Source organism: Stagnihabitans sp., assembly GCF_964946895.1.
Genome location: NZ_CBBQHX010000003.1, coordinates 55,900 through 113,570, shown reverse-complemented (window position 1 = coordinate 113,570; position 57,671 = coordinate 55,900). Strand labels below are relative to the sequence as shown.

Annotated in this window: 46 protein-coding genes (1 of these 46 running past the window's edge); 21 read left to right on the top strand and 25 right to left on the bottom strand. The window is 63.8% G+C overall.

Features of this window, described 5'->3' with window-relative positions; all coding sequences use genetic code 11:
* Positions 1-23 carry the 5' end (the start) of a YcjX family GTP-binding protein gene (locus tag AC1Y2B_RS02875; protein WP_482251546.1) on the bottom strand. The gene continues 1,366 nt to the left of window position 1, outside the view, so 23 of the gene's 1,389 nt are visible here — the first part of the coding sequence; it begins with the start codon at positions 21-23; its stop codon lies beyond the left edge, outside the window.
* Between the two features lie 202 nt (positions 24-225).
* Between AC1Y2B_RS02875 and truA the strand changes: the two genes are divergently transcribed.
* The 4 genes from truA to AC1Y2B_RS02855 all read left to right on the top strand — a co-directional run bounded on the left by truA (position 226) and on the right by AC1Y2B_RS02855 (position 7,180).
* Positions 226-996, top strand: a complete 771-nt coding sequence (gene truA / locus AC1Y2B_RS02870; RefSeq protein ID WP_482251545.1) for a tRNA pseudouridine(38-40) synthase TruA — start codon at positions 226-228, stop codon at positions 994-996.
* A gap of 112 nt (positions 997-1,108) precedes the next feature.
* Positions 1,109-2,743, top strand: a complete 1,635-nt coding sequence (locus AC1Y2B_RS02865; protein WP_482251544.1) for a SulP family inorganic anion transporter — start codon at positions 1,109-1,111, stop codon at positions 2,741-2,743.
* A 279-nt stretch (positions 2,744-3,022) separates the two neighbouring features.
* Positions 3,023-4,981, top strand: a complete 1,959-nt coding sequence (gene acs / locus AC1Y2B_RS02860; RefSeq protein ID WP_482251543.1) for an acetate--CoA ligase — start codon at positions 3,023-3,025, stop codon at positions 4,979-4,981.
* A gap of 123 nt (positions 4,982-5,104) precedes the next feature.
* The gene (locus AC1Y2B_RS02855; RefSeq protein ID WP_482251542.1) at positions 5,105-7,180 is read left to right on the top strand and encodes an MFS transporter; all 2,076 of its coding nucleotides are present in this window, start codon (positions 5,105-5,107) and stop codon (positions 7,178-7,180) included.
* Positions 7,181-7,315: 135 nt separating this feature from the next.
* Here AC1Y2B_RS02855 and AC1Y2B_RS02850 read toward each other — a convergent pair whose 3' ends face one another.
* From AC1Y2B_RS02850 to tpa, 10 genes are all read right to left on the bottom strand, one after another.
* Positions 7,316-8,188, bottom strand: coding sequence for a dimethyl sulfoxide reductase anchor subunit family protein (locus AC1Y2B_RS02850; RefSeq protein WP_482251541.1), 873 nt, complete (start codon positions 8,186-8,188; stop codon positions 7,316-7,318).
* On the bottom strand, positions 8,188-8,931 hold the full coding sequence (locus AC1Y2B_RS02845; protein ID WP_482251540.1) for a 4Fe-4S dicluster domain-containing protein: 744 nt from the start codon (positions 8,929-8,931) through the stop codon (positions 8,188-8,190). The genes AC1Y2B_RS02850 and AC1Y2B_RS02845 overlap by 1 nt, the downstream gene beginning before the upstream one ends.
* A gap of 130 nt (positions 8,932-9,061) precedes the next feature.
* Positions 9,062-11,848 carry a molybdopterin oxidoreductase family protein gene (locus AC1Y2B_RS02840; protein ID WP_482251539.1) on the bottom strand — a complete coding sequence of 929 codons (2,787 nt, stop codon included), beginning with the start codon at positions 11,846-11,848 and terminating at the stop codon, positions 9,062-9,064.
* A gap of 96 nt (positions 11,849-11,944) precedes the next feature.
* On the bottom strand, positions 11,945-12,964 hold the full coding sequence (locus AC1Y2B_RS02835) for an acetate/propionate family kinase (protein ID WP_482251538.1): 1,020 nt from the start codon (positions 12,962-12,964) through the stop codon (positions 11,945-11,947).
* Positions 12,964-13,710, bottom strand: a complete 747-nt coding sequence (locus AC1Y2B_RS02830) for a sulfite exporter TauE/SafE family protein (protein ID WP_482251537.1) — start codon at positions 13,708-13,710, stop codon at positions 12,964-12,966. The genes AC1Y2B_RS02835 and AC1Y2B_RS02830 overlap by 1 nt, the downstream gene beginning before the upstream one ends.
* Positions 13,707-14,504, bottom strand: coding sequence for a phosphonoacetaldehyde hydrolase (gene phnX, locus AC1Y2B_RS02825; protein ID WP_482251536.1), 798 nt, complete (start codon positions 14,502-14,504; stop codon positions 13,707-13,709). Before phnX ends, AC1Y2B_RS02830 begins: the two co-directional genes overlap by 4 nt.
* Entirely contained in the window at positions 14,504-15,625 is a 1,122-nt protein-coding gene (locus tag AC1Y2B_RS02820) for a TIGR03364 family FAD-dependent oxidoreductase (RefSeq protein ID WP_482251535.1), read from the bottom strand. The genes phnX and AC1Y2B_RS02820 overlap by 1 nt, the downstream gene beginning before the upstream one ends.
* Before the next feature lies 1 nt (position 15,626).
* Positions 15,627-17,402 carry a sulfoacetaldehyde acetyltransferase gene (gene xsc / locus AC1Y2B_RS02815; RefSeq protein ID WP_482251534.1) on the bottom strand — a complete coding sequence of 592 codons (1,776 nt, stop codon included), beginning with the start codon at positions 17,400-17,402 and terminating at the stop codon, positions 15,627-15,629.
* A gap of 283 nt (positions 17,403-17,685) precedes the next feature.
* Positions 17,686-19,137, bottom strand: a complete 1,452-nt coding sequence (locus tag AC1Y2B_RS02810) for an aminotransferase-like domain-containing protein (RefSeq protein ID WP_482251533.1) — start codon at positions 19,135-19,137, stop codon at positions 17,686-17,688.
* 136 nt (positions 19,138-19,273) lie between these two features.
* Positions 19,274-20,647, bottom strand: coding sequence for a hypotaurine--pyruvate aminotransferase Tpa (tpa, locus tag AC1Y2B_RS02805; RefSeq protein WP_482251532.1), 1,374 nt, complete (start codon positions 20,645-20,647; stop codon positions 19,274-19,276).
* A 251-nt stretch (positions 20,648-20,898) separates the two neighbouring features.
* On the opposite strand from tpa, the gene AC1Y2B_RS02800 reads away from it, so the two are divergent.
* The 9 genes from AC1Y2B_RS02800 (at position 20,899) to AC1Y2B_RS02760 (ending at position 28,901) form a co-directional block, all read left to right on the top strand.
* The gene (locus AC1Y2B_RS02800; RefSeq protein WP_482251531.1) at positions 20,899-21,789 is read left to right on the top strand and encodes a 2-dehydro-3-deoxygalactonokinase; all 891 of its coding nucleotides are present in this window, start codon (positions 20,899-20,901) and stop codon (positions 21,787-21,789) included.
* Positions 21,786-22,397: a 2-dehydro-3-deoxy-6-phosphogalactonate aldolase gene (locus tag AC1Y2B_RS02795; RefSeq protein ID WP_482251530.1), complete on the top strand. Its 612-nt coding sequence runs from the start codon at positions 21,786-21,788 to the stop codon at positions 22,395-22,397. Before AC1Y2B_RS02800 ends, AC1Y2B_RS02795 begins: the two co-directional genes overlap by 4 nt.
* Entirely contained in the window at positions 22,394-23,257 is an 864-nt protein-coding gene (locus tag AC1Y2B_RS02790) for an SMP-30/gluconolactonase/LRE family protein (RefSeq protein ID WP_482251529.1), read from the top strand. The genes AC1Y2B_RS02795 and AC1Y2B_RS02790 overlap by 4 nt, the downstream gene beginning before the upstream one ends.
* Positions 23,254-25,149 carry a beta-galactosidase gene (locus tag AC1Y2B_RS02785; protein ID WP_482251528.1) on the top strand — a complete coding sequence of 632 codons (1,896 nt, stop codon included), beginning with the start codon at positions 23,254-23,256 and terminating at the stop codon, positions 25,147-25,149. Before AC1Y2B_RS02790 ends, AC1Y2B_RS02785 begins: the two co-directional genes overlap by 4 nt.
* Positions 25,146-25,703, top strand: coding sequence for an SIS domain-containing protein (locus tag AC1Y2B_RS02780; RefSeq protein ID WP_482251527.1), 558 nt, complete (start codon positions 25,146-25,148; stop codon positions 25,701-25,703). Before AC1Y2B_RS02785 ends, AC1Y2B_RS02780 begins: the two co-directional genes overlap by 4 nt.
* Positions 25,704-25,788: 85 nt before the next feature.
* Complete coding sequence (locus tag AC1Y2B_RS02775; RefSeq protein WP_482251526.1) at positions 25,789-26,571, top strand: ABC transporter ATP-binding protein; 783 nt, start codon at positions 25,789-25,791, stop codon at positions 26,569-26,571.
* Positions 26,572-26,611: 40 nt separating this feature from the next.
* Positions 26,612-27,385, top strand: coding sequence for a transporter substrate-binding domain-containing protein (locus AC1Y2B_RS02770; protein ID WP_482251525.1), 774 nt, complete (start codon positions 26,612-26,614; stop codon positions 27,383-27,385).
* Positions 27,382-28,125 carry an ABC transporter permease gene (locus AC1Y2B_RS02765; RefSeq protein WP_482251524.1) on the top strand — a complete coding sequence of 248 codons (744 nt, stop codon included), beginning with the start codon at positions 27,382-27,384 and terminating at the stop codon, positions 28,123-28,125. Before AC1Y2B_RS02770 ends, AC1Y2B_RS02765 begins: the two co-directional genes overlap by 4 nt.
* Positions 28,125-28,901 carry an ABC transporter permease gene (locus AC1Y2B_RS02760; protein ID WP_482251523.1) on the top strand — a complete coding sequence of 259 codons (777 nt, stop codon included), beginning with the start codon at positions 28,125-28,127 and terminating at the stop codon, positions 28,899-28,901. The genes AC1Y2B_RS02765 and AC1Y2B_RS02760 overlap by 1 nt, the downstream gene beginning before the upstream one ends.
* A 30-nt stretch (positions 28,902-28,931) precedes the next feature.
* On the opposite strand, the gene uvrA is transcribed toward AC1Y2B_RS02760, so the two are convergent.
* Positions 28,932-31,793, bottom strand: a complete 2,862-nt coding sequence (uvrA, locus tag AC1Y2B_RS02755; RefSeq protein WP_482251522.1) for an excinuclease ABC subunit UvrA — start codon at positions 31,791-31,793, stop codon at positions 28,932-28,934.
* 205 nt (positions 31,794-31,998) lie between these two features.
* Here uvrA and AC1Y2B_RS02750 point away from each other — a divergent pair, with 205 nt between their 5' ends.
* Positions 31,999-32,319: a rhodanese-like domain-containing protein gene (locus AC1Y2B_RS02750; protein ID WP_482251521.1), complete on the top strand. Its 321-nt coding sequence runs from the start codon at positions 31,999-32,001 to the stop codon at positions 32,317-32,319.
* Here AC1Y2B_RS02750 and AC1Y2B_RS02745 read toward each other — a convergent pair.
* The 6 genes from AC1Y2B_RS02745 to AC1Y2B_RS02720 all read right to left on the bottom strand — a co-directional run bounded on the left by AC1Y2B_RS02745 (position 32,306) and on the right by AC1Y2B_RS02720 (position 41,725).
* On the bottom strand, positions 32,306-33,463 hold the full coding sequence (locus tag AC1Y2B_RS02745; RefSeq protein WP_482251520.1) for an MFS transporter: 1,158 nt from the start codon (positions 33,461-33,463) through the stop codon (positions 32,306-32,308). The genes AC1Y2B_RS02750 and AC1Y2B_RS02745 overlap by 14 nt on opposite strands.
* A gap of 87 nt (positions 33,464-33,550) precedes the next feature.
* On the bottom strand, positions 33,551-34,945 hold the full coding sequence (gene lpdA / locus AC1Y2B_RS02740; protein ID WP_482251519.1) for a dihydrolipoyl dehydrogenase: 1,395 nt from the start codon (positions 34,943-34,945) through the stop codon (positions 33,551-33,553).
* Positions 34,946-35,020: 75 nt separating this feature from the next.
* Positions 35,021-35,608 carry a DUF924 family protein gene (locus tag AC1Y2B_RS02735; RefSeq protein WP_482251518.1) on the bottom strand — a complete coding sequence of 196 codons (588 nt, stop codon included), beginning with the start codon at positions 35,606-35,608 and terminating at the stop codon, positions 35,021-35,023.
* Between the two features lie 61 nt (positions 35,609-35,669).
* On the bottom strand, positions 35,670-36,908 hold the full coding sequence (locus tag AC1Y2B_RS02730) for an MFS transporter (RefSeq protein ID WP_482251517.1): 1,239 nt from the start codon (positions 36,906-36,908) through the stop codon (positions 35,670-35,672).
* 198 nt (positions 36,909-37,106) lie between these two features.
* Positions 37,107-38,138 carry a tRNA preQ1(34) S-adenosylmethionine ribosyltransferase-isomerase QueA gene (queA, locus tag AC1Y2B_RS02725; protein WP_482251516.1) on the bottom strand — a complete coding sequence of 344 codons (1,032 nt, stop codon included), beginning with the start codon at positions 38,136-38,138 and terminating at the stop codon, positions 37,107-37,109.
* On the bottom strand, positions 38,135-41,725 hold the full coding sequence (locus AC1Y2B_RS02720) for an AsmA-like C-terminal region-containing protein (protein WP_482251515.1): 3,591 nt from the start codon (positions 41,723-41,725) through the stop codon (positions 38,135-38,137). Before AC1Y2B_RS02720 ends, queA begins: the two co-directional genes overlap by 4 nt.
* A gap of 102 nt (positions 41,726-41,827) precedes the next feature.
* Between AC1Y2B_RS02720 and AC1Y2B_RS02715 the strand changes: the two genes are divergently transcribed.
* The 6 genes from AC1Y2B_RS02715 (at position 41,828) to AC1Y2B_RS02690 (ending at position 46,986) form a co-directional block, all read left to right on the top strand.
* A complete protein-coding gene (locus AC1Y2B_RS02715) occupies positions 41,828-42,295 on the top strand; it encodes a peroxiredoxin (protein WP_482251514.1) in 468 nt (155 codons plus the stop codon).
* Positions 42,296-42,360: 65 nt separating this feature from the next.
* Complete coding sequence (locus AC1Y2B_RS02710; protein ID WP_482251513.1) at positions 42,361-43,191, top strand: ferritin-like domain-containing protein; 831 nt, start codon at positions 42,361-42,363, stop codon at positions 43,189-43,191.
* 135 nt (positions 43,192-43,326) lie between these two features.
* Complete coding sequence (locus AC1Y2B_RS02705; protein WP_482251512.1) at positions 43,327-44,667, top strand: DUF5930 domain-containing protein; 1,341 nt, start codon at positions 43,327-43,329, stop codon at positions 44,665-44,667.
* Positions 44,657-45,154 (top strand): bactofilin family protein, encoded by a 498-nt coding sequence (locus AC1Y2B_RS02700; RefSeq protein WP_482251511.1) that lies wholly within the window; start codon positions 44,657-44,659, stop codon positions 45,152-45,154. Before AC1Y2B_RS02705 ends, AC1Y2B_RS02700 begins: the two co-directional genes overlap by 11 nt.
* 86 nt (positions 45,155-45,240) lie before the next feature.
* Positions 45,241-45,537 carry a hypothetical protein gene (locus AC1Y2B_RS02695; protein ID WP_482251510.1) on the top strand — a complete coding sequence of 99 codons (297 nt, stop codon included), beginning with the start codon at positions 45,241-45,243 and terminating at the stop codon, positions 45,535-45,537.
* Positions 45,538-45,570: 33 nt separating this feature from the next.
* Positions 45,571-46,986: an MFS transporter gene (locus AC1Y2B_RS02690; protein WP_482251509.1), complete on the top strand. Its 1,416-nt coding sequence runs from the start codon at positions 45,571-45,573 to the stop codon at positions 46,984-46,986.
* On the opposite strand, the gene AC1Y2B_RS02685 is transcribed toward AC1Y2B_RS02690, so the two are convergent.
* The 5 genes from AC1Y2B_RS02685 to AC1Y2B_RS02665 all read right to left on the bottom strand — a co-directional run bounded on the left by AC1Y2B_RS02685 (position 46,976) and on the right by AC1Y2B_RS02665 (position 54,273).
* Positions 46,976-47,749 (bottom strand): DUF2189 domain-containing protein, encoded by a 774-nt coding sequence (locus tag AC1Y2B_RS02685; RefSeq protein ID WP_482251508.1) that lies wholly within the window; start codon positions 47,747-47,749, stop codon positions 46,976-46,978. The two genes, AC1Y2B_RS02690 and AC1Y2B_RS02685, sit on opposite strands and share 11 nt — an antisense overlap.
* A 217-nt stretch (positions 47,750-47,966) precedes the next feature.
* Positions 47,967-49,094, bottom strand: coding sequence for a peptide chain release factor 2 (prfB, locus tag AC1Y2B_RS02680; RefSeq protein WP_482251507.1), 1,128 nt, complete (start codon positions 49,092-49,094; stop codon positions 47,967-47,969).
* A 110-nt stretch (positions 49,095-49,204) separates the two neighbouring features.
* A complete protein-coding gene (locus AC1Y2B_RS02675) occupies positions 49,205-51,760 on the bottom strand; it encodes a penicillin-binding protein 1A (protein ID WP_482251506.1) in 2,556 nt (851 codons plus the stop codon).
* Between the two features lie 96 nt (positions 51,761-51,856).
* The gene (locus AC1Y2B_RS02670; RefSeq protein WP_482251505.1) at positions 51,857-53,071 is read right to left on the bottom strand and encodes an N-acetylmuramoyl-L-alanine amidase; all 1,215 of its coding nucleotides are present in this window, start codon (positions 53,069-53,071) and stop codon (positions 51,857-51,859) included.
* Positions 53,072-53,130: 59 nt separating this feature from the next.
* On the bottom strand, positions 53,131-54,273 hold the full coding sequence (locus tag AC1Y2B_RS02665) for a pyridoxal phosphate-dependent aminotransferase (RefSeq protein WP_482251504.1): 1,143 nt from the start codon (positions 54,271-54,273) through the stop codon (positions 53,131-53,133).
* An 87-nt stretch (positions 54,274-54,360) separates the two neighbouring features.
* Here AC1Y2B_RS02665 and AC1Y2B_RS02660 point away from each other — a divergent pair, with 87 nt between their 5' ends.
* Positions 54,361-55,104, top strand: coding sequence for a DsbA family protein (locus AC1Y2B_RS02660; protein ID WP_482251503.1), 744 nt, complete (start codon positions 54,361-54,363; stop codon positions 55,102-55,104).
* A 108-nt stretch (positions 55,105-55,212) separates the two neighbouring features.
* Here AC1Y2B_RS02660 and ispG read toward each other — a convergent pair whose 3' ends face one another.
* On the bottom strand, positions 55,213-56,328 hold the full coding sequence (ispG, locus tag AC1Y2B_RS02655; RefSeq protein ID WP_482251502.1) for a flavodoxin-dependent (E)-4-hydroxy-3-methylbut-2-enyl-diphosphate synthase: 1,116 nt from the start codon (positions 56,326-56,328) through the stop codon (positions 55,213-55,215).
* A gap of 65 nt (positions 56,329-56,393) precedes the next feature.
* Entirely contained in the window at positions 56,394-57,623 is a 1,230-nt protein-coding gene (locus AC1Y2B_RS02650) for a helix-turn-helix domain-containing protein (protein WP_482251501.1), read from the bottom strand.
* Between the last annotated feature and the right edge of the window lie 48 nt (positions 57,624-57,671).

Here is a 57,671-nt window from a genome sequence, read left to right as displayed (position 1 = left end):
TCTGCCAGATCGGAAACACTCACACCGCAGCCCCCTCACCCTCTGCCCCCTACATAGGCACGCCGGCCCACAATGACAGCCCCCGGTTGCGAAACCGCCGCCAAGCGACTAAACCGCCGCCATCACCTTCATTCAGGCCCAAATATCCCACGGGGGCGCGGGGGTGTGAAACCCCCGCTCTTGAGACGCTTCGGGGGGCGTGAAACCCCCGGCTTGGACCAGCATATGCCCCGCTTTGCCCTGAAGATCGAATACGACGGCACCCCGTTCAACGGCTGGCAGCGCCAATCCCTCGGCCAGCCCACCGTGCAGCACACGATCGAAGAGGCGCTGGCGCGGCTGGAGCCCGGCCCCCACACCATCGCCGCCGCCGGCCGCACCGACACCGGGGTGCATGGCACCGGCCAGGTCGCCCACATCGACCTGCACAAGGACTGGGACCCCTTCCGCCTGTCGCAGGCCCTGAACTACCACCTGCGCGAGGCCCCGGTGGCCGTCGTCGCCTGCGCGCGGGTGCCCGATGCGTTCCACGCCCGCTTTTCCGCGATCGAGCGGCGTTACCTCTACCGCATCCTGTGCCGCCGCGCCGGGCCCGTGCTGGACAAGGGCCGGGTCTGGCATGTGCTGCCGGGGCTTGACGCCCAGGCCATGCAGGACGGTGCCAATCACCTGATCGGGCATCACGATTTCACCACCTTCCGCTCCTCGCTCTGTCAGGCCAACAGCCCGGTGAAGACGATGGACGAGGTGACCGTGACCGAACTTGCCACCCCCTCGGGCCGCGAGATCCAGATCCGCCTGCGCGCAAGATCCTTCCTGCACAATCAGGTGCGCTCCATCGTTGGCTCGCTGGCCCTCGTTGGCGCGGGCAGTTGGCCGGCCCAGCGCATCGCCACCGCCTTGGCCGCCCGCAGCCGCGCCGCCTGCGGCCCGGTCGCCCCGCCGCAAGGGCTTTACTTGACACAGGTCAGGTATCCGGATGATCCTTTCGTCTAAGGATTGATCCAGACCCTTGCACCTGACGCATTCCGCTGCCCGTTCTTTGCTGGACACCCGCAGGATTGTCCTGTGCCCATGACCGGAGCCCCGGAGACGGGGGCAACCTAGAATGACCGAACTGCGTTCGTTGCGTTCCACACAAAGCCAGGCGCTGGAATTCCTTCCCAAGATCGTCACCGTCCTGCGCGAGGGCTACCGCTGGTCCGACCTGCGCGCCGATGCCATGGCGGGCCTGTCGGTCGCCATCGTGGCGCTGCCCCTGTCGATGGCCATCGCCATCGCCTCGGGCGTCGGGCCGGAACGCGGGTTGTTCACTGCCATCATCGGCGGCTTTCTTGTCTCGCTGCTGGGCGGATCGCGCTATCAGATCGGCGGGCCGGCCGGGGCCTTCATCGTCGGTGTCTCGGCCTGCGTATCGCAGATCGGGGTGCCGGGGCTGATGGTGGCCACCTTCCTGTCGGGCTTCATCCTGATGGCCGCCGGGGCGCTGAAGCTGGGCAACTACATCAAATTCCTGCCCTATCCGGTGACGATCGGCTTCACCTCGGGCATCGCGGTGATCATCTTCACCAGCCAGATCAAAGAGCTTCTGGGCCTGACCCTGACGGTGCCCGAACCGCCCGCCGTGCTGGACAAGCTGGCTGTCCTGTGGGCCGCGCGCGACACCCTGACGCCGGCGGCCATCGGCGTGGCCACGCTGACCATCGTCGCGCTGCCGGTCATCAAGCAATGGCGGCCGCATTGGCCCAACATGCTGATCGCCGTCGTGGGCCTCAGCCTGATCGTCCGGGCCATCGGCCTGCCGATCGAACTGGTGGGTGACCGTTTCGGCACCCTGCCGCGCTTTCTGCCCGCCCCGGCCCTGCCTGACCTGTCGCTCCCGATGATCCGCGCCGCCCTGCCCTTCGCCCTGCAGTTCAGCCTCTTGGGCGCCATCACCGGGCTTTTGTCGGCGCAGGTCGCCGATGGCCTGTCGGGCAACCGCCACCGCCCCGCGATTGAACTGTTTGCCGAGGGCGCCGCCAATATCGTCGTCGCGCTGTTCGGCGGCATCTACACCACCGGCGCCGTGGCGCGCACCGTCACCAACCACAGCGCCGGGGCCAAGGGGCCGGTGGCCGGCATGCTGCATGCGGTCATCGTTCTGGGCTTCATGATGCTGCTGGCGCCGCTGGTCAGCTTCGTGCCCATGGCCGTCTTCGCCGGCCTTCTCAGCGTGGTGGCCTGGAACATGGCCGCGCGGTCGCAGTTCGTGATGCTGGTCAAGACCTCGCACAGCGATGCTGTGGTCGTCGTGGTCACCTTCCTTCTGGTCGTCTTGCGCGACCTGACCGAGGGCATCGTGGTGGGCTTCGCGCTGGCCGGATTGGTCTTCCTGCAGCGCATGTCGCAAAGCTCGGTCGTCCACACCCACGAAGAGGAAGACCGCGCCGACCGCGTCGTGGTCCGCCTGTCCGGCCCCTATTTCTTCGGGGCCGCCGCCCAGACCGGGGCCGTGCTGGACCAGATCGCCGAGCACCCGCGCCATTTCGTGCTGGACCTGACCGCGCTCGACTATGTCGACAGCTCTGGCGCCCGCGCGCTGGACCTTTTGGCGCTGCGCACCAAGCGCAAGGGCGGTCAGATGGTGCTGTTGGGCGTGCGCCCGCTGCAGCGGCGGATTCTGGAAAAAGCCGGGCTGGAACCGCCGCTGGTGCGCTATATTGCGACGCTTGAGGCGCTGGATACGCCAGAGCCGTCCTGAAGATTCCGTGGGGCAAAGTGTCGCGGCCTGTCGCAGACCAGCATTCTGTTAGCGCCACCAGAATTTCGTGATCCCGAAATTGTCGTGCGCAGGCAGAAGCTTACCCCGCGCAGCGCCCTGCGGCAAATCGACGTTTGCCAGACTGTATGCCGTCGTATACTTGAAAAGAAATTGTAGCTTTTGAAAACCCAAAGCTGCGATAGACTTGAACCAGCGAACAGGACGACTAGGGGCAGCCGCCGGGGACAAGGGGCGGCGCTTCTGAAAGGGAGGGATACCATGCCGGATCGTGCACCGACGGTTTACACCGCAACTGCTGACTTTACATCTCAGGCCCATGTCACGCCGGCCGGCTATGCCGCGCGGTACGAGGCCTCGATGACCGACCCCGAGACGTTCTGGGGCGTCGAAGGCCGCCGGATCGACTGGATCAAGCCCTATACCCGGGTCAAGAACACCTCGTTCAAACTGGGCGAAGTTTCGATCAAGTGGTTCGAGGATGGCACGACCAACGTGTCCGCCAACTGCATCGACCGCCACATGGTCAAGCGCGCCACCCAGACCGCCATCATCTGGGAGCCGGATGATCCGAAAGCCCCGTCGCGCCACATCACCTATGCCGAGCTTCTGGAACAGACCTGCCGCATGGCCAACGTCCTGCGCGCCCATGGCGTGGTCAAGGGTGACCGCGTCGTTCTGTACATGCCGATGATCCCGGAAGCGGCCTACGCCATGCTGGCCTGCACCCGGATCGGCGCCATCCATTCCATCGTCTTCGGCGGCTTCTCGCCCGACGCGCTGGCCAACCGGATCAACGATTCGGAAGCCAAGGTCGTCATCACCGCAGACTTCGGCCCCCGCGCCGGCAAGCGTACGCCCCTGAAAGCCAACACCGACCAGGCCTTGCTGCACTGCAAGGACAACGTGCAATGCCTTGTGGTCAAGCACACCAGCGATGAAACCCACTGGACCCATGGCCGCGACTTCGACCTCAAGGCCGAGATGGCCGACGCCTCGCCCTACTGCCCCTATGCCGAGATGGGTGCCGAAGACCCGCTGTTCATCCTCTACACCTCTGGCTCCACCGGCAAGCCCAAGGGCGTTGTCCACACCACCGGCGGCTATCTGGTCTATGCGGCCATGACGCATGAGATGACCTTCGACTACCATGACGGCGATGTCTTCTGGTGCACCGCCGACGTGGGTTGGGTCACCGGCCACAGCTACATCGTCTACGGCCCCTTGGCCAATGGCGCCACGACCGTGATGTTCGAAGGCGTCCCCACCTTCCCCGACGCCGGCCGCTTCTGGGAGGTGATTGCAAAACACAAGGTCACCCAGTTCTACACCGCCCCCACCGCGATCCGCAGCCTGATGGCGATGGGCACCGAATGGGTCGAAAAGCACGACCTGTCGTCCCTGCGCCTCTTGGGCTCGGTCGGTGAGCCGATCAACCCGGAAGCGTGGAACTGGTATTTCAAGAACATCGGCAAGGGCAACTGCCCCATCGTCGACACCTTCTGGCAGACCGAAACCGGCGGCCACATCATCACCCCCCTGCCGGGTGCCGTGCCGCAAAAGCCGGGTTCCGCCACCAAACCCTTCTTCGGCATCAAGCCCGAGGTGCTGGACCCCGCCAACGGCCATGTCCTGCCCGAAACCGCGACCGAAGGCGTGCTGTGCATCGCCGACAGCTGGCCGGGCCAGATGCGCACGCTCTGGGGCGACCACAAGCGGTTCGAGGAGGCCTATTTCGCGCAATACCCCGGCTACTACTTCACCGGCGACGGCTGCCGCCGCGATGCGGATGGCTATTACTGGATCACCGGCCGCGTCGATGACGTGCTGAACGTCTCGGGCCACCGCCTTGGCACCGCCGAAGTGGAAAGCGCGCTGGTCGCCCACCCGAAAGTGGCCGAAAGCGCCGTGGTCGGCTACCCGCATGACATCAAGGGTCAGGGCATCTACGCCTATGTCACCCTGATGAAGGGGATCGAACCGTCCGAAGAACTCCGCAAGGACCTCGTCAAATGGGTCCGCACCGAGATTGGCCCGATCGCCACACCGGACTTGATCCAGTGGGCACCGGGCCTGCCCAAGACGCGTTCCGGCAAGATCATGCGCCGCATCCTGCGCAAGATCGCCGAAAACGACTTTGCCGCCTTGGGCGACACCTCGACGCTGGCAGACCCCGCCGTCGTCGATGACCTGATCGAAAATCGCATGAACCGGGCCTGATCCCTGCGGGATCGGCATCGGCACGAAGATCCCGCCCCCTGAAAAGGGCGGGTGGAGGGAGGGCGCGCGATCACGTTGCGCGTTGGACATGCCCGCAAAGACGGGCGCAAAGGGAGAGACACAATGGCATATGGAACTTCAGACGCGAGCACCCGCTCACGTCCGATGAACGCGGCCGAGAGGAAGGTCATTCTGGCCTCCTCGATGGGCACGATCTTCGAATGGTACGACTTCTACCTCTACGGCTCGCTGTCGGCCTTCATCGGCGCGCAGTTCTTCACGCCCTTCCCCGAAGCGGCGCGGAACATCTTCGCACTCTTGGCCTTCGCGGCAGGCTTTCTGGTGCGTCCCTTCGGCGCGCTGGTGTTCGGCTCGCTGGGCGACCTGATCGGCCGGAAGTATACTTTCCTTGTCACGATCCTGATCATGGGCTCCTCGACCTTCCTCGTCGGTCTTCTGCCCGGCTATCAAAGCTGGGGCATGGCGGCCCCGATCATCCTGATCGGCCTGCGCATGCTGCAAGGTCTGGCGCTGGGTGGGGAATACGGGGGCGCTGCGGTCTATGTGGCCGAACACGCGCCGCAGAACCGCCGCGGCTATTACACCTCGTTCATCCAGACCACGGCCACCGGCGGCCTTCTGTTGTCGCTGATCGTCATTCTGGCAGTGACGCCGATCATCAACAACAACTTCCCCAACGTGGCCCAGTTCGGTCTTGACGGTCTGGCCTCGCTGGATGCCAAGGGCAACCCGGTCACCCTGCCGGCGTGGAGTGCCTGGGGCTGGCGTGTGCCGTTCCTGCTGTCGGCTTTCCTGCTGCTGGTCTCGCTGTATATCCGCATGACCATGTCGGAAAGCCCGGTCTACCAGAAGATGAAAGCCGAAGGCGCCGCCTCCAAAGCGCCGCTGCGCGAGGCCTTCGGTCAATGGAAGAACGCCAAGATCGCCTTGATCGCGCTGTTCGGCCTGACCATGGGCCAAGCGGTGGTCTGGTATTCGGGCCAGTTCTACGCGCTGACCTTCCTGCAATCGGTCGTGAAGATCGACAGCTTCACCGCCAACGTCTTCGTCGCCGCCTCGCTGGTGCTTGGCACCTGGGGCTTCGTGTTCTTCGGCGGGCTGTCCGACAAGATCGGTCGCAAGCCGATCATCCTGGCCGGCTGCCTTCTGGCTGCTGCCACCTACTTCCCGGTGTTCCAGTTCATCACCAAGACGGCCAACCCGGCCCTCTACGCCGCCCAGCAAACCGTCATCACCGTGACGGCTGACCCGGCAGATTGCTCGTTCCAGTTCAACCCGGTCGGCACCGCCAAGTTCACCCACAGCTGCGACAACGTGAAGGCGCTGCTCTTGAAGGGCTCGGCCAATTCGGTCACCGTCGATGCGCCCGCCGGCACCCTTGCCAGCGTGAAGATCGGCGAGACCGAGATCCCGTCCTATGACGGCACCAAGAACGCCGCCGACATCGCTGCCGCTACCGCTGCCGCCGATGCGGCCAAGGCTGCGATCGACCCTGCTCTGTTGAAAACCCTGACCGACGCCAACAAGGCGCTGGCCACCGCCAAAACCGCTGCCGCCGACGCCGACAAGGCGCTGAAGGCTGCGGCAGACGACACCGCCAAAGCCACCGCCCAAACCGCCCTTGATACGGCGACGGCAGCGGTTGCCCCGGCCCAGGCCGCCGTTGACGCAGCCCGCGCTGCGGTTCCGGCAGACCAGCTGGCCGCCTTCGACAAGACGGCCGCTGATCTGGCCGCCGCCTCGGGCGTCAAGGCTGGCTTCGAGAAGGCCGTGAACGCGGCCCTGATGACGGCGGGTTATCCGCTGGTTGCGGCCGACAACACCACCGTGGCCAAGGTCACCTCGATCAGCGACATCTTCAAGGCGCAGAACCTGACGGTGATCATCACGCTGACCTACCTGATCCTCTTGGTGACGATGGTCTACGGCCCGATCGCCGCCCAGTTGGTCGAACTCTACCCGACCCGGATCCGCTACTCGGGCCTGTCGCTGCCCTACCACATCGGCAACGGCTGGTTCGGCGGCCTGCTGCCCGCGCTGGTGCTGGCCATCTCGGCCCAGACCGGCAACATCTACTCAGGGCTCTGGTATCCGATCACCATCGCGCTGGTGACCGTGGTCATCGGTGCCCTGCTGGTGCCGAACGGGACCCACAAGAAGTCGATCTTCTCGGAATAACCTCCGCTGACACGACAAGGCACGGGCCGGGGAGCAATCCCCGGCCCGTTGCATTTGGCCCCTGCGGCGCAAGCGGGGGTTTCACACCCCCGCACCCCCGTGGGGTATTTGAACCTCGGTGAAGGGCAAGCGGACTTAGCGTTGGCCGTAGTACAGGCCCACGACATGCTCGGCTTCCGCGAAGAACAGCCATCGCGCGGTCAGGGCGCCGATCAGGTGGATCAGGGCGATCACGGCGAAAAGGGCGGGGCTTGCCGGCAGCAAAAGCAGCAGGAAGGGCAAGGCCGCACTGGCGCCAAGGGCGATCAGGCGCAGCTTTTCAGAATGCTTGCGGGCGACGACATGGATCATCTCGCGCATCAGGTAATTCGGGCGCGTGTGCGGCTGCTCGAAAACCTTGACCGTGCCGATGCGACCAAGGCCCGTGGCGGTGCCCATGGTCTGCGCCGCCTTGCCGAAAGCCTTGTCGCCCACGGCGAAGGCCGTCAGCAGGGCGGCACCCACCAGCACGCAACCGGCAAGCGCGGCCATGCCGTTGCCCGACAGGATGGCGCCTCCGGTTGCCATGAAGCTGAAGAACAGGCCCTGCGTCGTCGGACTGTTCCAGCGCGGCACGGTCTTCAGTTGGGCATAGATCATCGAGGTGGTGAAGACCGTCGCCACCGCCAGCACCGTGCCAACCTGCCCCACCAGACGCGGCAGCCCCAGCCCGAAAATATCCGACAGCGCCATCGGGGCGAAGACAACCAAGGTGGCGACCGCCGTCCACGCCTCGCGGCTCAGCCACGAGGTCTGCCACTGGCTGAACGCCTTCAGCGCCCGTTGCGGGTTGCCAAGGTGGAGGGTGGAGGCCGACAGCCCGCCCACGGCAAGCGCATAGCCAAGCCCCCAATGCAGGAAAGCCATCCAGCCCGAAGGCGCCGGCAGACCCAGGCCCAGAAAGGCCAAAAGCCCAAAGCCCATGCCCGACAGGACCGTGAACGCGATGACAGAAGGTGCCGGATGCATCAGATCTTCCCCAGTACCTTGTCGAGCCAGCCGGCAAACCCGGTGGCCTTGATGTCCAAAAGCGGCGCCAGAACCGAGGCCTCTTGCGGCCGATCCTTCTTCCTTGGCGGCAGATATTTGTTGGTGGGCTTGGTCTTGAGGTCCGGCATCAGGTCATAGCCCCCCCGCTCTGCCACCAGTTTGGACACCTTGCTGTCCGGATCGGCGAAGTCGCCAAAATGCCGGGCCGAGGTCGGGCAGGTCCGCACGCAAGCCGGTTCGCGGTCTTCTTCCGGCAGGTTCTCGTTATAGATGCGGTCGACACACAGCGTGCATTTCTTCATCACGCCCTGCGCCGGGTCCAATTCCCGCGCGCCGTAAGGGCAGGCCCAGGCACACAGCCCGCAGCCAATGCAGGCGTCTTCGTTGACCAGCACAATACCGTCCTCCACCCGCTTGTAGCTGGCCCCGGTCGGGCAGACCGGCACGCAGGGCGCATCCTCGCAATGTAGGCAGGATCGCGGGAAGGCGATGATCTGCGCGGTGCCCTCCTCGGGCTGGACCTGATAGCTGTGGACGCGGTTCAGAAACGCCCCCGACGGGTCCGCGCCATAGGGGTCCTGATCGGACAGCCCGCCGACATAGCCTGCGTCCTGATCGTTCCAGCCCTTGCAGGCCGTGACACAGGCCTGACAGCCGACACAGGTGTCAAGGTCGATGACCAGACCCAGTTTCTTGTCCGTATGGGTGGGAAGTTGGGTCATGCGACCTCCTGCAAGCCAAAGAATTTTCTGCGAAAATTCTGATCTAAACGAATTTTCCACGAAAATTCCCGATCTTTCGCAGAAAGATCGACCTCGGATTTTTCGGAGAAAAATCGTGCCGTGGAAGGCCTCATGCGCGGTCCCTCCCCTGCGGCACCACCCTCGGGATCGGCTCGAAATCGGGCGAGGCATGGGCCTGCGGGCCGACATTCTCGATCCTGACCCGCAGGTCGAACCACGCCGCCTGCCCCGTCACCGGGTCAGAGTTGGAATAGCGCAAGCCGTCGCCCTTTTCCGGCAGCAGTTCGGAAATCAGATGGTTCAGCAAGAACCCCTCATTCGCCTCCTTGGCCCCGTCGTCCAGCGCCCAGGCCCCCTTGCGCTTGCCAATCGCGTTCCAGGTCCAGACCGTATTCTCGTTCAGCGCCGCCATATGCGCGACAGGCACAGTGATCCCGCCATTGGGCGAAATCACCCGCGCATAATCGCCGTCCTTGAACCCCTCGGCCTCCCAGATCTTGGTCGGCACATACAGGAAGTTCTGCCCCCGGATCTGGCGCAGCCACGCGTTCTGGCTGCCCCACGAATGGTACATATCCATCGGACGTTGCGTCAGCGCATGCACCGGATAGCCCCAACCCTTGGCCTCCAGATCGCCAAACGGCGGATACCAGATCGGCAGCGGGTCCATCGCCTGCTTCAACCGCGCGCGCAGATGATCCGGCGGCTGGATATTCCCATGCCCCTCGGCAGCCAGCTGGAACTTGCGCATGGGTTCCGACCAGATGCTGAACAGATAGGGCTGCGGGCTTTCATAGAACGAGGTTTTCACCGCCCAATCCTGATAGGCCATGTTCCACGGCTTGTAGAACAAGGCCTCCTCCGGGACATGCGCCTGATAGAAGCCGCCATTGGCAATATAGGCAGCGATCTGGTCAGGGTTGGCCTCGCCCCGCCCTTCCTTTGTCCCATCCGCGCCCCTAAATCCGATCAGCGGCCCCACACCCGGACGGCGGATATGGTTCTGGATGTAATCGGCATAATCCCTGAACTTGGGCGAGCCATCTTCCCTGACCATCGGCGCCAGACCCAACCGCGCCCCAAGGTCCAGCAGCACAGACTGGAACCCCCGCACATTGCGGTCAGGTTCCGTCACCGGCCAGCGGATGCTGTCCCCCGCCGCATCCGGCTCGGAAATCGGCCGGTCCAGCAGCGAGATGCAATCATGCCGCTCCAGATAGGTCGTATCCGGCAGGATCAGGTCGGCATAGGCCACCATCTCTGACGCATAGGCATCCGAATAGATGATCCGCGGGATCACATAGTCCCCCGACGCATCCTTGTCCGTCAGCATCTCCATGACCTTCGTCGTGTTCATCGACGAATTCCACGCCATGTTGGCCATATACAGAAACAGCGTGTCGATCCGGTACGGATCGCCCGCATGGGCGTTCGGGATCAGCATATGCATCAACCCATGGGCGCTAAACGGATTCTCCCAGGTAAACGCCTTGTCGATCCGCGCCGGAGAGCCGTCCTCCTTCAGCGCCAACTGCTCTGGCCCGCGCACATAGCCCAAGTGCGGCCCCGACAAGGCCTTGCCCGGAGCTGTCACGAAATGCGGCGTCGGATGTGCCTCAACGGGCTTGGGATACGGCGGCTTCAACCGATAGCCACCGGGAGTTTCCACCGTCCCCAGCACAATCTGTAACAGATGCAGCGCACGGGCGGTCTGAAAGCCGTTGGAATGCGCCGAAATCCCGCGCATGGCGTGGAAACTCACCGGACGGCCCGGCATCGTCTCATGGCTGTCGCCCCGGAAATCCGTCCACTTCTGCTTGATCTCGATGGCCTGATTGAAGGCCACATCGGCCAATTCCGCCGCCAACCCGCGAATGCGCGAGGCTGCAATCCCGCAGCGCGCCGCCACCGCCTCCGGCGCATAGTCGTCCGCCAGATACCGCTCCGCCATATGCTGGAACACCGTCCGATGCCCCTGCCACACCGCGCCCAAATCCGGCTGAACGCCCTTGCCGTCCCAAGGCGCAGGCTGCCCAGTCCGCCGGTCAATCACAAAGGGCTGGCTTTCGGCATTCTTCAGGATCAGGCCCTTCTCCGGCCCCTCCGCCTCATTCACCAGCAAACTCGCATTGGTCCAGCGCGCCAGATAGTCCAGATCGACCTTGCCCGCCGCCAGCAGGCAATGGATCAGCGACAGGATCAACAGCCCATCCGTCCCCGGCGTAATGCCATACCAGTCATCGGCAATGGCATTATAGCCGGTGCGGATCGGGTTGACGCCAATCACCCGCGCCCCCCGCCCCTTCAGCTTGCCAAGCCCGATCTTGATCGGGTTGGAGTCATGATCCTCCGCCACGCCAAACATCACGAACAGCTTGGTGCGCTCCCAATCCGGCTGGCCGAATTCCCAGAACGCCCCACCGATGGTGTAAATCCCGCCCGCCGCCATGTTGACCGAACAAAACCCGCCATGCGCCGCATAGTTTGGCGTGCCGAACGCCTGCGCCCACCAGCCGGTGAAAGACTGGCTCTGATCCCGCCCGGTGAAAAACGCCAGCTTCTCGGGCGCCGTCTCGCGCAGCGGCTTCATCCACGACACGGCGAGGCTAAGCGCCTCTTCCCAGGAAATCTCCTCAAACGCCCCCGACCCGCGCGGCCCCACCCGCTTCAACGGATGCTGCAAGCGGGACGGCGCCGTCACCTGCATGATGCCGCTGGCCCCCTTGGCGCACAGCACTCCCTTGTTCACCGGATGATCGCGGTTGCCCTCGATATAGGACACTTTCCCCGACTTCAGATGCACGTTGATCCCGCAGCGGCAGGCGCACATGTAGCAGGTGGTCTTGCGGACCTCGTCAGACACCGCCGGCGAGGTGTTCAGGATGGGCGCGTTCATGGCGATCCTCTGCTTCTTTTCCCCGGAACAATATCTTGAGGTTTCCGGGATTTGCTAGGTGATTTTCCCGACAAACCGCAGATATCGGGAACGATCTTACGCCTGCATCAAGGCCAGGGCCTCGGCGGCGATCTGCTTTTCTTCCTCGGCCGGGATGATCAGAACCGGAGCCTGCCCCGCCCAAGCCAACCCCTCGGCAATCGCCGCCCGCACCACCGCATCGTTTTCCCCAATGCCCCCGGTGAAGGCGATGGCGTCCAGCCCCCCCATCGCGGCAATCATGCTGCCCGCGTGCCGCACCGCCCAATAGCAGAAATGCGCCACCGCAAACCGCGCCTCTTCCGTCCCCGCCGCATGCAAGGCCCGCATGTCCGAAGCCCCACCCAACCCCAACAGGCCGGAGGCTTTGTTAAGAAGCCGCGAAGCCTCCTCCACCCCATGCAGCTCCGCCAACCGCAGCACCGCGTTGCCGTCGATATCACCGGTCCGCGTCCCCATCGTCAGCCCCGACAAGGGCGAGTATCCCATCGTCGTCGCCACCGACCGCCCCGCCAGTATGGCGCAAAGCGAGGCCCCATTCCCCAGATGCAGCGCCAGAACCCGGGCCGGCACCTCACCCGCCTCGCGCAGCTTGCGCACCAGACTGGCATAGCTCAGCCCATGAAACCCGTAACGCCGCAGCCCCGCCGCCTCGGCCTGCGCAGGCAAGGCATAGCGCACCGCCACCGCTGGATTGGTCGCATGAAACGCCGTATCGAAGCTGGCGTATTGGGGCAACTCCGGCGCCAAGGCCGCCAAAGCCGTGATCCCCGCCAGATTGGCCGGATTGTGCAAGGGCGCCAAGGGGATACACGCCCGTATCCCCTCGACGACAGCCGGCGTCACACGCGCCGCCGCCGTCAACCCCGCGCCCCCATGCACGACCCGATGCGCGGCCGCCGTAAGCCGCACAGGATCAACCCCCATCTCCGCCAGCCCGGCACTCAACGCCTCCAGATGGTCCGCAGCACCGCCCGACCCGATCCGTTCCGCCCGCGCCTGCGCCACCTGCCCCAGACCCGCATCAAACACCGCGAGTTTCAGCGACGAAGAGCCTGCGTTGACGACCAAAAGCATCAGAACACCGACTTCAGAAGACCCATCAACGCCAACCCCGCCAGCAAGAGAATGGCAAAGCGCCGGAAATCCTGCGGATCGGTGCGCAGGAAGTGGCGGCTTCCCAGCCAGTTGGCCAGGAAAACCAACGGCAGTCCCACAATCCCGATCTTCACCGTGTCCCAAGTCACCATGCCGTTCCACCAGTAGATCGGCGCGGAATACAGGTCCAGCATCGGGAAATAGGCCACCAGCGTCGCCCGGAACACCGCTGGCGCGATGCCCTGCGCCGCAAAGAAGGCCGCAACCGGCAGCCCCCCCATCCCCGGCGCATTGGCAAGCCCCGAGACGATGCCCGCCCCGAAATTCGCCAAAGGCCCGACCCGCCCCTTCAACTGCCAGCCCGCCAGCAGCACAAGGCTCATCCCCAGCACATAGGCCGAAATCACCGCCCGCGCCGCGTTCTCCGAGATCGAGGTCAAGGCCCAGATCCCCAAAGGCATGCCAATCACCGCCCCGGCCAGCAGAAGGCCCACGCGCCGCCAGTCGATGTCCTGCCTTATGCCGGACAAGGCCTGCAGCGTCATCACCATCTCCCACAGGACCACAACGGCGACGAAATGCAGCGGGTTGGTGACAAGGGCCGAAGAGGCGATAGTCAGCGCCGAAAAGCCAAAGCCGGAATAGCCGCGCACGAAGCCCGCGACCAGCACGGTCACGGCGATCCAGATCAGCCCGACGACCGACAGGTCAAACGGCAGCGTCACGGGCGCTCGCCGCGCACCAGACGACCCTCGATCTCGTCCAGAACCCAGTCAATATCCGCCACGGAATCAATCACATAATGCGCCCCGGTCAGGCGCAGATCGGCATAGGCCTTGGCCTTCATCACAGCAAACTCGGCCGGGCTCAGCGCCGCCGTCTCCGCCGGGTTCAGCCCGAACGCATTGCCTGACACCGCCACCGCCACCGTCCAGCAGCCCGCATTCAGCCCCTCGGCAATGCCAACGCCGGTGTCATCCACCTTCACAACCGTATGCGCAGGCCAGACCCCAAGGTCCAGAAAAGTCCGGTACATCATCATGGCCGAGGGCCGCCCCTCGGCCAGATCGCCCGCACAGACCAGATTGTCCGGCTCATAGCCCTGCGCCGCAGCCAAAGGCAGCACCTTGGCCATGATCGACCGCGTATATCCGGTGGTAGAGCCGATCTTCATCCCGCGCGCCCGCATCCGGTTGACCGCAGGCACAGCGCCCGCAATCATCGTGCAGTAATCGGTGACCGCTTCCACGTTCATCGGCACGAACACCTCATAGACCCGGTCAATCGCCGCCTCATCCGGCGCAGCCCCTTGCGCCACCTTCCAAGCCGCCGCAATCCGCGGCTGGCTCATCAGCGTCTTGATGTGATCACGCTTGGCCATGCCCATCGGACCACGGGCCTCGGCCACGGAAATCTCCACACCGAACTGCTTGAAGGTCGCAACGAAAACCCCCATCGGCGCCTGCGAACCATGGTCAATCACCGTGCCCGCCCAATCGAATACCGCCGCTCTCAGCATCACGCTCTCCCGTAGATTTCTGCGATGGTTTCCTCGCCAATGGCGAACGAGGTCGATGCCCCGGTGCCAGAGGTGACGATCACCAGCCGTGTCTGTTCGTCAATCGTTTCCCGCATCATGGTTTCCGGCCCCGACGCGTAAGTCCCGTTCCACCGCTCGGTGATCTGCGCCCCCGGCACGTTCAGCACCTGATGCAGTTCGTCCATGATCAGATCATCCACCTCGGCCCGCTGGAAGGGCGAGGGCGACCAGTCGTAATGGTGGCTATCCCCGACAATCAGCCCACCGTCGGAGCCCTGCACGACAATCAGATGGATGCCCTCGGCCAAAGTCCTCGGCTGCTCGGCCCGCAGCCGCGCCTTGATCGGCTCGGACTCCGGCAGTTCCGAATAGCCCAAGTACCGGAACAGGCTTTGATCCGACATGATCGACCCCGGCAGCGTGATCGGCCGCGCCGGCATCACCTTCATCATGTGCAACCGGCACCGCGTGATCTGATGGCGCGCGATCACCTCCGGGTACAGCGTCAGCATGTCATCGCCCGGGCAGACCACGACCTGCTTGGCCTCAACCACACCCGAGGTCGTCAGCACCCGCCCCGCCTGCACTTCCTTCACCAACGTCCGGCGCAGAAAGGTCACACCAAGGCTTTCAATCCACGCCGCCAGCTTCGGAATGGCAAACCGGCTTTCCACCCGCCGCTCATGGGCAGACCACAAAGCCCCCTGCACAGGCTTGCCCGACAACACCGCGCCATGCTGCGCCACCGTCTCCGCCGCCGTCAGAAGATGACACCCCTGCCCCATCTCGGTGGCCATGAAAGCCTCAAGGCAGTCCATCGCCTCAGGCCGCTGGGCGACCACCAGCAAGCCCTGATGCTCCACCGGAATGCCAGCCTTGGGTGCCACCTCTTCCCACACATCGCGCGACCGCATCGCCCGGCGGTAGCAATCCCCCGCCTGCTGCCCCGTCACCGTGACAAACCCGAAGTTGCGGACCGAGGCGCCAATCGCCTCCGTCTCGCGATCAATCACCACAACCGACAAACCGCGCCGGGACGCCGCCAAAGCATGCCCCAGCCCCAGTATCCCCGCCCCGACAATCGCCAGATCGTAGCGCATCCTACACCTGCTGCGGCCGCATATCGGCCTTGGAGATTCCCGCCACCTCAACCGGCTTCTTCATCGCATCGCGGCGGAACGGCTCGCCCAATTCCTGATTGATCATCGCCTCGATCAGGGTGGTCTTGCCGTGGTTCATCTGATCGTCAATCGCCTTCCGCAGCGCCTCGGTCAGCTCTTCCATCGTCCGCGCCACAACCCCTTGCAGCCCGCAGGCCTTGGCAATCCCGGCATAAGACACGCCAGTGTCCAACTCGGTCCCCACGAAGTTGTCGTCATACCACAGGGTCGAGTTGCGCTTTTCCGCGCCCCACTGGTAGTTGCGGAAGACGACTTGCGTCACCGCCGGCCATTCCTCACGGCCAATCGCCGTCAGTTCCGTCACCGCAATGCCAAACGCCCCGTCGCCCGAAAAGCCCACAACCGGCGTATCCGGGCAAGCGATCTTGGCCCCCACAACCGAAGGCAACCCATAGCCGCAAGGCCCGAACAAACCGGGAGCCAGATACTTCCGCCCCGCCTCAAACGTCGGATAAGCGTTGCCGATGGCACAGTTGTTGCCGATGTCCGACGAAATGATCGCCTCCTTCGGCAAGGCCGATTGAATGGCCCGCCACGCCATGCGCGGCGACATCCACTCCGGCTTGGCTGCCCGCGCCCGCTCATTCCAGGTGGTGCCCACGTCATCCTGCTCGTGGTCCATCGAGGCCAGTTCCTGCGCCCAACGGCTCTTGGTCGCGCCAATCAGATCGCGCCGCGCCACCCGCCCCGCATCCCCCGCCGACTTCGCCAGCCGCGCCAGAATGCCCTCGGCCACCGCCTTGGCATCGCCCACGATCCCGACAGCCACCTTCTTGGTCAGCCCAATCCGCGCCGGGTTGATATCCACCTGAATGATCTTGGCCTCTTTCGGCCAATAATCCAACCCATACCCCGGCAGGGTCGAGAACGGGTTGAGCCGCGTCCCCAGACACAGCACCACATCCGCCTGCGCAATCAACTGCATCCCGGCCTTGTTGCCGTTGTAGCCCAAAGGCCCCGCGAACAAAGGATGCGAACCCGGAAACGCGTCGTTATGCTGATACCCCACGCAAACCGGCGCATCCAACCGCTCCGCCAAAGCCATCGAGGCTGGAATGGCCCCCGCCAGCACCACGCCCGCGCCGTTCAGGATGACCGGGAACTTGGCAGACGACAGCAGCGCCGCAGCCTCCGCCAGCGCATGATCACCGCCCGTGGGCCGTTCAAACTCCACCACCCGCGGCAATTCAATATCAATCACCTGCGTGAAGTAATCCCGCGGCACGTTGATCTGCGCCGGCGCAGACATCCGCTTGGCGTTCATGATCACCCGGTTCAGCACTTCCGCCATACGCGATGGGTCGCGCACCTCTTCCTGATAGCAGACCATGTCCTTGAACAGGTTCATCTGCTCGACTTCCTGGAAGCCCCCCTGCCCGATGGTCTTGTTGGCCGCCTGCGGCGTCACCAACAGCAGGGGTGTGTGGTTCCAGTAGGCCGTCTTGACCGCCGTCACAAAGTTGGTGATCCCCGGCCCATTCTGCGCAATCATCATGCACATGCGGCCAGACGCCCGGGTGAACCCATCCGCCATCATCCCGCCAGAGCCTTCATGGGCGCAGTCCCAGAAGCTGATCCCGGCTTTCGGGAAAATGTCGCTGATCGGCATGAAGGCCGAGCCGATGATGCCGAAGACATGTTCGATGCCGTGGATCTGCAGGGTTTTGACAAAGGCTTCTTCGGTGGTCATGCGCATGGGTGTGCTCCTTCAAGGCTTTGGCCGGGTTCTATCCCTAGCCGCCGCAGCGCCTTAGGTCCAGAGATGGTCTGGCAATAACGCCAGACACGCCCCATCGGTCGGGATGCTTCCCAAAGCGCCCCGCCCGGCCGCGACCGTTGCGTTAACCCCCCGGCGCGGGACGCTCTGTAGCGCCAAAAAAATGACGCCAAACCTACAGAGAAATGACGCAAACCTTACGCGCCCAAGCCCCTGATTTCCCGCATTAACCTTGGAAATCCCGCCCGATTCGCGCAGCCCGTCACCCCCCCAGCGCCCGCGCAATCCGCGCAACACCCTCCGGGATCTTGCCCACCGCGATCGAGCCATAGCCCAGCCGATAATGAAACCGGTCCTCGCGCCCGGGATCAAAGAAGGTTCGCCCCGGTTCGATCAGCACACCATCGGCACGCAGCCGCGCCGCCAGATCCTCGGTGTCCACCGCCGCCCGCATCCAGAAGCTCGACCCGCCAAACCCGCCCTGCCCCGCCACGCTAAGCCCATGCGCGGCAATGCTTTCTTCCATCACCTGCCGCCTGCGCCGGAAGGCCGAACGCATCCGGTTGATCAGCGCATCGTAGTGCCCAAGGCTCAGGAAATAGGCCATGGTGCGCTGGATATGGCCCGGCGGATGGCGCAAAGACATCAGCCGCAGCGCCCGCGCCTCACGAATAAATCCAGGCGGACCAACAAGATAGCCCAGCCGCATCCCCGGAAACACGCTCTTGGAGAAGGAGCCCGCATAAACCACCCGCCCCTCCGCATCGAGCGATTTCAAGGCAGGGCTGACGGGCTTGAGGAAGCTCATCTCAAACTCATAATCATCTTCCACGATGACAAACCCATCCCGCCCCGCCGCCTCCAACAGCGCCCGCCGCCGCTCCACCGGCATGGTCGCATTGGTCGGGCATTGGTGGCTCGCGGTGGTAAACACAACATCCACCCCCGCAGGAATGGCATCCGGCGGCAAGCCATCGGCATCGACATCCACCGACAGAACCTCGGTCCCACTGGCCCCCAAAATCGCCCTAAGTCCCGGATATCCCGGGTTTTCCATCGCAGCCTTGCGCCCCGGCCCCAGCAGGCAGGCCACCGCCAGCCACAGCGCATTCTGCGCGCCCATGGTCAGCAAAACCTCATCCTCCCGCGCCGCAATGCCGCGCTTGGGCAGGATCTGCCGCAAGAGATGCTCGATCAGCAGCGGGTCTTCCCGTTCATAATAATCCGCCGTCATCGCGGTAAAATCGCGCCGTCCCAAGGCCCTGACGGCACACAGGCGCCAGTTCTGGTGGTCAAACAAACTGGCATCCGCCTGCCCGTAGATGAAGGGATAGGGATACCCCTCCCAGTCATCAGGCCGCTCCACCCCGCGCCGCCCGGAAAAGCGCCCGGCAATCCGGCCAAACTCCGCCGCCTCCGCCCGCACCGCTTGCGCCGGTAACTCATTGGCCAAAGGCGCATTTTCCGAAATGAAGTAGCCCGACCGCCCGGCGGCCGAAAGGTATTCCTGCGCCACCAGTTCGGCGTAAGCCAGCGTCACCGTCAAACGGCTGACCTGCAGATGCGCCGCCAACCCGCGCGAGGAGGGCATCTTCGCCCCCGGCCGAAACCGCCCCGCCAGAACCCCCTCGGTCACCATCTGCCGGATGCGCTGCTGCAAGCTGCCGCGCTCGGCAGCGGGCAGGACAAAGGCTTCGGGCGGGATCGTGGCCATCGGGTCCTCCAGACAGCCGATTGGCCCTGCAAGCCCCTGAAAAGTCAAGGGGCGCAGCCCTTCGACCGCGCCCCCTTTCACTGGTCCATCCATATCCCACGGGGGGTCTGGGGGGTGTGATCCCCCCCCAGCCGGTTCAGCCAAAAACCCGGGTCAAGGCATTGTCGATGGCCCCGGTGATCGCATCGATGTCATCCGCCGTGGCAATCAGCGCGGGCGACAGGCACAGCGTGTTGTTCAACCCGGGGATCGAGCGGTTGGTCATCCCGATGATCACGCCATTGGCGTTGCAATCGGCCACGACCGCGGCCACCATCTTCTCGTTCGCAGGCTCTTTGGTGATCCGGTCGGCCACCAGTTCAGCGCCGCAGAACAGGCCGGCACCCCGCACATCGCCGATCACTTTGTGCTTTTCCATCAAGGCCTTGAGGTTCGCAATCGTCCGCGCCCCCATGCGCAGCGTGTTGTCCAGAAGGTTCTCGTCCTCGATGATCCGCATGTTCTCCAGCGCCGCAGCCGGACCCGCCGTGCAGCCGCCAAAGGTCGAGATGTCGCGGAAATAGCTCAGCGGGTCGGCCGCGTCGTCCTTGAACATCGCGAAGACTTCTTCCGTCGTCACGGTGCAGGAAATTGCCGCATAGCCCGACGCCACGCCCTTGGCCATCGTCACGAAATCCGGCTTGATGCCGTAGTTCTGATAGCCGAACCACACACCGGTCCGGCCCACGCCGCAGACCACTTCGTCGATGTGCAAGAGGATCGAGTATTTCTTGCAGATCTCCTGCACCCGCTCCCAATAGCCCTTCGGCGGTACGATCACACCACCGCCAGCGGTCACCGGCTCCAGCACCAAAGCGCCGATGGTATCGGGGCCTTCGCGCAGGATGACCTCTTCGATGGCATTGGCCGCCCGCTCACCATAGTTCTCGACATCCCACTGCTTGCGGTACTCAAGGCAGTGCGGCACCATCACGAACCCCTCGGGGTAGGGGCCGTACTGCATGGCGCGCTCGGCCTGACCCGAGGTCGCCAAAGCGGCAATCGTCGTGCCGTGATAGTCGCGCTCGCGGTACAGGATCTTGTTCTTCTTGCCGCCATGGTGACGGTGCGAGATCTGGCGCACCATCTTGTACACCTTCTCGTTGGCTTCCGAGCCAGAGTTGGAATAATAGACCCGCGTCATCCCCGGCATCTTGGAAATCAGCTTTTCCGCGAACAAGGCGCCGGGAACCGACCCGTTGGACCCTGCGAAGTAGTTCATCTTGATCAGCTGGTCGCTGACGGCTTTTGCAATGGATTCACGGCCATAGCCGACGTTCACGGTCCAGACCGCGCCCGAGACCGCGTCGATGTATTCCTTGCCCTTGGCGTCCCAGACCCGCAGGCCCTTGCCTTCCACGATCACGCGGGGGTCGATGGATTCATACTGCTTGTGCTGGCTCAGATGGTGCCAGACATGGGCACGGTCGGCAGCGATCACGCCGCTCAGGTCATTGGTCATCGTGTTCATTCGGGTCTCCTGCAAGCGCCTGGGGCATAAGCGAATCGGACCGGGGCGGCCCCCGGGTTCCGTCACCACATGGCATGCATCTTCTGCCTTCCTCGCGCAACGCGTTAGGTCCAGAGCCCTTCCGGCGATAGCGCCAGAAACGAGGGTGCTTCGGCCAGCATATCTGCAAAAGCCGGAAGCAATTTGGCAAAAGCGGCGATTGCGCGCGCGGTCAGGAAAGGGCAAAACTTGCCTCAGCCAAGGGGGACATCATGGCCGCACACTGGATCGCCGTCGATTGGGGCACGTCAAACCTGCGGGCTTGGGCGATGGGGGAGGGTGAAATCCTCGCCCATGCCGAAAGCGACAAGGGCATGGGCAAGCTTACGCCAGAGGCATTCGAACCGGCGCTGCTGGAGCTTGTCAGCCCGTGGCTGTCAGACCGCATGCTGATCCTTGCCTGTGGCATGGTTGGCGCCCGGCAGGGCTGGGTTGAGGCCAAGTACCGCGCCGTGCCCTGCCCGCCCACCGATCCGGCAGGACTGACCGCCGTTTCCACGCAAGATCAACGCCTTGATCTGCGCATCGCCCCGGGCCTGAGCCAAGACAAACCCGCCGATGTGATGCGCGGTGAAGAAACCCAACTGGCCGGTGCCCTGGCCCTGCACCCTGACTTCGACGGCGTCTTCTGCCTGCCCGGGACCCATTCCAAATGGGTTCAGGTCAGCGCCGGAGAGGTCGTGTCGTTCCAGACCTACATGACCGGCGAACTGTTCGCGCTTTTGTCCACCCAATCGGTCCTGCGCCATTCCCTGACGACCGGGGGCTGGGACGATGCCTCGTTCGACGAGGGTCTGTCAGTGGCCCTGTCGCGCCCCGACCGCATCGCGGCACGGCTGTTTTCCCTGCGCGCCGAGGGGTTGCTGCATGGCCTGACCGCCCCGCAGGCCCGCGCTCGGCTGTCGGGCCTGCTGATCGGCATCGAACTGGCGGGGGCCAAACCCTATTGGCTGGGCCAGGAGGTCAAGCTGATCGGGGCCGAGGCGCTGGCCGCCTCCTATGCCCGCGCCTTGGGCCATCAGGGTCTGAAATCCGACCGTCTTGACGCCACCGCCTGCACTCTTGCCGGCCTGTCCGCCCTTTACGCAAAGCTGAAAGCATGACCGAGCACCGCAATCTGATCGCCATCCTGCGCGGCATCACGCCGTCAGAAGCCGTTGCCGCAGCCGAAGCGCTGATCGCCGCCGGCATCACCCGCATCGAAGTTCCGCTGAACTCGCCCCATCCGATGACCTCGATCGCCGCCATGGCCAAGGCCTTCAGCCAGCACGCCGAAATCGGCGCGGGCACCGTGCTGACCGTGAAGGACGTGGCCGAGGTGCAGGACGCCGGCGGCACGCTGATCGTCTCGCCCAACTGCGACCCCGAGGTGATTGCCGCCACCAAGGCGCGTGGTCTGGCCTCATGGCCCGGCGTGATGACGCCCACCGAATGCTTTGCGGCCCTGAAGGCCGGCGCCGATGGGCTGAAGATTTTCCCGGCAACCCTGATCGGCCCCGAAGGCGTCAAGGCGATCCGCGCCGTCTTGCCCAAGGGCACTCAGGTCTATGCTGTCGGTGGCGCCGGGGCGCATAACTTTGCCCAGTGGTTCAAGGCCGGGGCGGATGGCTTTGGCATCGGCACCGCGCTTTACACCCCCGGCCTGTCCACCGCCGAGATTGCCACCCGCGCCGCCCAGATCGTCGCCGCCTATGATGAGGCCAAAGCATGAGCACCGTGTACGACTCTCGCCGCTGCGAGTTGGGCGAAGGCGCCTTCTGGCACCCCGAACGCCAGCAATTCCTGTGGTTTGACATCCTCGACAGCCGGTTGATGGCGCGCGATGGCGAGGATGCGGTGTCGTGGAAATTTCCGCAATATGTCTCGGCGGCGGCATGGGTGGCCGATGACGTGATCCTTGTGGCGGGCGAACGCAGCCTGATGCTTTATGCGCTGGACGCCCATGAGGTGATGCCGCTGATCGAGCTGGAGGCCGACAAGCCCGGCAACCGCTCCAACGACGGGCGGGCGGATCGGCAGGGCGGTTTCTGGATCGGCACCATGGGCAAGGACCCAGGCGACCGCCGGGGCAAGGGCGCCATCTACCGGCTTTACAAGGGCGAGGTGCGGACACTTTTCCCCAACATCTCGATCCCCAACGCCATCTGCTTTTCACCCGATGGGACGATTGCTTATTTTGCCGACACGATGGAGCAGACGGTCTGGCAGGTGGCGCTGGACGCCGATGGCTGGCCCTTGGGCGAGCGGTCGGTGTTTCTGGATTTCAAGGGAACCGACATCTACCCCGACGGCGCGACCGTCGACGCCGAGGGCAATTTCTGGAACGCGCAGTGGGGGGCGTCCCGTGTGGCCGCTTATTCTCCGGCGGGTGAATACCTGCGTGAAGTCAAGTTCGACGCGCCGCACACCTCGTGCCCGGCCTTTGGCGGGCCGGACATGACGACGCTGTTCTGCACCACCGCCCTTGAGGAAATGTCCGAAGAGGCCCGCGCCGCGCATCCCGATGCCGGCAAGGTGTTCTGTGCCGAGAACGTCGCCAAAGGTCTGCCAGAGCCGCGGTTTCTGGCATGAAGCGCGGATTGGGTGTCTGCTACTACCCCGAGCAGTGGGATGAAGCCGTCTGGGAGTCCGATGCCACCCGCATGGCCGCCCTTGGCCTGACCTGGGTCCGGATCGGCGAATTCGCCTGGAGCCGGATGGAGCCGCAGCCGGGGAAATACGACTGGGGCTGGCTGGACCGCGCAATTGAAATCCTGGGCTCCAAGGGGCTGAAGGTGGTCTTGGGCACCCCTACCGCCACCCCGCCGCGCTGGATGATCACCAAACATCCCGACATGCTGGCGGTCGATGACAAGGGCCACACCCGGGGCTTCGGATCGCGCCGGCACTATGACTTCAGCCATCCGGGCTATCGCACGGACTGCGCGAAGATCGTCACGGAACTGGCTGTCCGCTATGGAAAAAACCCCCATGTCGCGGCCTGGCAGACCGACAATGAATATGCCTGCCACAAGACCGTGCTCAGCTATTCCGCAGCGGCTTTGACCTCGTTCCGGACGTGGCTTGCGCAGAAATACCAGTCAGTGGATGCCTTGAACCGGGCTTGGGGCAATGTGTTCTGGTCGATGGAATACGCCAGCTTTGACGAGATTGCCCTGCCCAACCTGACCGTGACCGAGGCGAACCCCGCCCATGTCATGGCCTTCCGCCGCTTCGCCAGTGACGAAGTGGTCAGCTTCAACAAGCTGCAGGTCGACATCCTGCGCCGCCACTCCACGGCACCGATTGCGCACAACTACATGGGTCAGGTCACCGACTTTGACCATTTTGCAGTGGGTGCCGATCTGGATATCGCCTCGTGGGACGCCTACCCGATCGGCTTCCTGTCCGACCGCGGCTTTGCCTCGCCCGAACACAAGCGCCACTTCCTGCGGCAGGGTGATCCGGACTTTCAAGCCTTCCACCATGACCTCTACCGCGCCGTCGGTCGGGGCCGCTGGTGGATCATGGAACAGCAACCCGGCCCGGTGAACTGGGCGCCGTGGAACCCCGATCCCTTGCCGGGTATGGCGCGGCTTTGGGCTTGGGAAGCCTTCGCGCATGGGGCAGAGGCGGTCTGCTATTTCCGCTGGCGTCAGGCGCCGTTTGCCCAAGAGGCGATGCACGCCGGTCTCTTGCGCCCTGACAGCGCCCCCGCCCCCGCGCATGACGAGGTGGCCGCGGTTGCCCGCGAACTGGCCCTGATGCCAGACGTCCAGCCGACCCAGGCACAGGTGGCGCTGGTCTTCGACTATGCGTCGGACTGGGCCTGGTCCACGCAGCCGCAGGGCCGCGATTTCAGCTATTTCCGGCTGGCGTTTGACATGTACCGCGGCCTGCGCCGTCTGGGACTTGATGTCGACATCCTGCCGCCTGACACCCGCGACCTGTCAGCCTACAAGCTGGTGCTGGCACCGGGTGTCGCGACACTTTCGGCCCAGATGCTGGACGCGTTGAAGACCTTCCGTGGCACCAGCCTGATCGGTCCGCGCGCCAATGCCAAGACGGCGGAGTTCGCCACGCCCCTGCCCCTGCCCCCCAACCTGCCCGGCCTTGATGCCACAGTGATGCGGGTGGAAAGCTTCCCGCCGGATGTGACCGTCCCCCTGACCCAAGGCGGCGCCTTCAAGCACTGGCGTGAGAAGCTGGAGGGGGTGGCGGTAGAGACCAGCGCCGACGGCTTCCCTGCAGTGGTGAAGGGCGGAAAGCTGCATTACCTGTGCGGCTGGCCCGATGACACGGCGGCCGATCGCATTCTGGCGGGGCTTTGTGCGGCCGAAGGGATTGCCACGCAGGTCATGCCCGAGGGGCTGCGCCGTCGCAGGGCGGGGGATGTGACCTTCCTGATCAATTACAATCCCGACCCGGTCACCCACCACGGCCTGACCATCCGGGGCTGCGATGTGCATTGGAGCATGAAATGACCCTCGCCGCCCTTGCAGCCCAAGCGACCGAGGAACTGCGCGCCGGATGTGCCACGGTGTCCGAAACCGAGTTTGCCGCCTTGGTCGAGGCTATCGCAAATGCCCGTCGCATCGTGGCTTACGGCTGCGGGCGCGAGGGGCTGATGATGCAGGCCTTGGCGATGCGGCTGTATCATCTGGGCTGCGATGTGCACATGCAGGGCGACATGTCCTGCCCGCCGCTGGGGACTGGCGATCTGTTTGTCGTATCCTCGGGACCGGGAACGCTATCCACGGTGGCAGCCTTGATCGGGCAAGCGCGGAAGGCCGGGGCGAAGATCGCCTGCATCACGGCGGAACCCCATGGCCCCGATCCGCTGGCGGCGGATCTGCGGCTGGTGATTCCCGTGCAGACCATGGCGCGCGATCAGACTGCCCCTAGGTCAGTCTTGCCGATGGGTTCGGTTTTCGAAGGGGCAATGTTCCTGATCTTTGAACTTCTGGTTCTGGCCCTGCGGCCGCGTCTGCAGGAAAGCCTAGATTCTATGCGGGCCCGGCATACCAATCTGGAATAGGCCTGTCTCGGCACGGCTAAAAATTATTCGCTTGCACAATCCCGCGCCGCTGGTTCAGATCAGGAAAATCAAACGGCGGGACCACATGCCGGAACGGGGAAATACAGGGTTGTCACAGCCCATAGCCATACGCGTCAGCGGACTTCGCAAGTCCTTCGGCCCGCACGAAGTGCTCAAGGGTGTCTCCCTGACCGCGCGTGAGGGGGATGTCGTGGCCATTATCGGCGGCTCGGGCTCGGGCAAGTCGACCATGCTGCGCTGCATCAATTTTCTGGAAACCCCTTCAGGCGGCGAGATCGAAATCGCCGGCGAGAAGATGCTGATGAAGGCCGACGGCCATGCGGCCAACAAGCATCAGCTGGAAAAGGCCCGCCAAAGCCTTGGCATGGTGTTTCAGAACTTCAACCTGTGGACCCACAAGACCGTGCTGGAAAACCTGATCGAGGTGCCGGTGCATGTACTGAAAGTTCCCAAGGAGGAAGCCATCACCCGGGCCCGCGCCCTGTTGAAGCGCGTGGGTCTGGCCGAGAAAGAGGGCGCCTATCCGGCCTTCATGTCCGGTGGCCAGCAGCAGCGCGCCGCCATCGCGCGCGCCCTGTGCATGAACCCCAAGGCCATGCTGTTTGACGAACCGACCTCGGCCCTCGATCCCGAACTGGTGGGCGAAGTGTTGCAGGTCATCAAAGGGCTGGCGGACGAGGGCCGTACCATGATCCTTGTGACGCATGAGATGCGCTTTGCCCGCGAAGTGTCCAGTCATGTCATCTACCTGCACAATGGCGTCATCGAAGAGGAAGGGCCGCCAGAACAGCTGTTCGGCGCGCCCAAATCCGAACGCCTCAAGCAATTTCTGAAAACCGTGGGCTGACAAGCGACTCACGGGGCAATCTGACAACAAGGAGACCACCATGAAGAAACTCGTCCTCGCCGCCGTGGCCGCACTGGCCCTCGGCACCGCCGTCGCCGCGGCTCCGCTGAAGATCGGCGTTGCGGCAGAGCCCTATCCGCCCTTCACCTCGCCCGATGCCAATGGCAACTGGGTGGGTTGGGAAGTGGATTTCCTGGGCGCGATCTGCAAACAGGCTGCTCTTGACTGCGTGATCACCCCCACCGCATGGGACGGCATCATTCCCGCCCTGACCTCGGGCCAGATCGACGTGATCATGTCCTCGATGTCGATCACCGCCGAGCGCGCCAAGACGATCGACTTCTCGGACAAGTATTACAACACCCCGGCCATGGTCATCGTCGCCAAAGACAGCACGATCACCCCCGATGAAGCCGGCCTGAAGGGCAAGATCATCGGCGTGCAAGTGTCGACCACCCATGCGGCCTATACCCAGAAGTACTTCGCCCCGGTGGCGCAGGAAGTGAAGACCTATCAGACGCAGGACGAAGCCAACCAAGACTTGGCGGCTGGCCGTCTGGACGCCGTGATGGCGGACTCGATCGCCCTGCAGGCCTTCCTTGACAGCGATGCCGGCAAGGCCTGCTGCAAATCGGCGGGCAATGTGAAGGATGACCCGGAAATCCTTGGCGCCGGTGTGGGCTTCGGTCTGCGCAAGGGTGATCCGTTGAAGGACAAACTGAACGCGGCGATCAAGGCGGTTCGTGCGGATGGCGAATACGACGCCATCACCAAGAAGTACTTCCCCTTCGACATCTACGGCGCTTCCAATTGAGCTTGGGATTTGAGGCCATAACGGCGGCCTCCGCGCTGGATCTTCTGGCCTTTTCGCCCCCCGGTTGGGGGGCGACTTTGCTTGCCGGGCTTGCCAACTCGGTCGTCATCGCCTTGGGCGCCTATGGACTGGGCTTTGCCATCGGGATTGGCGGTGCCTTTGGCAAGCTGTATGGCGGGCCGGTCCTGAAGGACCTGCTGGCCGTCTACACCACCATCGTTCGGGCCGTGCCGGAACTGGTGCTGATCCTGATCCTGTTTTACGCCTTTACCGGATTGCTCAATCAGGCCTTGCTGGCCTGGGGCTATGACCGGGTGCAAATTTCGCCGATCATCACCGGCATCGTCGTGCTGGGCGTGGTGCAAGGCGCCTACCAGACCGAGGTTCTGCGGGGTGGCATCCTTGCCGTGCCCGCTGGCCAGATCGAGGCGGCCCGCGCGATGGGCATGCCCTCTGGCCTGCTGGCCCGCCGCATCATCCTGCCGCTGATGACCGCCAACGCCCTGCCGGGGCTGGCAAACCTTTGGCTGAATGCCACCAAGGACACGGCTTTGCTGGCCGTCATCGGTTTTTCGGAACTGACCAAGGCAACCTATCAGGCCTCGGCCACGACCAAGGCGTTCTTCGTGTTCTATCCGGCGGCGATGTGCCTGTATCTGGCGATCTCGCTGACCTCGACCCTGATCATCGGGCGGATCGAGAAATGGGCGCGACGCGGTCAGCGCGATGTGAGGGGCTGATGCAAGCGTTTCTGAAACCGCACCGCGTGGTGCTGATCCTGGTCGCCGCCGCCTTGGTGACGTGGTGTGTGGTGTCGCTGAACTGGTCATGGCTGGCCAATCCGACCTATCAGGACCTGATCCTGCAAGGCATCTGGCGCACCGTCTGGATCTTGGTGGTAACGATGGTGTCGGGGATGGTGCTGGCCATCCCGATCGGTCTGGCGCAGGCCGCTGGCCCGTGGTTCCTGGCGTGGCCGGCGCGCGTGTTCTGCACCGTGATCCGGGGCACCCCGCTGCTGATGCAGTTGTGGCTGCTGTACTATGGCCTCGGCTCGTTGTTCCCCTCGATCCCGTGGATCCGGGATTCGGCGCTGTGGCCCATCCTGCGGCAGGCTTGGCCCTATGCCGTGGTCGCCCTGTCCCTGTCGGTCGCGGGCTATGAGGGCGAGGTGATGCGCGGCGCCTTCAACGGCGTGCCGCATGGCCAGTTGGAGGCCGCCAAGTCGATGGGCATGCCGCGCTTCACCATGTTCCGCCGGATCTGGCTGCCGCAGGCCCTGCAACGCGTGCTGCCGACGCTGGGCGGTGAGACGGTGTCGCAGTTGAAATCGACGCCGCTGGTTTCGACCATCACCATCATGGACATCTACGCCGTCACCGGACGGGTGCGGCAGGACACCTTCATCATCTACGAACCGCTGTTGCTGCTTGCCGTCGTGTATATGGCGATCACCGGGTTGATCGTGCTGCTGTTCCGCTGGTTCGAAGGCCGCACGCCGACACGCACGGCCTGAGGGTCGTTGAGCAAAGGTTTGGCGGCGGGACTATTCCGCCGCCACCCGCTTTGCCGCTGCCAGCATCGGCTTTAGGTAGCGGCCCGTGTGGCTCACCTCGACCTGGGCCACCTGTTCCGGCGTACCCACGGCGACGATCTGTCCGCCACCATCGCCGCCCTCGGGGCCAATGTCGATGATCCAGTCGGCGGTCTTGATGACATCAAGGTTGTGTTCGATGACCACGACCGTGTTGCCCTGATCTACGAGAGAGTGCAGCACCTCCAACAACTTGCGCACATCGTCGAAATGCAGGCCGGTGGTGGGTTCGTCGAGGATGTACAGCGTCTTGCCCGTCGCACGTCGGCTGAGTTCCTTGGACAGCTTGACCCGCTGCGCCTCGCCGCCCGACAGCGTGGTGGCCTGCTGGCCGACCTTGATGTAGCCAAGGCCCACTTCACACAAGGCATCCATCTTTTCCCGGATCGCGGGAACCGCCTGGAAGAACACGGCGGCATCTTCGCAGGTCATGTCAAGAACGTCGGCGATGCTCTTGTTCTTGAACTTGATTTCCAAAGTCTCGCGGTTGTAGCGGTGGCCCTTGCAAGTCTCGCAGGTGACGTAAACATCCGGCAGGAAGTGCATCTCGATCTTGATGACGCCATCGCCTTGGCAGGCCTCGCAGCGGCCCCCCTTCACGTTGAACGAGAAGCGGCCCGATTGGTAGCCGCGCGCCTTGGCTTCCGGCAGGCCTGCAAACCAATCGCGGATCGGGGTGAAAGCGCCGGTATAGGTCGCGGGATTGGAGCGTGGCGTGCGGCCAATCGCCCGCTGATCAATGTCGATCACCTTGTCGAGGTGTTCAAACCCCTTGATCGTCTCGCAAGGTGCCGGGGTTTCATGGGCCCCGTTCAGCCGCATGGCGGCGTTCTTGAACAGCGTCTCGATCGTCAGCGTCGACTTGCCGCCACCAGAAACCCCGGTGACGCAGACGAACATGCCCAAGGGGAATTCGGCGGTGACATCTTTCAGGTTGTTGCCGGTGGCGTTGACCACGGTGAGCTTCTTGCCGTTGCCCTTGCGCCGGACCTTGGACACCGGAATCGAGCGCAGGCCTGACAGATATTGCCCGGTCATGCTGGCCGGATCGGCGGCAATCTCGGCAGGTGTGCCACGGGCGATCACCATGCCACCATGCACCCCCGCCCCCGGCCCCATGTCAAAGACATAGTCGGCCTCACGGATGGCATCCTCGTCATGCTCCACCACCAGCACCGTGTTGCCCGCATCGCGCAGGTTCTTGAGCGTGGTCAAAAGGCGGTCATTGTCGCGCTGGTGCAGGCCGATAGAGGGTTCGTCCAGCACATAAAGCACGCCCGTCAGACCCGATCCGATCTGGCTGGCCAGCCGGATGCGCTGGCTTTCGCCGCCCGAGAGGGTACCGGCGTTGCGGCTCATCGTCAGGTAATTGAGGCCGACATTCACCAGAAACCCAAGGCGTTCGCGGATTTCCTTCAGGATTGCCCGGGCGATTTCATTCTGCTGATTGGTCAGCCTTTCGGGCACCGAGCCAATCCAGTTGAACGCCTCCTGGATCGACATCTGGACCACTTGGCCTGCATGCAGACCCGCGATCTTCACGGCCAAAGCCTCGGGCCGCAGGCGGTAGCCGTGGCAGGTGCCGCAGGGACGGTTGTTCTGGAAGCGCTCCATCTCCTCGCGAGACCAAGAGGAATCGGTTTCCTTGTACCGACGCTCCATGTTCGGGATGACGCCTTCGAAGATGCGCTTGACGGTGTAGATCCGGCCCGCTTCATCATAGCGGAACTCGATCTCTTCGCCGCCGGAACCACGCAGGAAGACCTCTTTCACCTTGTCGGGCAGATCCTTCCATTTCTTCTTCTTGTCAAAGCCATAATGGATCGCCATCGCGTCGATGGTCTGGGTGAAATAGGGGCTTTTCGACTTGGCCCAAGGGGCAATGGCCCCTTGGGCAAGGGTCAGGCTTTGATCCGGCACCACAAGGCGTTCATCAAAAAACAGCTCCATGCCCAACCCGTCGCAATCCGGGCAGGCGCCGAAAGGGGCGTTGAAAGAGAACAGGCGGGGTTCGATTTCCGCAATGGTGAAGCCCGATACCGGGCAGGCAAATTTCTCTGAATATGTGATACGCTGGCCTTCGCCCTCGGCGGGGGCGGTCTCGATCACGGCAATCCCGTCAGCAAGGTTCAGGGCGGTGCGGAAGCTGTCGGCCAGCCGGGTCTGCAGGCCTTCGCGAACAACAATCCGGTCAACCACCACGTCGATGTCATGGCGCAGCTTCTTGTCCAGCGTCGGCGGGTCTTCCAGATCATGGAAGGCGCCGTCGACCTTCACGCGCTGGAAGCCTTGTTTGCGCAGTTCAAGGAACTCTTTCTTGTACTCGCCCTTCCTGTCCCGGATGATCGGTGCCAGCAGATAGGCCCGAGAGCCCTCCTCCATCGCCATCACGGCATCGACCATGTCCTGCACCTGCATCGCGGTGATCGGCAGGCCGGTGGCCGGGGAATAGGGAATGCCGACGCGCGCGAAGAGAAGGCGCAGGTAATCATAGATCTCGGTGACCGTGCCGACGGTAGAGCGCGGGTTCTTCGAGGTGGTCTTCTGTTCGATCGAAATGGCCGGGCTCAGGCCCGAGATGTGGTCGACATCCGGCTTGCCTGCCATATCCAGAAACTGACGGGCATAGGCGCTCAGGCTTTCGACATAGCGCCGCTGACCCTCGGCATAGATCGTATCGAAGGCCAGAGATGACTTGCCTGAACCGGACAGCCCGGTGATGACCACGAACTGATCGCGCGGAATGTCGACATCCACGTTCTTCAGATTGTGTTCGCGCGCACCGCGCACTTCGATGAACTTCTGCTCAGCCATGCCACACCCCACCAAGACACCCAAGATAGGGCGGAACCAGGGGCTTTCCAACCGGAAAAAGTGAACGAAATATGAACATGACGCTGCAAGTGAAAATCTTCTGTGGAGGCTTTACAAATTCAATTATGTGAATATATTCAGATCAACCCACCAAAAGGCCACTCCGATGTTCAACTTTCTGCGTCCCGTACCCGCCCAACCCCAAATGACCCTTCAGGATGTGATGGCCAAGGTCGCTTCGGGCGATATCCTGCTGGTCGATGTGCGGGAAAGGGCCGAGGTACTGGCCTCGGGCACGGCAAAGGGGGCGATCCATATTCCGGTCTCCTTGATCGCCATGAAGGCCGATCCCAAGGGCCCGGACTTCGACAAGCGCTTCAAGGACAAGATGGTGGCGGTGTTCTGTGCGTCGGGCGGGCGGTCGGGCATGGCCGTGCAGGCGCTGCAGCGGCTGGGATACACGGCCTTGAACCTCGGCGGCTTTGGCGCATGGGTGCAGGCGGGCGGACCGGTTACGCGGCTGTAAGCCGGCGCCGGGCCTGCGCCAGGTGAATGACAAGACCCAAAGCCGAAAAACCGATCAGGAACAGGGCTAGACCGGTCACGCCGGCCTGTTGCATCAGGTAAGCCAGCAAGGGCGTCCCCGTCGTCGTCCCCAGATTGCCCAGTTGCGCAATCGCTCCGGCCGCCCGCGCCCGATCTTGCGGTTTTGGATTGAGCTGCGGGATTAAGGAAAAGCTGGCCCCCTGCACGATGCCAAGGCTGGCCGCCAACAGCAGCGCCGCGCCGATCACCGGCTGTTGCCCCCACAAGGCCCAGATGCCCATCGCAGCCAAGGCGGCCACGCCAAACCCGGCCTCCACCAGCCGTACGGCGCTGACCCGCCCCAGCAGCCAGACCCCCAGCGTCAGACTGACCCCGATCGAGACCAAAGGCATCGCCACCCCGGCAAAATGCCCCCAATCCCCCATCGCGGCAGGCATCAGCGTCAGCACGGCCACATAGGTCACCGTATAGCACACAAACCCCGTCGCCGGAGCGGCCACGAAGGGCGAGGCGTAGATCTGCCAATGCTGCGCCAGAACGCCACCTTGTCCCAAGGCGCCGTCCGGCTTTACATCCGCCGCCAGCAGCAGCCACAGCGCCGCCGCGCAGGCCAGAAGCCAAAGCGCATGCAGTCGGAACAGGCCCGCAAGGCCAAGATCAGCCAAGATCCCCGGCCCGACCCATGCCAAGACGGCATAGGTCAGCCCAAAGAAGCTGGACCACAGCGTCATGGCCGCACCCTGCCGATTCGGCGGGGCGATCGCGGCAATCGCAGTCGGCCCCACCACGACGATCGCAAGATGAGAAGCCCCCTCCAGCACGCGCGCCAGCATCATCAGGGGAAAGGGCGGCAAATAGGATTGCGCCAGTGACACGCCCGCCCCCAGAACCAACGCCGTCAAGATCGCCCGCCGCGCCCCAACCCGCGCCACAACCAGTCCGGCGCTGGTGCCAAACACCAACCCGACCATGCCGACACTCGACACCATCAGCCCGATCCAGACCCCGGCCTGCGCCGGATAAGCCAGGCCGAGCGCCTCGTAAGCCACGGAAATCTTGCCAAACTGCGCCGCAGCGCCAAGGCCTGCACACCACAGGGCCAGAACGGTCAGAAGACGGCGCACTCCATGCCCTTTCACATTTGCTCAAATATCCTCGTGGGTCAGGGGGCCGAGGCCCCCCGCGCGGAATTTTCGCAGAAAATTCGGGACTCAGATATGCAGGGCGCGACCGTAGGCGTCCAGCACGGCCTCGTGCATCATCTCCGACAGGGTCGGATGCGGGAACACCGTGTTCATCAGGTCTTCCTCGGTCGTTTCCAACTGGCGGCCGATGACATAGCCTTGGATCAACTCGGTCACTTCGGCACCGATCATGTGGGCCCCCAGAAGCTCGCCGGTCTTGGCGTCGAAGACGGTCTTGATGAAGCCCTCGGCCTCACCCAGCGCAATCGCCTTGCCATTGCCGATGAAGGGGAAGCGGCCAACCTTGATCTCGAAGCCTGCGTCCTTGGCCTTCTGCTCTGTCATGCCGACCGAGGCGACCTGCGGATGGCAATAGGTGCAGCCGGCAATCGAACCCGGCTTGATCGGATGCGGATGGCCGCCCGCGATCAGTTCGGCCACCATGACGCCTTCATGGGAGGCCTTGTGCGCAAGCCACGGTGCGCCCGCGATGTCGCCGATGGCGAAAAGCCCGGGCACCGAGGTGCGGCAGAATTCGTCCGTCACCACATGGGTGCGGTCGATCTTGACGCCAAGCGCTTCCAGACCGAGGCCTTCCACGTTCCCGACAATGCCGACCGCCGAGATCACCGTGTCAAATTCCTGCGTCGTGGTGCCCTTGGCGTCTTCTAGATGGGCGACCACCTTGCCCGGAGAGCGGTCCAGCTTCTTGACCGTGGTCTTCTCCAGAATCTTCATGCCCTGCTTGACGAAGGCTTTCTTGGCGAAGGCAGAGACCTCGGCGTCTTCCACCGGAAGCACGCGGTCCATGACTTCGACGACCGTGGTGTCAGCGCCCAAAGTGTTGAAGAAGCTGGCAAATTCAATCCCGATGGCACCAGATCCGATCACCAGCAGCTTCTTCGGCATCCGCTTGGGCTGCAAGGCATGGCGGTAGGTCCAGACCAGATCGCCATCCGCCTCCAGCCCCGGCAGTTCCCGTGCCCGCGCCCCGGTGGCGAGGACAATTGACTTGGCGGACAGCTCTTCTGTCCCCTTGTCGGACTTGACCGAGACCAGACCGGCCTTGGGCAACGTCGCGTCGCCCATGAAAACCGTGACCTTGTTCTTCTTCATCAGATGGCCAATCCCACCCGACAATTGCTTGGCCACGCCCCGCGAACGCGCCACCACGGCGTCCAGATCAAAACTGGCCCCCGTCACGGCAAGGCCGAATTCCTTGGCGCGGTGCATCAGGTGAAACACCTCTGCCGAGCGCAAAAGCGCCTTGGTCGGGATGCAGCCCCAGTTGAGGCAGATGCCGCCGAGGTTCTCCCGCTCGACGATCGCCACCTTTTGGCCAAGCTGGGCGGCGCGGATGGCCGCCACATAACCGCCGGGTCCGGCACCAATCACTACGACGTCGAAGGTATGGGCAGCCATCTTTTCCTCCCTTGAAAAAGTAGTTTGCCATTAAACTATCTTGGAAAGACCAGCAACGCCGGACCTGCCGTGGGCCTATGCAGGTTTTGCATGGCTTTCCGAAAGCGCTTTGACCACCGCAGCATAGCCGCCTTCGGCCAGAAACGCCGTTTCTTCGGGGGTAGAGATGCGGCCCAGGGCGGCGTTGCGGCTGGGAAAGCGGTGGAAGCGCGTTATGATCTCTTGATGGGCGCGGGCGTGCAGCGCCATCTCGGGGTCCGAGGGCAAGCGTTCCTCCATCAGGCGGACCGCACGGGCCTGATCGGCGGAATTTTCGGAATGCTCGAAGGGCATGTAGAAGAATTGCCGCTCTGGTTCGGGGGCGGCCATGTCCCAGCCCTCATCCAGCGCCCTGCGCGCTGCCGCCAGCGCCAGCGGGTCGGTCGCGAAAGCCTCGGCGGTGCCACGGTGCATGTTGCGGGGCAATTGGTCGGTGAGGATCAGATAGGCAAGCGTGCCTACGGCGCCATCGACCCAATGCTCCAACCCGCCCGAACGCGCCGCCTGCCACAGGTCCAGAAAGCCGTCGCGGCACATAGCGTCAAGGTCCTCGCCGCCGGCATACCACCGTTCGGGTCCGACCGTACCCAGCCAGAAATCCAGAACTTCGACCGGATCATCCATGCGCGTCTCCCTTTTCGGCAAAGGTGACAGGTTCGCCGGCAGACCGCAATCACCCGCGCAGTCAGCCCGCCCGGCTGCGGCGCGGGTCTTTCTCCATCACCGCGCCGACGGCCAAAGAAGAAGCATTGGGCGACAGGCCGGCAAAAACGCCTTGCTCCAGCGGGCCGGTGCGACGGCTGATGCGCCAGGCGGCATAGCCGGCCAGAACAAGAAACAGCAGGCACAGGAACAGGAAATAACCCCCCGCCCCGATCTGCCCCATGAACCAGCCCGATACCAGCGGCCCGAAGATCGCACCAAAGCCGTTGAGGAAAATGAGGCCAGCCGAAGCGCCCGGCATGTCCTCTTTGCTCAGATAGTCATTGGTCAGGGCAATCAGCAGCGAATACAAGGGGTTGATAATGCCGCCGAGCAGCAAAGCCACGACAAGGATCAGGTAGAACGGCAAGGTCAGCAGCGTGGCCACCGCCATCACCAAGGCCCCGGCCAGCGACAGGCCCATGATCAGCGCGCGGCGGTCCATCCGGTCTGACGCCCAGCCGATCGGGTATTGCAGCACCAGCCCCCCGATATAAAGCGTTGCACCAAAGGCCGCGATCTGCCCGAAGGTCAGCGCCGACATCGCCCCCCAGACCGAGGCCATGCCGAACATCCCGGCATAGATGCCCCCGGTCAGCAGCATCCCCGCGCAACCCAAGGGCGAAGTGGCGAACAGGCGTCGGAAGCTCATCCGCTTCACGTCGTCAAAGGTGGGCGCGGGCGTGTCGGCCAGCAGGATCGGCATGAACGCCAAAGAGACCAGGATCGAAGGAATGATGAACAGCCCGAACCCGGCCGGATCCCCCAGGGCCAGCAAGCCTTGGCTGGCGATGATGCCCAGCATCTGCACGATCATATAGGCCGACAGCGTCTGGCCCCGTGTCTCATTCGTCGCGGTGTTGTTCAGCCAGCTTTCGGCCGTGACATAGATGCCTGAAAAGCAAAACCCGATCAGCACGCGCATCAGGCTCCATGCGGTCCAGTCCAAGACCAGCGGATACAGGATCAGGATCGCGGAAATCATCGAACCCAAGGCCGAGAAGACCCGCACATGGCCCACCCGCCGGATCATCGAGGGCGCAAGGCGGGCGCCGCCAAGGAACCCCACGAAATAGGCCGACATCACGATCGAGAGTTGAAAGGTCGAAAAATGCTCCAGCGCGCCACGCACGCCCAAAAGGGTGCCCTGCACGCCATTGCCGACCATCAGCAGCATGACACCCAACAGAAGGGGCCAGGAATGGGCAAGAACTTTCAGCATGGGCACTCCTTCACGGGCAGTCTAGCAGGGGCTTGCGGGATGCGGCGACAAATTGCGACCGCTGAGCCCGAGGCGCCGAATTTTCTGCGAAAATTCGAAAACACCGACCCGAATTTTCAACGAAAATTCACCGGGGGCGCCGATGTCGCAGGGGCAACGACCGGGGCTCGGCAGAATTTTCGTAGAAAATTCGGGGCCTCATGGGATCAGCAACGAGGAATCGCCGTAGGAGAAGAAGCGATATTTCTCTGCCAAGGCATGGGCATAGACCCGCTTCATCCGCTCTTGTCCCATCAGGGCAGAGACCAGCATCAGCAGGGTTGATTTCGGCAGGTGGAAATTGGTCATCAAGGCGTCAGCCACACGGAACCGATACCCCGGATAGATGAAGATATCCGTTGTCCCGCGCCAAGGCTCCACCTGCCCCGAGGCGGCGGCACTTTCGATCAGGCGCAGCGCCGTCGTGCCCACCGGGATCACGCGACCGCCAGCCGCCTTGGTGGCGTTGATGTCGGCAGCGGCCTGCGGTGTCACCTCTCCCCATTCGGCATGCATCTTGTGGGTGGTCACATCCTCTACCTTGACCGGCAGAAAGGTGCCTGCGCCGACATGCAGGGTGACTTCGGTGAAATCGACCCCCTTGGCGCGCAGGGCGTCCAGAAGCCAGGGCTCGAAATGCAGGCTTGCGGTGGGGGCGGCGACGGCGCCGGGATGGCGGGCAAAGACGGTCTGATAATCGGTGCGGTCCTGATCGTCGGCCGGACGAAGGGCTGCGATATAGGGTGGCAAGGGCATCTGCCCGGCCTGCGCCAGGGCCGCGTCAAAATCCTCTCCGGTCAGGTTGAAGGCCAGAACCATGTCTGTATCGGATTTCGCGGCCACTGTGGCGGAGAGGGCGTCCGAAAAGCGGATCACTTCGCCTTCTTGTACCTTGCGCAGGGGCTTGGCCAAGGCGCGCCATCCGGTGGCCAAAGGCTCAAGCAGGGTGACTTCCACCTTGGCCACCGCTTCGCCACGCTGGCGGGTGCCGAACAGGCGGGCGGGAATGACCCTTGTGTTGTTCAGGATCAGCCGATCTCCGGGGCGGATCAAGTCCACCAGATCGCGCACATGCAGGTCCGCAAGCGCGTCGCCTTGCGCCAGCAACAGGCGCGCCGCGCTGCGCGGCTTGGCGGGGCGGGTGGCAATCAGGCCCTCGGGCAGATCAAAGTCGAAATCCGACAGCTTCATCCGCCGCCTCCATTGGGTGAGGGTTGTGCCGGGGTCTGCGGCAAGGTGGGGGCCGGGGCGCGAAACAGGTCGCGGAACATGCCCGGGGTCAAGATCGACAGCGGGTTGACGCTGACATCCGGCGCCGCTGCCTTCCCCTTCAGGCGGTAGGCAAAGCCGAACAGCCCTTCGCCCTTGCGCGTCAGAAGCGAGCCGATGCCGTTCAGCATGTAGATGGGCGACACGACGCCACGCATATCCAGACTGGTGGTGTCCGAGTGGTACAGGCCCTCCAGCGTGACCCCCATCGAAACGCCGATGGCCGACCCCTTTTGGACATCAATGGCCGTGGGCGTCATGTGGAACTGCGCCTCGGCCCGGTCAAAGACGATGCCATCCCCCATCAACTGGTCAATCAGTCCGATGACCGACATTGCCGACAACAGGTCCGCCATGACCGACCCGTAGTTGACGCGGATGTGGCGGATCGTGGCGTCGCCATCATATTCGCCGGGGGAGGCGCGCGGGATCAGTGTCAGGTCAAGGGATCCGCCATGCGCCGAGGCGAACAGGTTCGCGGCGCTCATCGTGCGACCGGCATCGTCGGACTGGATGCGCACCGCCGTGCCGTTGCGGGTGGGAACCGCTGTCCCGGTGATCGGGGCCGCACCATTGACCGCACCGGTGAAGGTGCCGTTGAAGCCGCCCTTCAGCGAGAAGTCGCCGTTGAACCCCGTGATGCGGATGCCATCGGTCACCCGAAGCGACTGCAGGGACAGGGACAGCGGGCTGCCGGCGGCGGCAACTCCGGCGGCATGGCTGGAGGGGAACTTGCGCAGGTCGATCGTGCCCGAGGTGACGGCCAGCTTGACCGGAACCCCTGCCCCACGCCCGGTGATCTCGACCGCGCCATCAAGCCAGTCCCCCATCGTGACATGGTCGAACCGCGCCACATCCAGACCGCCATTGCCATGCAGCAGCACTTGCCCCTGCGCTTGCAGGCCCGATCCGGACAAGGCGATCTGGCTGACCTCAGGCGGGGTCCCAAGGCGGACCTCAGCCGTCAGGCTGCCTGCGGCTGAGGGCGGTTTGCGCCAGCCCAATTCGGGAATGGCCAGCGTCAGACCCTGAAGGCCCGAGGTCAGGTGCAAGTGGCCGGGGGCGCCCTTGGGCAAGGTCAGCGTGACATCGGCCGGGGCCTGCCCGGTGACCATGCCCTTTGGCAAGCCAAGGCCGAACTCGCTGACAGCCTCCTGTGACAGGGTGACCTGACCGGTGACCTCTGCGGGTGCTGCAGGGCTGATTGCCGGGGCAATGAAGACGCCTTCGGGCACCACGTCCTGCGCGGCAAGCTCTTGCGGGGTGGGGATCTGGGTCGGGAAGTCCTGCGCAAAGGTGGCGTCAAACGGCACCTTGCCAATCATGCCCTTGCCAGAAATGGTCATGCCCTTCGTGGTGGCCGCGATGTGCAGCATCGGCGCCGTCACATGGTGCCCCTTGACCAGAAGATCAGACGCAAAATCTGAAATCTCGGCCGAGGCCTTCAGACCGACGTCCCACGCCATCACCCGGGCGATCAGCGGCAAGGTGACCTGCGCGGATACACTGGCCACACCCTCTCCCAGATCCACCGGCTGCCCGGCCTTTTCCAGATAGTGGAACGGCGGCTGATCCAGCAACGACAGGATCGCCGTCACCGCCCCGGTCATATGCACCTCGACCTTGGCCCAGGCGGGAATTCGGGTGATGTCCGGCACGGAAAACACGCTACCCGACACGTCGATCGGGCCGCCCTGCGGCGGCAGCAGATGGCCCCGCGACATGACCAGCGTGTAAACCTTGCCCTGAATTGTCGCATACCCGTCGGCCCCGGTCACCGGCGGCATCTTCGGCATGAAATGCAACTCGGCCCCGGCAAAATCATAGGACAACTCTGCCTTGGGCTCGGTGCCAGGGGCAATCCGAACGGCGGCGCGCACGTCCGAAAGATCTGCGTTGCGGATGTTGTTGGCCACCCATGATCTGGTGCCCGGCACCAGACGCAGGGGCCAGATCGCCAGCAGGCGGTCGCGGGAAATCTGGTTCAGCGTCAGATCGAACGCTGCCCGCCAGCCCCCTTGCTCTGCCGCGACCTGTCCGGACAGGCCCAGATGCTCGGATCCGTTCGAAAGCGACACCTGTCCGATATCGACCGAGAAGGGATCCAGCCGCAGACGCAGGTCCACCGCCCCCTGACTGAACTGCACGGGAGCGGCGAACAGGCCCGCCGGATCGACCTTGAGGTCGGAAACCTCTATCTGGCCCAGAAAGGCGGCGGGGCGGCGGCCCGAGAGCGGGCCCGAGATGGTCTGGCCGGCCTCGTCCACCATATAGGCCTGGCCCTTGGTGGTCAGGCGCAGCGTCTGGCTTTGCACCGACAGGTCAGTCAGCAGGATCCGGCCTGCCGCAGGATCATATCCCAGGCCGAGGCTGGCATGGTCGAAGGGAATCGGGGTCGTCTTGGCCGAGGGCTGCAAGGCGCCCGCCGCTATATCAAGACGCCCATCCAGGGCGGTGATACCCGTGGTGTCGAGCGTCGCCGCGATCCTGCCCGAGATCGGCGCATCCAGCACGCCAAGCCAGCCCAGAAGCGGGGTCTGCGCGGCAAGATCGCGCGCCGCAACACCGTCGACCTGCGCCGAGATCCGCGCCGTACCCGCCCCTTTGGCGGCAATCGCCGTCACCACCGCCCGGGCCGGTGTACTGCCGCCGGCCACAAGGGTCATGCTCAACTGCGCAGCCAACTCATCGGGGCGGTTCTCGATCGAAAGGTGACCATCGCCGACCTCCCACGTCCGCCCGGCCCGCAGGTCGGTCATCGACAGGGTCAGGGCCTCGGCCTCGACGGTGTGCAGGTGGGTCAGGGCGGGCAGGGCAAAGGCGCGGTCAAGCGTCGCGAACAGGGCGGCAAGGCTGTCGATCTTCGGCCCCTGCCCCGAGCCGAGCGCCAGATCGAAATGCCCGTCGCGGTCGCGGCGGATGGCGATGCGGGCGCCGACGATGCGCAGGCTTTGTGCGCGCACCTGTCCGGCGAGAAGGCCGGAGGGATCAAGGTTCAACTGGATTTCGGGCAAGGTCAGCAGGGTCTGGCCATCAAGTTGCAACAGGCGCAGATCCTCCAGCACCAGATGCGGCACCCAGTCATCGCCCACCGTGATCTCGATGCCGCCCAGCGACAGCGCTCCTTCCGGCAAGGCCTCGGCCAGCGCGTGGTTCAACCGCGCCTCGACTTCGGCCACGACGAAGACCGGCATCTGGATGGGACGACCGACCGCACCCAACACAAGCGCCGCCAGACCGAACAGGACCACAAGAAACAGAATGCGGCCGCCAAACCATGTACGACCAACCCGGGAGCGGCGGCGCACTGGGTTTCGGCGCGCCGGCGGAGCGGCTTCGGCCTGCAGCCTGTCCTCGGGGGCCTCTTCGGGCAGGCGATCTTGCGGACGCAGCAGCAGGGGCGGCAGGTCTTGGCCCGCACCACCTGCCCCGCCCGCCGAAGGTGTGGCGGTCGTCAAGGTGGCATCAGGGATCGCCCCAGCCCCACCTTCCTGTCCTGCCACCGCCATGTCTGCCTCTTGTTGTTTTTGCAAACCAGCCGTTGCCTTTATCTTCGCCGAAAGGCAACTAGATCGCCAAGGACCGGTCGATCACAAGGCAAGGAGCCGCCCATGTTGTCTGAAGTTGTCCAAGGCCAGATGGCCCCCGATTTCACCCTTCCCCGCGATGGCGGCACGTCGGTGACGCTGTCCACCTTGCGCCCGGCCCGGGTGGTTTTGTTTACCTATGGCGCCGACGGCACGCCCACTTGCACCAATGAGGTGATGGATTTCAACACCCATCTGCCCGCGTTTGCCGCAGCCGGGGTCAAGGTGCTTGGGCTGTCGAAGGATTCCGTGGCCAAGCACGACAAGTTCGCCGCCAAGATGGGCATCGGTTTCCCGCTGTTGTCGGACAAGGACGGCCATATGATGGAAGACTGGGGCGCCTTTGGCGAGAAGCTGTTCTTTGGCAAGCTGGTGCAGGGGGTGCTGCGATCCACCTTCCTGATCGACGGCGAGGGACGCGTCGCGCAGATCTGGAAGGTCGACAAGGTCAAGGGTCACGCGGCTGAGGTGCTGGCGGCTGTGAAGGGCTGAGGGGCGCTTGGCGGACCCGCTTGCCGCCCGTGGGATATTGATGGACCAAGGAAAAGGGCCGCGCAATGACATTGGCCGAGATGGCGGTTGAGGTGCTCGGCACCTCTGACGGGCGGACCAAGACCGCTTTGGGGCGGGCCCATGCGGCCACATGGTTTGCCGCGCGGGCCGCCGGGATGCCGCTGGAAATTGGTCGGGCCGTGCCGCCCGACCAGCCCGCGCGTCCTGAAAAGCCGGAACTGCTGTCGCCGCGCGATGTGCCCCGCCGGCGGCCGGGCAGCGCGCTGGGGCGGATCGCCATGCTGCACGCGATTGCCCATATCGAATTGAACGCCGTTGATCTGCATTGGGACATCATCGCCCGCTTCGCGGATCTGCCAATGCCTTTGGGGTTCTACGACGACTGGGTGAAGGCCGCCGATGACGAGGCCAAGCACTTCAACCTGATCTGCGATTGTCTGGAGGTGCTGGGCAGTCATTACGGCGCCCTGCCCGCCCATGCCGGGATGTGGCGCGCGGCCGAGGACACGGCGCAGGACCTGTTCGGACGCCTGGCCGTGGTTCCGATGGTGCTGGAGGCACGCGGCCTTGATGTGACGCCGGGCATGATAGACCTTTTCCGCGCTGCAGGGGAAACCCAAGCCATCGACGCGCTTGAGGTCATCTATGCCGAAGAGGTGGCTCACGTCGCCTATGGATCGAAATGGTTCAACTGGCTCTGCGGGCGCGATGGACTGGACCCGAAAGAGGCCTTCCACGACCTTGTGCGCCGCTATTTTCATGGTCTGTTGAAACCACCCTTCAACGAGGCCAAGCGGGCCGAGGCGGGGCTGCCGCCCGATTTCTACTGGCCCTTGACCGAAGCCGCCGGAACTGGGGCCAAGGCGGAGAGCTGACCCCGGCGGATTCCCGCGAAGCGGGACCGGCGCGCGGCCAAAAGAGTTGCGAGGGCGGTCGGCGCTGGCTAATCACGATCGAACGCCCGTTCTGGGCGGGTATTGCCATTGATATTTCCCCAGAACGGACAGCACGTGCTGACAAGGCTCGCCTATCGCATAAACCTCTGGCTTGAACCCCGGTTCCCGGAACAGCGCCTGTTCCTGAAATCCGACGCCACAACCCGCTTCATCCGGCTCAGGCCCATGACGCAGGCGATCAGCGTGGTGGTTGGGGTTCTGGCTGTCGGCTGGACGATCTTTGCGACGGCCATCCTTCTGATGGATTTCATCAACTCAGGGTCTTCCCGCGAACAGGTCCAGCGCCAGACCGCGCTTTATGAAGAACGTCTGAACGCCTTGTCCGATGATCGTGACCTGCGTGTGGCTGAAGCCGCCAGCGCCCAGCAACGCTTCAATCTGGCGCTGACGCAGGTGTCGGCCATGCAGGAACGGTTGCTCGCCTCTGAAACCCGCCTGCGTGAGTTGGAGACCGGGATCGATGTGATCCAGAACACTCTGCGCCGCACGATCCGCGAGCGCGACGAGGCGCGGGGCGAGGCGGCACAGGCCCAGGTTGCGCTGAACACCCAGCCCGGGACCACGCATACCGACATGGGTCAGACGCAGGATATCGCAGCCACGCTGGACATCATGGCGCAGGCCCTGACCGATACGGCCAAGGACCGTGACTCTCAGGCTGCCGATGTGGTGACCGAACAGGACCGCACCGCCGCCGTCGCCAAGCAGAAGGCCGAACTTGAGGCGCGCAACACCATCATCTTCGGCAAGCTCGAAGAGGCGCTGACCGTCTCGGTCGAGCCTTTGGACAAGATGTTCAAGGCGGCCGGCCTGAACCCCGACGACCTGATTGCCACCGTGAAATCCGGCTACTCCGGTCAGGGCGGGCCATTGTCGCCGATTGCGCTGTCTACCATGGGCCTGTCTGGAAGCCCGGACGAGACCCGGGCCAATGCCATCCTGCAAGGCCTGGATACGCTGAACATGTACCGAATCGCCGCCTTCAAGGTGCCGCTGGGTCTGCCGCTGAAGTCCACATTCCGCTTCACCTCGGGCTTTGGCACGCGCGACGACCCGATCAATGGATCGGCGCGGATGCACGAAGGACAGGATCTGGCGGGCGATTATGGCTCTGCGGTCTATGCGACTGCCGATGGAACCGTCACCTATGCCGGTTGGGAAAGCGGATATGGCCGTTTGATCAAGGTGCAACACGCCTTCGGCATCGAAACCCGGTACGGCCACTTGTCGCAGATCGAAGTGAATGTCGGTCAAAAGGTATCGCGTGGCGAAAAAATCGGTGATATGGGCAACTCAGGCCGGTCTACCGGCACTCACCTTCACTACGAGGTCCGTCTAAGCGGCACTGCCGTAAATCCGATGACCTTCATAAGGGCAGCGAAAGATGTTTTCTAAGAGCCGCATCAATGAACCCGGTCCCAAGGCTGGCGAGAGCGAAAAACCAAAGGCGCCGGAGGCCCCTGTGACAAAACCTGCGATGGACTACACGCCGTCTGCCCCCAAGGGCAAAGCCGGGCCGTCGATCCTGTCGTCCGATCTGACAGTCGTGGGCAACCTGAAGACCTCGGGTGATATCCAGGTTGAAGGCACGGTCGAGGGCGATATCCGCGCCCATCTGCTGACGGTCGGCGAAAGCGCCACCATCCGGGGCGAGATCGTTGCTGACGATATCGTCGTAAACGGCCGCGTGATTGGTCGGGTCCGGGGCCTGAAGGTCCGGCTGACGTCGTCCGCGCGGGTCGAGGGCGACATCATCCACAAGACCATCGCCATCGAATCGGGCGCTCATTTCGAAGGTTCGGTCCAGCGTCAGGAAGACCCGCTGGCCTCCAGCCGCGGTGCCTTGCCGCCGCCCGGAGCCAGCGGTTCAGACGGGATCTGAACCCACCTTCTTGCAGAACGCGGGCATCGGGAAACCGGTGCCCGTCTTCGTTTGGAGGCCCGAAGCTGGAAGCGCTGACCGCCCTGATGCAGGCTTGTAAAGCCGAAATCCGCAGGAGGATTGGCGGCGTCTGGTTTACACTCACCAGAAATCTGGTGATCGGCACCCACACCGGCGACCTGATCACAGGGGTCCGCATCGAAGCCGTGCCGCGCGCCTTGGCGCAGGGCGCCACGCCAAGGAGCATCGGTGGGAGCACGGTGAAGGCCTGGATCTTTGTGACACCGCGCCCTGCGGATTTGTCCCTGTGGGTTGACCTTTCGCGGCGCTTCAACCGCACCCTGCCGCCCGAAGCCGCCAGACAAAGGTCGCAGAAGGCCTAGACCGCAGCCGCCGCCTGCGCCACCTTGCCGGGCATGACACAATCCCCGATCTGCCGCACCAGACCCGGCTACCTGCTGGCCGCTGCCGTTCTGGCCTCGGCCATGGGCTTTATCGATTCGTCGGTCACAGCCATCGCCCTGCCCTCGATCCGCGCCAGTCTGGGGGGCACGTTGAGTGCTGCCGAATGGGTGCAGGGCGGCTACCTGCTGGCGCTGACGGCGCTCATCCTTGTGGGTGGGGCGATGTCGGACCGTTTCGGCGTGGTCCGGATGTTTCAGGGCGGCATCGCGGCCTTTGTCATCAGTTCGATGCTATGCGCTGCGGCCCCGTCGATCCCCTTGCTGATCGCCGCCCGCGCGCTGCAGGGCATGGGGGCAGCCTTCATGGTGCCGGGGTCGATGACCCTTGTCTCACGCGCCTATCCGCGCGAGGAACGCGGTCGCGCCCTTGGCCTGTGGGCCGCCGCCGCCACCGCCACCACCGCCGGAGGGCCGATCCTTGGCGGGCTGGTGCTGACCCTTGCGGGGGGCGACGCCTGGCGGGCGATCTTCGCGTTGAACCTGCCCTTGGGCGGTGCCGCCTTGTGGCTTCTGGCGCGCCATGCCAACCCGGACCGCGGCCGCCCGGGGACGCCGGTGGACCTGTGGGGTGCCGGACTTGCGACGCTGTGTCTGGGTGCCCTGGCCGTGGCCTTGACCGAGGGACAGGCGCTCGCCCTGCCCGCCGCAGGCCTATCGCTGCTGGCAGCATTGGGCTTTGTCTGGCTTGAGGCGCGGCTCAGGGCCCCGATGATACGCCTTGGCTTGTTCCACGACCGCGCCTTCAGTGCGGTGAACCTTGCCACGCTGCTTCTTTATATCGGGCTGAACGGCTTCAGCTTCTATCTGCCGATGACGGCGATTTCGGCCTGGGGTGTCTCTCCGCTGGGGATCACGGCGGCCTTTCTGCCGGGGTCTGTTCTGATCGCAAGCCTGTCTTCTCGGGCGGGGCGGCTGTCTGACAGGATCGGGCCGGGTTGGCCCCTGACGCTGGGTTGCCTGACCGTGGCGATGGGATATGGGCTGATCGCCCACTTCGCTCCCCAGCAGCAGTTCTGGCGCCTGACCGTGCCGTTCTGCGTCATCACGGGTTTGGGTCTTGCCCTGCTGGTGGCCCCGCTCACCGCCGCCGTCATGGCCCATGCGCCCGATGCCGACCAAGGCGCCGCCTCTGGCATCAACAACGCCACCGCCCGGGCGGCCGCCTTGATTGCCGTGGCCTTGATGGGGCGGATCGCCACGCTGTCCTATGGCCCGATATCGACGGAAATGCCCGGCTTCGCCCTGCCCTTCACCTCTGACGCGCATCGGGCGGCGACCAGCCTTGCCTTCGCGCATATCGCCGCCACTTCGGCGGGCCTTGCCCTCGCGGCGGCGGCGGTGTCGGCCTTTGGCCTGCTCAGACGATGAGCCTGCGGTAAAGATGCCAACTGGCGTGGCCATAAAGTGGCAGCACCACGAACAGCCCCAGAAACCCCGGCACCATCGCCACAAACAACGAGGCGGCAATCAGCGCGCCCCAGCCCAGCATCACGACCGGCGACACTGTCACCGCCCGAACCGAGGTGATCATGGCCGTTACAAAATCCACCTCGCGGTCCAAGAGAAGCGGCAAGCTGACCACGGCCAACGCAAACAGCAGCGTGGAAAAGCAGGCCCCCACGACCGTGCCCATCCCCAGCATCGCCATGCCCTGCGGCGTGGTGAAGATGGTCAAGGACGAAGTGACATTGGTCAGGGTCGAGGTGCCCAGAAACAGCGCGAAGGTCATGTGGCTCAGGAAATTCCAGAACAGAAAGAACACCACGATCACCGCCGCCATCGAGGGGATCTGCCGGTCCTTCTGCCGCAGGATAACACCGAAGATGGCGCCAGGCGACAAAGCCTCGCCCGCCTCGATCCGGCGCGAGATTTCATAGAACCCGCAGGCGATGAAAGGCCCCAAAATGGGAAACCCGGCCGAGACCGGGATCGTCCACCACAGCTGCCCCTTCAGGCCAAGCGCCGCCACGATCAGCCAGCCGCCCAGCACATAGACCAGCGCGAAGGCCATGCCGAACAGCGGCGCCTTCCGAAAATCGCGCCAACCCGCCTGCAAGGCGGCCCGAATATCCGAAGCATCGGCCGCCATCACCGTCACCTGAACCGGTGACGCATTCTCCACCACAGCCATGCTGTCTCCTCCCAACAGACCGCCACGCGCCTCCCCGCGCGCTTTCTCTTGCTCTTTGCCAAATACTCCACGGGGGTGCGGGGGGCGTGGCCCCCCGCTCCGACCTTGGGGGCAAGGCAGAGCGGTCTGACGGCAAGGTGCGACATTTGGCCCCGATCACGCAACAGGCATGACAAGGCCAGATGCGACTATTTTGCAGGCGACCGGGAAAGAACGCTCAGTCTTCGCCCATCGCATCGGCGCGCGACTTGCCGGAGACGTCCTTGGCCAGCGTGGCGGCCATGAAGCGGTCCAGATCGCCATCCAGCACGCCGCCGGTGTCCGAGGTTTCGACCCCGGTGCGCAGGTCCTTGACCATCTGATAGGGCTGCAAGACGTAGGACCGGATCTGGTTGCCCCAGCCCGCCTCGCCCTTCGATTCATGCGCTTCCAGAATGGCCGCGTTGCGTTTGTCCAGTTCCTGCTGGTAGAGGCGGCTCTTCAACGCCTGCATGGCGATGTCGCGGTTCTGGTGTTGCGACTTCAAGCTTGAGGTCACCACGATCCCTGACGGGAAGTGGGTGATCCGCACGGCCGAGTCGGTTTTGTTGACGTGCTGACCACCCGCCCCCGAGGACCGGTAGGTGTCGATCCGGATGTCCTTGTCCTGCACGTCGATCTCGATGTTGTCATCCACCACCGGATAGACCCAGACCGAACAGAATGAGGTGTGCCGCCGCGCCGCCGAGTCATAAGGCGAAATCCGCACCAGACGATGCACCCCCGCCTCCGACTTCAGCCAGCCATAGGCATTCTTGCCGCTGATCTTGTAGCCAACTGAACGGATGCCCGCCTCTTCGCCCGGCGTTTCGGACTGCATCTCGACCGTGTAACCCTTCTTTTCCGCCCAGCGCACATACATCCGCGCCAGCATCGAGGCCCAATCGCAGCTTTCCGTCCCACCCGCGCCGGCGTTGATTTCCAGGAAGGTGTCGTTGCCATCGGCCTCGCCGTCCAGCAGAGCTTCCAGTTCCTTTTGCGCTGAAAGGTCTACCAGCGCCTTCAAGGCCGCCTCGGCTTCGGTGACGATTTCCTCGTCGCCCTCGGCCTCGCCCAGTTCGATCAGTTCGACATTGTCGCGCAAACCGTTGCCGATCAGATCAAAGGTCGACTGCGCGTCGATCAGCCCCTGGCGTTCCCGCATCAGCTTCTGGGCCTTGGCCGGGTCGTTCCACAGGTCCGGCGCCTCGATCATGGCGTTGAACTCTTCCAGCCGGTGCGGCGCGGTTTCCACGTCCATCCGCTGGCCCAGAAGCCGCAGCGACTTCTTGATCGCTTCGACATGGTTGAGGGTTTCGGCGCGCATGGTGAGGGTTCCCTATTCGATGGGGCTGCAGAGAGGTTGCGGCGGGATTTAGCGGCAGACGGCGGGCGGGACAAGGTAGGATGGGCATTTTGCCCATCTAACCTGACACCTCAGTACAGGCCCCCGGAACTGGCACTGCCGAAGGCGGCCTTCTTCTGCACGGTCGAGGTCTCGCCATTGCCGTTGGTGACGGTGGTGGTCTGGCCGGACTGATCGGTCTGGTCGGTTTCCCCGGCGGCAAACAGGGGCAGATCCTGCCCCATGCCAAAGCCACCGTCCACCATGGCGCCAAGGCCGAACACCGGTTCCTCGCCATCGCGGAAGTATTCCGGCTGCACATTCGGCCCGGTCGCCCCATCGGGCAACTGGGCACCCGAATAGCGGTCGATATTGATGAAATGCCCGCCGTCCGGCACCTTGAAATCAGTCCCGCCAAAGCGCTTGACGGCCTGTTCCATGAAGGCCTGGAAGATCGGCACGCAAAGCGTCCCGCCAAAGGCGCCCGGCCCCAGCGTGCGCGGGTTGTCATAGCCCATGTAGCAGCCCGCCACGAGGTTGGAGGTGAAGCCGATGAACCAGACATCCTTGGCGTCATTCGTCGTCCCGGTCTTGCCCGCCACCGGCACCGGCAAATGCACCCCGGTTCCGGTTCCCCGGAAGATCACCCCCTGCAGCATCGAGGTCAGCTGGTAGGCCGTGATCGCATTCATCACCCGCTCGCGGTTGTTGGTGATGTCCAGCGCCATGCCGGGCGGCAGGCTGTCATTGCCACAATCGGTGCAGGTGCGCGCGTCGTGGCGGTAGATCGTCTTGCCGTAGCGATCCTGCACACGGTCAACCAGCGTCGGCTCCACCCGCTCGCCGCCGTTGGCGAACATGGCGTAGGCCGCAACCATCTTGAACAGCGTCGTCTCCTGCGCGCCCAAGGCATTGGCCAAAAGGGGTTGCAGATGGTCATAGACGCCAAACCGTTCGGCATAGCCCGCGACGGTGTCCATGCCGACTTCCTGGGCAATCCGGATCGTCATCAGGTTCCGGCTTTGCTCGATCCCGGTGCGCATTGGAACCGGACCATAATACTTCGCCTCGGCGTTCTTCGGCGTCCACAGGCCCTGCGGCGTGTCCACCGTGATTGGCGCATCCACGATGATGGTGGCGGGTGTATAGCCGGAATCCAGCGCAGCCGCATAGACGAAGGGCTTGAAGCTCGACCCCGGCTGGCGTGCCGCCTGAGTGGCGCGGTTGAAGACGGAATCCTCGTAGCTGAACCCGCCCTGCATTGCGATCACCCGGCCGGTGTTCACGTCCATCGCCATGAAGCCGCCCTGCACTTCGGGCACCTGCCGCAGCGACCAGTGGTCCAGACTGCCATCCGCCGCCATGACCTTGGTGACCATCACCACATCGCCCGGCGCAACCAGATCGGCCGGCACCTTGGCCTTGGCCGCAAGCGAGCCATCGGCGTTGCGCTTGCGCGCCCACTTCACATCCTTGGCCGGAATGCTGGCAGGGGCGTCCTCGCCCTCGATGCCAACCGTCGCGGTGGTGTCATCCACCGACAGCACGACCGCAGCATTCCAGCCTTCGACGTCGCGCGGCAGGTTCGCCACATTGGCCAGGGCCGCCCGCCAGGCATCCGCACCGAGATCCTGAGGGGCCAGCACCTTGCCGGTGCCGCGCCACACACCCTGATCGCGATCGTACTTCTCAAGTCCGTCGCGCAGCGCCTTGGCGGCGATCTTTTGCAGGTCCGGGTCCTCGGTGGCGCGGATCGACAGGCCGCCGGTGAAAAACTCGTTCTCTCCAAAGGTGCCCGACAATTGCCGACGGATTTCGTCGGTGAAGTAATCCCGCGGCGGCATGGTATTGCGATAGGCCGGAATGTCACCGCCCTGCACGGTTTTCAGCTCTTCCGCCTTGGCCGCCTCTCCGGTCGCCTGATCCAGATAGCCGTTCTGTTCCATTTCATTGAGCACATAGTTCCGGCGCTCGACCAGGCGGGCCTTGTTGCGGACCGGGTGAAAATTCGACGGCTCTTTGGGCAGCGAGGCCAAGGTGGCGGCCTCGGCCGGTGTCAACTCGGTCAGGGTCTTGTTGAAATAAGTCTGGGCGGCGGCAGCCACGCCATAGCTGTTCTGACCCAAAAAAATCTCGTTCAGATACAGTTCCAGAATTCGGTCCTTGCTGAGCGTCTGCTCCAGCCGGGTTGCCAGGATGATTTCCTTGATCTTGCGTTCCGCCGTGCGGTCGCCCGACAGCAGGAAGTTCTTGGTCACCTGCTGTGTGATTGTGGACGCCCCGCGCGTGTTCTGCCCATGCGAGCGAATCGCCTCCCAGGCTGCGGCGATGATGCCATGCAGATCATAACCGGGATGGGTGTAGAAGTTCTTGTCCTCGGCCGAGATGAAGGCGTCCTTGACCAGATCGGGAATATCGCTGATCGGCACGAAAAGTCGCCGTTCGGTGGCGAATTCGTCCATCAACTGACCTTCGGCCGAGTAAATCCGGCTGATTGTTGGCGGCGCGTATTGGGCAAGGCTCTCATGGCTCGGCAGGTCGCGGGAATACATGTAGAAGACGCCGCCCACGGTCAGGGCCGCAAACAACAGTCCCAGCGTGACCATCGAAAAGATGGCCCCGAAGATCGACACGATAAACCTGAGCACCGAGCGCCCCCTTTGAGTGGCGTCCTTATACCGCGCGCCGCAACGGATGGTCAAAACGTTGACGTGAAAGTTCACCGGTTCCCGGTGCAAACCCGCCTACGGGCTGACACCGGCCTGCGCCGCATCCGCCTTGGCCCAGGCCTTCAACCCGTCGCGGATTGCCGCGGCCATGGTCGCCCGCCATTGCGGATCCTGCAGATGGGCCAGATCGCTGTCCGAGGACAGAAATCCCACCTCCAGCAGGATCGAGGGGATATCGGCCGATTTCAGCACCGAAAAATCTGCCTCCTGATGTGGATGTCGGTGCATGCGGATACCCGCACCCTGAATGGCCGCAACCATTTCATCCGCCAGCCTTGCGGTGCGTGGCTGGGTTTCGGCCCGCGCCATATCCATCAGGACCGTCGCCACCACGTCGTCCTGCTGGCTCAGGTCCACGCCCGCCAGCAAATCGTCGCGGTTGTGCCGCTCGGCCAAGGTGGCGCTGGCCTTGTCCGTCGCCTCGTTCGCCAAGGTGTAGACCGTGGCCCCCACGGCCTCGCCCTCGGCCAGCGCATCGGCATGCAGTGCCAGAAAGACCTGCGCCCCCGCCATATGGGCGATCGAGATGCGGGTTTCCAACGGCACGAAGGTGTCATCCTCCCGCGTGAGGATCACGTTGAAGCCTCCGTCGCGCAACAAAACCTCTTTCAACTCGCGGGCGAAGACCATCATCAGCTTGGCCTCGGATTGCCCCCCCGCCTCGGCCCCCGGATCAATGCCACCATGCCCGGGGTCCAGCACCACGATCAGCGGCCCCTTGCCCCGCGGCGGCACCGGCACCAATGGCGCAGGCTTGGGCAAGGCCCAGCCCTGCGGTTCCGGTTCCGCCGCCTTGGCCGCGAACTCCTCCTGCGAGGCCGGACGCAGCGTGATGTGCACGGACGTGTCCGGATCGGTCGCCATCCCGGCCTGATCCACCACCATCGGGCCCATCAGATCCACCACCAGCCGCGACCAGCCGGGCCGGAAGACCCCTGCCCGCAGCCCCAGCACATCGGCACTGCTTTGCTGCATCTGGCTCAGACCCGACCAGTCCACCTCGCGAAAGTCGACGATCAGGCGCGGTGGATTGTCCAGCACCCGCACCCGCCACGGCACTGGCTGGCTGATCGCCAGTTGCAGATCAACTCCCGTGCTTGCATCGACCAGATGGCTCTTCGCCGGCTCCAGCCGGGCCAGGGCGGAAAGCGTCTGCGCCGGGCCGGGACCTGTAAAACCGAACAGCAGCACAAGTAGGCTTATCACAAACCGCACGCCCCACCCCTTCATCCAGGTCCAAATATCCCACGGGGGTCCGGGGGTGTGAAACCCCCGGCGGCCCGCCCCGTTCACCGACGCTGGCCCATATAGGCCTGCAGCCGGCGCAAGCCTTCTTCGATATCCGCCGTGGCCCGTGCATAGGAAAACCGCAAGGTCTTTCCCCCGCGCTGCGGGTCGAAATCAAGACCCGGGGTCACGGCAACACCCGCCTCGCGCAACAGCTCGGCCGAAAACGCCAGCGAATCCTGCGTCAGATCGCCGACATCGGCATAGACATAGAACGCACCGTCCGGAGGGGCGATCCGTGTAAACCCCGCCTTGGGCAAACCATCCAGCATCAACTGGCGGTTTGCGGCATAGGTGGCGCGGTTGGCTTCCAGTTCGTCGATGCAGTCAAGTGCGGCCAAGGCGGCCACCTGCGCCACATGTGGCGCGCAGATGAACAGGTTCTGCGCCAGACGTTCCACGGTGCGGATGTGATCCTCGGGCACCACCATCCAGCCCACCCGCCAGCCGGTCATGCTGAAGTATTTCGAGAAGGAATTGATCACATAGGCCTCATTCCCGATCTCCAAAGCCGACACCGCGCGGTCGCCATAGTGCAGGCCGTGGTAAATCTCGTCGGAAACGAAGTTGATGGTGCGGGCCGCGGAAACCTCCATCAAGGCGGCCAAAGCCTTGCGGTCCAGCATCGTCCCGGTGGGATTGCCCGGAGAGGCGACGATCAGGCCCTGCAGATCCAGTCCTTCCAAATCGGCAGGCACTGGCTGAAGGCGGTTTTCCGCGCGGGACGGGATGCCCACCGGCACAAGGTCCAGCGCCTTCAGGATCTGCCGATAAGACGGATAGCCCGGTTCGCCCAGACCGACGCGGTCGCCGCCGTCAAACAGCGCCGTGAATGCCAACAGAAACGCCCCCGACGAACCCGAGGTGACAATCACCCGCGCCGGATCCAGATCGATGCCATACCAGCGCCGGTAAAGCTGTGCTATCGCGGCCCGCAGCTCTGGAATGCCCAAGGAAACCGTATAGCCCAAGGGCTGTGCCAGCGCCTTGGCCACAGCCCGGTTCGCCCCAGCGGGTGCGCCGGTGCCGGGTTGGCCGACCTCCATGTGGATGATGTGACGGCCCGCCGCCTCGGCCGCCCTTGCGGCTTCCACCACATCCATCACAATGAAGGCATCCACTTGCCCCCGTCTTGATCTTATCATCAACCTGCCCCATCCTGCCCCCCCATGTTCCCCCGCGCGAGGCTGTCGTCAAGCCGTCGAAACGCCCGCGCCCGTCAAAGGTCTGTCATGCGCCGCTTTGCTCTTGCCACATTTGCCTGCCTGCTGGCCTCAACCTCTTTTGCCGGTGGCTTGGGTGACATGACGCCCGCCGAGCGCGATGCGTTCCGGGCCGAGGTGCGGCAGTACCTGATCGACAATCCCGAAGTGATCATGGAAGCGATGCAGGTCTTGCAGCAAAAGCAGGATCAGGCGGCCGCACAGGCTGACACCCAGACCCTGTCGAGCAATGCAGACGCCATCTACAAGGACCCGGCCAGCTGGGTCGGCGGCAACCCGAACGGCAACATCACCGTTGTGGAGTTCATGGATTACCGCTGCACCTATTGCCGCAAGGCCTATTCCGAGGTCGAGGATCTGGTGAAGACCGATGGCAACATCCGCTTTGTGGTCAAAGAGTTCCCGATCCTTGGTGACGATTCCCTGATCTCGTCGAAATTCGCCATCGCGATGCGGATGCTGCATGGCGATGACGCCTACAAGGCCGTTCATGATGCCCTGATCACCCTGCGCGGCTCGCCCGATGCCGAGACGCTGGGGCGATTGGCCAAGACGCTGGGCTACGATCCGGCGGAGATTATGGCCAAGATGGACAGCAAGGATGTGACCGACATCATCAATGCCAACCACGCACTGGCGGCCAAGCTGAACATCACCGGCACGCCGACCTTCGTGATCGACACCAAGATGCTGCGGGGCTATGTGCCGGAAGATGGCATGAAGCAGATCGTCGCACAGGAGCGCGCGGGTTAAGTCCCGCATTTTCTGCGAAAATTCGGCCAGACGGCTTAAAGTGCAAAACGCCCGGATCTTTCCCTGAAAGGTCCGGGCGTTTGATTTCTTTCCGGGAAGGAGCGCAGCTCAATCGACCTTGGCAGCTTCGATCTCGGCGGCCTTTTTCTCAACCAGTTCGACGATGTGATCGACCATCTTGTCGTTGCCCATCGTATGCGCCTGTTTGCCCGCCAGATAGACCATGCCCTTGCCGGCCCCACCGCCCGTGAAGCCAATGTCGGTCATCAGCGCCTCGCCGGGACCATTCACCACGCAGCCGATGATCGACAGGCTCATCGAGGTGGTGACATGCGCCAGGCGGGTTTCCAGTGCCGAAACGGTCTTGATCACGTCAAAACCCTGCCGCGCACAGGAGGGGCAAGAGATGATCGTGACCCCCCGGTGCCGCAAACCAAGCGACTTCAGGATTTCAAACCCAACCTTGACCTCTTCCACTGGGTCCGCCGACAGGCTGACGCGGATCGTGTCGCCAATGCCCATCCACAGCAGGTTGCCCAGACCGATCGCCGATTTCACCGTGCCGGAAATCAGCCCACCGGCTTCGGTGATTCCCAGATGGATCGGCGCATCCGTCACCGTCGACAACTGTTGATAGGCCGCTGCCGCCATGAAGACATCCGAGGCTTTCACGCTGATCTTGAATTCGTGAAAATCATTGTCCTGCAACAGCTTGATGTGGTCCATTCCGGATTCCACCATGGCATCCGGGCAAGGCTCGCCATACTTGTCCAGGAGATGCTTTTCCAAGGAACCCGCGTTCACGCCAATCCGGATGGAACAGCCATGGTCCTTGGCAGCCTTGACCACCTCGGCGACGCGGCGGGCATCGCCAATGTTGCCGGGGTTGATGCGCAGACACGCGGCACCGGCCTCGGCGGCTTCAATCGCGCGTTTGTAGTGGAAGTGGATGTCGGCCACGATGGGAACCGGGCTTTCCGCCACGATGGCCTTCAACGCATGGGTCGCATCCTCATCAGGTGTCGAAATCCGCACGATGTCGGCGCCTGCGGCGGCACAGCGTTGGACCTGCTCCAGCGTGGCTTTCACGTCAGAGGTGATCGTGTTTGTCATCGTCTGCACCGAAATCGGCGCGTCACCGCCGACCAGCACCTTACCCACCCGGATTTGGCGGCTGACACGACGGTCGATGTTGCGCCAAGGGCGGATCGGATTGTGGCTCATGAAAGGTCCTCGTGTTCGCTGCGGGCAAGATAGGCCGCGCACGACGGCGCTGCAACGCCAGACCTTCAGTTCTGCGGTGTCGCTGCCGCTGCGGAATCCGCCGCCGGGGCCACTTGCGTCGCCTCGGCCACATTGACGAAATGCGCCAGATCCGCATCGCCCGAAATATCCGCCAGCTGGTAGGTCGAGGTCAGGGACGCCACATCCAGCGACAGGTTCTTGACCACGCTGCTGCCGGGCGATGCCGGGCCATAGGTCTTGCCCTTCACCGAGAAATAGACCGAGCCCGAATTGCCCGCCCGCAACACCGGAGCCTGCGCCAAAGCCGGAACCGAATACCGTTCGCCGGCGTCCAGGATCTTTTCGAACAGCACGGTGCCATCCACCGCCGACACCCGCACCCAAGACGGCCGCACCGCGAGGATTTCGACCCCCGGGGCGGCATCGGCGACAACTTGCACCGGGGTATCGGCACCCGCCGCAGCCGCCGCGACAGCCTGATCCACCGCACTGGCCGACACGGCCGTGACGGGTGCGGCCGTGTCATTGGGATTGATCGCCGCGATCGGACCGTCGCGTGGGGTCAGAACGGGAACCGTCAGCGCCTCGGGCCGATAAAGCATATCGGCGCCAGACCCCGTGGCATCTGCGGACTGTTGCGCCGCCGGGGCGGAACGCACCAGCGGTGCATCGCCCTTGACGTTGCCAAGCGGATCAATCTCGGCCACCACGGCGGGGGCTTCATTGACCGGGGCCAGTTGCACGCGCTGCACTTCCTGCAGCACAGACCAGCCACCATACCCCAAGGCGCCAATCAGCGCGATCAGCACCGCGAAAGACCCAACTGCCCCAGGCTCCAGCTTGGAGAACAGGCTTTCGCCCTGCGGCACAAAGCTGGAATGCACGAAGGGATCGCGGTTTTCCAAAGGCACCCGGTTGCGCGCCGCCTTGATCATCTGACCCGAGGCCGCCGCCGACATGCCATGCGCCACTTCAAAATTCGCCTCGATGCAGAAGCGCGTGAAGGAGGCATCCGGATCCATGCCCAGATAGCGCGAGTAGGACCGCACATAGCCCGCCACAAAACCGGGAGATTCAAAGGCAGAGACATCTGCGTTTTCGATGGCGGCGATATACGAAGCTTTGATCTTCAACTCGCGCTGCACATCAAGAAGTGATTTGCCAAGCGTGGCGCGTTCGCCCCTCATCAGGTCACCGAGCCGCAGTTCGAAGTCGTCAAAGCCCTTTGGCCCCTCCAACTCCGGCGTCGGTATGCGGAATTTCCGCCCGATCATGCGCCTTGCCCCATCACTGCCCCGTATCGTTCCCGAGTCGCCGTTAAG

What these genes read in the sequence shown, in the direction of transcription:
- AC1Y2B_RS02730 (WP_482251517.1), bottom strand. Translation starts at nt 36,908, where the DNA reads ATGCTGAAAGTTCTTGCCCATTCCTGGCCCCTTCTGTTGGGTGTCATG.
- AC1Y2B_RS02700 (WP_482251511.1), top strand. Translation starts at nt 44,657, where the DNA reads ATGTTTTCTAAGAGCCGCATCAATGAACCCGGTCCCAAGGCTGGCGAG.
- AC1Y2B_RS02850 (WP_482251541.1), bottom strand. Translation starts at nt 8,188, where the DNA reads ATGCATCCGGCACCTTCTGTCATCGCGTTCACGGTCCTGTCGGGCATG.
- AC1Y2B_RS02865 (WP_482251544.1), top strand. Translation starts at nt 1,109, where the DNA reads ATGACCGAACTGCGTTCGTTGCGTTCCACACAAAGCCAGGCGCTGGAA.
- AC1Y2B_RS02670 (WP_482251505.1), bottom strand. Translation starts at nt 53,071, where the DNA reads ATGAAGGGGTGGGGCGTGCGGTTTGTGATAAGCCTACTTGTGCTGCTG.
- tpa (WP_482251532.1), bottom strand. Translation starts at nt 20,647, where the DNA reads ATGAACACGATGACCAATGACCTGAGCGGCGTGATCGCTGCCGACCGT.
- AC1Y2B_RS02715 (WP_482251514.1), top strand. Translation starts at nt 41,828, where the DNA reads ATGTTGTCTGAAGTTGTCCAAGGCCAGATGGCCCCCGATTTCACCCTT.
- ispG (WP_482251502.1), bottom strand. Translation starts at nt 56,328, where the DNA reads ATGAGCCACAATCCGATCCGCCCTTGGCGCAACATCGACCGTCGTGTC.
- AC1Y2B_RS02795 (WP_482251530.1), top strand. Translation starts at nt 21,786, where the DNA reads ATGACCGAGCACCGCAATCTGATCGCCATCCTGCGCGGCATCACGCCG.
- xsc (WP_482251534.1), bottom strand. Translation starts at nt 17,402, where the DNA reads ATGCGCATGACCACCGAAGAAGCCTTTGTCAAAACCCTGCAGATCCAC.
- AC1Y2B_RS02760 (WP_482251523.1), top strand. Translation starts at nt 28,125, where the DNA reads ATGCAAGCGTTTCTGAAACCGCACCGCGTGGTGCTGATCCTGGTCGCC.
- AC1Y2B_RS02775 (WP_482251526.1), top strand. Translation starts at nt 25,789, where the DNA reads ATGCCGGAACGGGGAAATACAGGGTTGTCACAGCCCATAGCCATACGC.
- AC1Y2B_RS02855 (WP_482251542.1), top strand. Translation starts at nt 5,105, where the DNA reads ATGGCATATGGAACTTCAGACGCGAGCACCCGCTCACGTCCGATGAAC.
- AC1Y2B_RS02735 (WP_482251518.1), bottom strand. Translation starts at nt 35,608, where the DNA reads ATGGATGATCCGGTCGAAGTTCTGGATTTCTGGCTGGGTACGGTCGGA.
- phnX (WP_482251536.1), bottom strand. Translation starts at nt 14,504, where the DNA reads ATGCTGAGAGCGGCGGTATTCGATTGGGCGGGCACGGTGATTGACCAT.
- AC1Y2B_RS02790 (WP_482251529.1), top strand. Translation starts at nt 22,394, where the DNA reads ATGAGCACCGTGTACGACTCTCGCCGCTGCGAGTTGGGCGAAGGCGCC.
- AC1Y2B_RS02770 (WP_482251525.1), top strand. Translation starts at nt 26,612, where the DNA reads ATGAAGAAACTCGTCCTCGCCGCCGTGGCCGCACTGGCCCTCGGCACC.
- AC1Y2B_RS02820 (WP_482251535.1), bottom strand. Translation starts at nt 15,625, where the DNA reads ATGCGCTACGATCTGGCGATTGTCGGGGCGGGGATACTGGGGCTGGGG.
- AC1Y2B_RS02710 (WP_482251513.1), top strand. Translation starts at nt 42,361, where the DNA reads ATGACATTGGCCGAGATGGCGGTTGAGGTGCTCGGCACCTCTGACGGG.
- prfB (WP_482251507.1), bottom strand. Translation starts at nt 49,094, where the DNA reads ATGCGCGCCGAAACCCTCAACCATGTCGAAGCGATCAAGAAGTCGCTG.
- AC1Y2B_RS02685 (WP_482251508.1), bottom strand. Translation starts at nt 47,749, where the DNA reads ATGGCTGTGGTGGAGAATGCGTCACCGGTTCAGGTGACGGTGATGGCG.
- AC1Y2B_RS02810 (WP_482251533.1), bottom strand. Translation starts at nt 19,137, where the DNA reads ATGGCCACGATCCCGCCCGAAGCCTTTGTCCTGCCCGCTGCCGAGCGC.
- AC1Y2B_RS02695 (WP_482251510.1), top strand. Translation starts at nt 45,241, where the DNA reads ATGCAGGCTTGTAAAGCCGAAATCCGCAGGAGGATTGGCGGCGTCTGG.
- AC1Y2B_RS02720 (WP_482251515.1), bottom strand. Translation starts at nt 41,725, where the DNA reads ATGGCGGTGGCAGGACAGGAAGGTGGGGCTGGGGCGATCCCTGATGCC.
- AC1Y2B_RS02840 (WP_482251539.1), bottom strand. Translation starts at nt 11,848, where the DNA reads ATGAACGCGCCCATCCTGAACACCTCGCCGGCGGTGTCTGACGAGGTC.
- AC1Y2B_RS02650 (WP_482251501.1), bottom strand. Translation starts at nt 57,623, where the DNA reads ATGATCGGGCGGAAATTCCGCATACCGACGCCGGAGTTGGAGGGGCCA.
- lpdA (WP_482251519.1), bottom strand. Translation starts at nt 34,945, where the DNA reads ATGGCTGCCCATACCTTCGACGTCGTAGTGATTGGTGCCGGACCCGGC.
- AC1Y2B_RS02665 (WP_482251504.1), bottom strand. Translation starts at nt 54,273, where the DNA reads ATGATAAGATCAAGACGGGGGCAAGTGGATGCCTTCATTGTGATGGAT.
- AC1Y2B_RS02780 (WP_482251527.1), top strand. Translation starts at nt 25,146, where the DNA reads ATGACCCTCGCCGCCCTTGCAGCCCAAGCGACCGAGGAACTGCGCGCC.
- AC1Y2B_RS02690 (WP_482251509.1), top strand. Translation starts at nt 45,571, where the DNA reads ATGACACAATCCCCGATCTGCCGCACCAGACCCGGCTACCTGCTGGCC.
- AC1Y2B_RS02785 (WP_482251528.1), top strand. Translation starts at nt 23,254, where the DNA reads ATGAAGCGCGGATTGGGTGTCTGCTACTACCCCGAGCAGTGGGATGAA.
- AC1Y2B_RS02835 (WP_482251538.1), bottom strand. Translation starts at nt 12,964, where the DNA reads ATGCTTTTGGTCGTCAACGCAGGCTCTTCGTCGCTGAAACTCGCGGTG.
- AC1Y2B_RS02845 (WP_482251540.1), bottom strand. Translation starts at nt 8,931, where the DNA reads ATGACCCAACTTCCCACCCATACGGACAAGAAACTGGGTCTGGTCATC.
- truA (WP_482251545.1), top strand. Translation starts at nt 226, where the DNA reads ATGCCCCGCTTTGCCCTGAAGATCGAATACGACGGCACCCCGTTCAAC.
- uvrA (WP_482251522.1), bottom strand. Translation starts at nt 31,793, where the DNA reads ATGGCTGAGCAGAAGTTCATCGAAGTGCGCGGTGCGCGCGAACACAAT.
- AC1Y2B_RS02800 (WP_482251531.1), top strand. Translation starts at nt 20,899, where the DNA reads ATGGCCGCACACTGGATCGCCGTCGATTGGGGCACGTCAAACCTGCGG.
- acs (WP_482251543.1), top strand. Translation starts at nt 3,023, where the DNA reads ATGCCGGATCGTGCACCGACGGTTTACACCGCAACTGCTGACTTTACA.
- AC1Y2B_RS02660 (WP_482251503.1), top strand. Translation starts at nt 54,361, where the DNA reads ATGCGCCGCTTTGCTCTTGCCACATTTGCCTGCCTGCTGGCCTCAACC.
- queA (WP_482251516.1), bottom strand. Translation starts at nt 38,138, where the DNA reads ATGAAGCTGTCGGATTTCGACTTTGATCTGCCCGAGGGCCTGATTGCC.
- AC1Y2B_RS02750 (WP_482251521.1), top strand. Translation starts at nt 31,999, where the DNA reads ATGACCCTTCAGGATGTGATGGCCAAGGTCGCTTCGGGCGATATCCTG.